The organism is Nitrospirota bacterium, assembly GCA_030645475.1.
GTDB lineage: Bacteria > Nitrospirota > Nitrospiria > Nitrospirales > Nitrospiraceae > Palsa-1315.
The window spans coordinates 170,580-227,002 of the sequence record JAUSMA010000060.1 but is presented as its reverse complement, the minus strand read 5'-3'; the positions used below and the strand labels follow the sequence as shown (position 1 = coordinate 227,002).

The 56,423-nt window shown below is 57.1% G+C and carries 61 protein-coding genes (2 of these 61 cut by a window edge); 22 read left to right on the top strand and 39 right to left on the bottom strand.

The annotated features are described in order from the left end of the window. The 3 genes from Q7U76_11380 to Q7U76_11370 all read left to right on the top strand — a co-directional run. A protein-coding gene (locus Q7U76_11380; protein ID MDO8356981.1) for a DsbA family protein crosses the window boundary here: on the top strand, window positions 1-587 show its 3' portion. The gene continues 187 nt to the left of window position 1, outside the view; the window shows 587 of its 774 coding nt (coding positions 188-774); its start codon lies off the left edge, out of view; the stop codon is at window positions 585-587. Between the two features lie 521 nt (window positions 588-1,108). Further along, on the top strand, window positions 1,109-4,111 hold the full coding sequence (locus tag Q7U76_11375; GenBank protein ID MDO8356980.1) for a VCBS repeat-containing protein: 3,003 nt from the start codon (window positions 1,109-1,111) through the stop codon (window positions 4,109-4,111). Between the two features lie 159 nt (window positions 4,112-4,270). Next, window positions 4,271-7,408: a hypothetical protein gene (locus Q7U76_11370; protein MDO8356979.1), complete on the top strand. Its 3,138-nt coding sequence runs from the start codon at window positions 4,271-4,273 to the stop codon at window positions 7,406-7,408. Between the two features lie 283 nt (window positions 7,409-7,691). Here Q7U76_11370 and Q7U76_11365 read toward each other — a convergent pair whose 3' ends face one another. The 26 genes from Q7U76_11365 to Q7U76_11240 form a co-directional block, all read right to left on the bottom strand. After that, entirely contained in the window at window positions 7,692-7,880 is a 189-nt protein-coding gene (locus Q7U76_11365) for a hypothetical protein (GenBank protein MDO8356978.1), read from the bottom strand. A 15-nt stretch (window positions 7,881-7,895) separates the two neighbouring features. Then, entirely contained in the window at window positions 7,896-9,545 is a 1,650-nt protein-coding gene (gene pgm, locus Q7U76_11360; GenBank protein MDO8356977.1) for a phosphoglucomutase (alpha-D-glucose-1,6-bisphosphate-dependent), read from the bottom strand. 268 nt (window positions 9,546-9,813) lie between these two features. Further along, entirely contained in the window at window positions 9,814-10,272 is a 459-nt protein-coding gene (locus tag Q7U76_11355) for a hypothetical protein (GenBank protein ID MDO8356976.1), read from the bottom strand. 40 nt (window positions 10,273-10,312) lie between these two features. After that, entirely contained in the window at window positions 10,313-10,549 is a 237-nt protein-coding gene (locus Q7U76_11350; GenBank protein ID MDO8356975.1) for a hypothetical protein, read from the bottom strand. A gap of 4 nt (window positions 10,550-10,553) precedes the next feature. Then, entirely contained in the window at window positions 10,554-11,162 is a 609-nt protein-coding gene (locus Q7U76_11345; protein MDO8356974.1) for a tail fiber protein, read from the bottom strand. Next, on the bottom strand, window positions 11,159-11,392 hold the full coding sequence (locus tag Q7U76_11340) for a hypothetical protein (GenBank protein MDO8356973.1): 234 nt from the start codon (window positions 11,390-11,392) through the stop codon (window positions 11,159-11,161). Before Q7U76_11340 ends, Q7U76_11345 begins: the two co-directional genes overlap by 4 nt. After that, window positions 11,389-11,838, bottom strand: a complete 450-nt coding sequence (locus Q7U76_11335; GenBank protein MDO8356972.1) for a hypothetical protein — start codon at window positions 11,836-11,838, stop codon at window positions 11,389-11,391. The genes Q7U76_11340 and Q7U76_11335 overlap by 4 nt, the downstream gene beginning before the upstream one ends. Further along, complete coding sequence (locus Q7U76_11330) at window positions 11,831-11,995, bottom strand: hypothetical protein (protein MDO8356971.1); 165 nt, start codon at window positions 11,993-11,995, stop codon at window positions 11,831-11,833. The genes Q7U76_11335 and Q7U76_11330 overlap by 8 nt, the downstream gene beginning before the upstream one ends. After that, a complete protein-coding gene (locus Q7U76_11325) occupies window positions 11,995-13,185 on the bottom strand; it encodes a hypothetical protein (protein ID MDO8356970.1) in 1,191 nt (396 codons plus the stop codon). Before Q7U76_11325 ends, Q7U76_11330 begins: the two co-directional genes overlap by 1 nt. Continuing rightward, window positions 13,186-13,575, bottom strand: coding sequence for a hypothetical protein (locus tag Q7U76_11320; protein ID MDO8356969.1), 390 nt, complete (start codon window positions 13,573-13,575; stop codon window positions 13,186-13,188). Beyond that, a complete protein-coding gene (locus Q7U76_11315; protein MDO8356968.1) occupies window positions 13,572-13,700 on the bottom strand; it encodes a hypothetical protein in 129 nt (42 codons plus the stop codon). The genes Q7U76_11320 and Q7U76_11315 overlap by 4 nt, the downstream gene beginning before the upstream one ends. Beyond that, window positions 13,701-14,081: a hypothetical protein gene (locus Q7U76_11310; GenBank protein ID MDO8356967.1), complete on the bottom strand. Its 381-nt coding sequence runs from the start codon at window positions 14,079-14,081 to the stop codon at window positions 13,701-13,703. Next, complete coding sequence (locus Q7U76_11305) at window positions 14,078-14,662, bottom strand: transglycosylase SLT domain-containing protein (GenBank protein ID MDO8356966.1); 585 nt, start codon at window positions 14,660-14,662, stop codon at window positions 14,078-14,080. Before Q7U76_11305 ends, Q7U76_11310 begins: the two co-directional genes overlap by 4 nt. Continuing rightward, complete coding sequence (locus Q7U76_11300; GenBank protein MDO8356965.1) at window positions 14,649-15,221, bottom strand: hypothetical protein; 573 nt, start codon at window positions 15,219-15,221, stop codon at window positions 14,649-14,651. Before Q7U76_11300 ends, Q7U76_11305 begins: the two co-directional genes overlap by 14 nt. 9 nt (window positions 15,222-15,230) lie before the next feature. Continuing rightward, window positions 15,231-15,581, bottom strand: a complete 351-nt coding sequence (locus tag Q7U76_11295) for a hypothetical protein (GenBank protein MDO8356964.1) — start codon at window positions 15,579-15,581, stop codon at window positions 15,231-15,233. A gap of 2 nt (window positions 15,582-15,583) precedes the next feature. Continuing rightward, a complete protein-coding gene (locus Q7U76_11290) occupies window positions 15,584-15,991 on the bottom strand; it encodes a hypothetical protein (GenBank protein MDO8356963.1) in 408 nt (135 codons plus the stop codon). Window positions 15,992-16,003: 12 nt separating this feature from the next. Beyond that, on the bottom strand, window positions 16,004-16,576 hold the full coding sequence (locus tag Q7U76_11285) for a hypothetical protein (GenBank protein MDO8356962.1): 573 nt from the start codon (window positions 16,574-16,576) through the stop codon (window positions 16,004-16,006). Beyond that, window positions 16,576-16,719, bottom strand: a complete 144-nt coding sequence (locus Q7U76_11280) for a hypothetical protein (GenBank protein ID MDO8356961.1) — start codon at window positions 16,717-16,719, stop codon at window positions 16,576-16,578. The genes Q7U76_11285 and Q7U76_11280 overlap by 1 nt, the downstream gene beginning before the upstream one ends. Window positions 16,720-16,804: 85 nt before the next feature. Continuing rightward, entirely contained in the window at window positions 16,805-17,923 is a 1,119-nt protein-coding gene (locus Q7U76_11275; protein MDO8356960.1) for a hypothetical protein, read from the bottom strand. A gap of 53 nt (window positions 17,924-17,976) precedes the next feature. Next, a complete protein-coding gene (locus Q7U76_11270) occupies window positions 17,977-18,261 on the bottom strand; it encodes a hypothetical protein (GenBank protein MDO8356959.1) in 285 nt (94 codons plus the stop codon). 10 nt (window positions 18,262-18,271) lie between these two features. Continuing rightward, window positions 18,272-18,817, bottom strand: coding sequence for a hypothetical protein (locus tag Q7U76_11265; GenBank protein MDO8356958.1), 546 nt, complete (start codon window positions 18,815-18,817; stop codon window positions 18,272-18,274). Next, a complete protein-coding gene (locus Q7U76_11260; protein ID MDO8356957.1) occupies window positions 18,754-19,191 on the bottom strand; it encodes a hypothetical protein in 438 nt (145 codons plus the stop codon). Before Q7U76_11260 ends, Q7U76_11265 begins: the two co-directional genes overlap by 64 nt. Before the next feature lie 4 nt (window positions 19,192-19,195). Next, window positions 19,196-19,396, bottom strand: coding sequence for a hypothetical protein (locus tag Q7U76_11255; protein MDO8356956.1), 201 nt, complete (start codon window positions 19,394-19,396; stop codon window positions 19,196-19,198). A 225-nt stretch (window positions 19,397-19,621) separates the two neighbouring features. Further along, window positions 19,622-19,828 carry a hypothetical protein gene (locus tag Q7U76_11250; protein MDO8356955.1) on the bottom strand — a complete coding sequence of 69 codons (207 nt, stop codon included), beginning with the start codon at window positions 19,826-19,828 and terminating at the stop codon, window positions 19,622-19,624. Further along, a complete protein-coding gene (locus tag Q7U76_11245) occupies window positions 19,819-20,145 on the bottom strand; it encodes a hypothetical protein (protein MDO8356954.1) in 327 nt (108 codons plus the stop codon). Before Q7U76_11245 ends, Q7U76_11250 begins: the two co-directional genes overlap by 10 nt. 741 nt (window positions 20,146-20,886) lie before the next feature. Further along, on the bottom strand, window positions 20,887-21,294 hold the full coding sequence (locus Q7U76_11240) for a hypothetical protein (GenBank protein ID MDO8356953.1): 408 nt from the start codon (window positions 21,292-21,294) through the stop codon (window positions 20,887-20,889). Window positions 21,295-21,485: 191 nt separating this feature from the next. On the opposite strand from Q7U76_11240, the gene Q7U76_11235 reads away from it, so the two are divergent. Together Q7U76_11235 and Q7U76_11230 are read left to right on the top strand one after the other, a co-directional pair. Then, on the top strand, window positions 21,486-22,118 hold the full coding sequence (locus Q7U76_11235) for a TrkA C-terminal domain-containing protein (GenBank protein ID MDO8356952.1): 633 nt from the start codon (window positions 21,486-21,488) through the stop codon (window positions 22,116-22,118). A gap of 99 nt (window positions 22,119-22,217) precedes the next feature. Continuing rightward, window positions 22,218-23,600 carry a Do family serine endopeptidase gene (locus Q7U76_11230; GenBank protein ID MDO8356951.1) on the top strand — a complete coding sequence of 461 codons (1,383 nt, stop codon included), beginning with the start codon at window positions 22,218-22,220 and terminating at the stop codon, window positions 23,598-23,600. 4 nt (window positions 23,601-23,604) lie between these two features. Here Q7U76_11230 and fusA read toward each other — a convergent pair whose 3' ends face one another. Together fusA and radC are read right to left on the bottom strand one after the other, a co-directional pair. Continuing rightward, window positions 23,605-25,704, bottom strand: a complete 2,100-nt coding sequence (gene fusA, locus Q7U76_11225) for an elongation factor G (GenBank protein MDO8356950.1) — start codon at window positions 25,702-25,704, stop codon at window positions 23,605-23,607. 86 nt (window positions 25,705-25,790) lie between these two features. Further along, window positions 25,791-26,507 (bottom strand): DNA repair protein RadC, encoded by a 717-nt coding sequence (gene radC, locus Q7U76_11220; GenBank protein MDO8356949.1) that lies wholly within the window; start codon window positions 26,505-26,507, stop codon window positions 25,791-25,793. Between the two features lie 180 nt (window positions 26,508-26,687). On the opposite strand from radC, the gene Q7U76_11215 reads away from it, so the two are divergent. From Q7U76_11215 to Q7U76_11195, 5 genes are all read left to right on the top strand, one after another. After that, entirely contained in the window at window positions 26,688-26,864 is a 177-nt protein-coding gene (locus tag Q7U76_11215; protein MDO8356948.1) for a hypothetical protein, read from the top strand. A 299-nt stretch (window positions 26,865-27,163) separates the two neighbouring features. Continuing rightward, complete coding sequence (gene rsmD, locus Q7U76_11210; protein ID MDO8356947.1) at window positions 27,164-27,745, top strand: 16S rRNA (guanine(966)-N(2))-methyltransferase RsmD; 582 nt, start codon at window positions 27,164-27,166, stop codon at window positions 27,743-27,745. Continuing rightward, entirely contained in the window at window positions 27,742-28,230 is a 489-nt protein-coding gene (gene coaD / locus Q7U76_11205) for a pantetheine-phosphate adenylyltransferase (protein MDO8356946.1), read from the top strand. The genes rsmD and coaD overlap by 4 nt, the downstream gene beginning before the upstream one ends. After that, complete coding sequence (locus Q7U76_11200; protein ID MDO8356945.1) at window positions 28,227-29,420, top strand: pyridoxal phosphate-dependent aminotransferase; 1,194 nt, start codon at window positions 28,227-28,229, stop codon at window positions 29,418-29,420. The genes coaD and Q7U76_11200 overlap by 4 nt, the downstream gene beginning before the upstream one ends. Before the next feature lie 77 nt (window positions 29,421-29,497). Continuing rightward, on the top strand, window positions 29,498-29,896 hold the full coding sequence (locus tag Q7U76_11195; protein ID MDO8356944.1) for a zinc ribbon domain-containing protein: 399 nt from the start codon (window positions 29,498-29,500) through the stop codon (window positions 29,894-29,896). Window positions 29,897-29,915: 19 nt separating this feature from the next. Here Q7U76_11195 and Q7U76_11190 read toward each other — a convergent pair whose 3' ends face one another. From Q7U76_11190 to purH, 4 genes are all read right to left on the bottom strand, one after another. After that, window positions 29,916-30,326 (bottom strand): hypothetical protein, encoded by a 411-nt coding sequence (locus Q7U76_11190; GenBank protein MDO8356943.1) that lies wholly within the window; start codon window positions 30,324-30,326, stop codon window positions 29,916-29,918. Window positions 30,327-30,364: 38 nt separating this feature from the next. Beyond that, window positions 30,365-31,042, bottom strand: a complete 678-nt coding sequence (locus tag Q7U76_11185; GenBank protein ID MDO8356942.1) for an L-threonylcarbamoyladenylate synthase — start codon at window positions 31,040-31,042, stop codon at window positions 30,365-30,367. Next, window positions 31,043-32,323 carry a phosphoribosylamine--glycine ligase gene (gene purD, locus Q7U76_11180; GenBank protein ID MDO8356941.1) on the bottom strand — a complete coding sequence of 427 codons (1,281 nt, stop codon included), beginning with the start codon at window positions 32,321-32,323 and terminating at the stop codon, window positions 31,043-31,045. A gap of 138 nt (window positions 32,324-32,461) precedes the next feature. Next, window positions 32,462-34,015 (bottom strand): bifunctional phosphoribosylaminoimidazolecarboxamide formyltransferase/IMP cyclohydrolase, encoded by a 1,554-nt coding sequence (purH, locus tag Q7U76_11175; protein MDO8356940.1) that lies wholly within the window; start codon window positions 34,013-34,015, stop codon window positions 32,462-32,464. Window positions 34,016-34,264: 249 nt separating this feature from the next. Between purH and Q7U76_11170 the strand changes: the two genes are divergently transcribed. The 5 genes from Q7U76_11170 to Q7U76_11150 all read left to right on the top strand — a co-directional run bounded on the left by Q7U76_11170 (window position 34,265) and on the right by Q7U76_11150 (window position 42,274). Beyond that, on the top strand, window positions 34,265-35,125 hold the full coding sequence (locus Q7U76_11170; protein MDO8356939.1) for an OmpA family protein: 861 nt from the start codon (window positions 34,265-34,267) through the stop codon (window positions 35,123-35,125). Continuing rightward, window positions 35,122-36,372 carry a hypothetical protein gene (locus Q7U76_11165; GenBank protein MDO8356938.1) on the top strand — a complete coding sequence of 417 codons (1,251 nt, stop codon included), beginning with the start codon at window positions 35,122-35,124 and terminating at the stop codon, window positions 36,370-36,372. Before Q7U76_11170 ends, Q7U76_11165 begins: the two co-directional genes overlap by 4 nt. A 301-nt stretch (window positions 36,373-36,673) precedes the next feature. Further along, the gene (locus Q7U76_11160; GenBank protein ID MDO8356937.1) at window positions 36,674-37,348 is read left to right on the top strand and encodes a hypothetical protein; all 675 of its coding nucleotides are present in this window, start codon (window positions 36,674-36,676) and stop codon (window positions 37,346-37,348) included. A 431-nt stretch (window positions 37,349-37,779) separates the two neighbouring features. Further along, on the top strand, window positions 37,780-41,241 hold the full coding sequence (gene dnaE, locus Q7U76_11155) for a DNA polymerase III subunit alpha (protein ID MDO8356936.1): 3,462 nt from the start codon (window positions 37,780-37,782) through the stop codon (window positions 41,239-41,241). Between the two features lie 64 nt (window positions 41,242-41,305). Further along, on the top strand, window positions 41,306-42,274 hold the full coding sequence (locus Q7U76_11150; GenBank protein MDO8356935.1) for an acetyl-CoA carboxylase carboxyltransferase subunit alpha: 969 nt from the start codon (window positions 41,306-41,308) through the stop codon (window positions 42,272-42,274). 67 nt (window positions 42,275-42,341) lie between these two features. Here Q7U76_11150 and Q7U76_11145 read toward each other — a convergent pair whose 3' ends face one another. Continuing rightward, window positions 42,342-43,571: a TIGR03862 family flavoprotein gene (locus Q7U76_11145; protein MDO8356934.1), complete on the bottom strand. Its 1,230-nt coding sequence runs from the start codon at window positions 43,569-43,571 to the stop codon at window positions 42,342-42,344. Window positions 43,572-43,735: 164 nt separating this feature from the next. Here Q7U76_11145 and Q7U76_11140 point away from each other — a divergent pair, with 164 nt between their 5' ends. After that, window positions 43,736-44,050: a hypothetical protein gene (locus Q7U76_11140; GenBank protein MDO8356933.1), complete on the top strand. Its 315-nt coding sequence runs from the start codon at window positions 43,736-43,738 to the stop codon at window positions 44,048-44,050. A 97-nt stretch (window positions 44,051-44,147) separates the two neighbouring features. Further along, window positions 44,148-45,038 (top strand): alkaline phosphatase family protein, encoded by an 891-nt coding sequence (locus tag Q7U76_11135; GenBank protein MDO8356932.1) that lies wholly within the window; start codon window positions 44,148-44,150, stop codon window positions 45,036-45,038. Between the two features lie 90 nt (window positions 45,039-45,128). Here Q7U76_11135 and galE read toward each other — a convergent pair whose 3' ends face one another. From galE to Q7U76_11115, 4 genes are all read right to left on the bottom strand, one after another. After that, a complete protein-coding gene (galE, locus tag Q7U76_11130; protein ID MDO8356931.1) occupies window positions 45,129-46,148 on the bottom strand; it encodes a UDP-glucose 4-epimerase GalE in 1,020 nt (339 codons plus the stop codon). Between the two features lie 221 nt (window positions 46,149-46,369). Continuing rightward, window positions 46,370-47,734: a DUF3422 family protein gene (locus Q7U76_11125; GenBank protein ID MDO8356930.1), complete on the bottom strand. Its 1,365-nt coding sequence runs from the start codon at window positions 47,732-47,734 to the stop codon at window positions 46,370-46,372. A gap of 129 nt (window positions 47,735-47,863) precedes the next feature. After that, the gene (locus tag Q7U76_11120) at window positions 47,864-48,691 is read right to left on the bottom strand and encodes a class I SAM-dependent methyltransferase (GenBank protein MDO8356929.1); all 828 of its coding nucleotides are present in this window, start codon (window positions 48,689-48,691) and stop codon (window positions 47,864-47,866) included. Window positions 48,692-48,739: 48 nt separating this feature from the next. After that, window positions 48,740-49,921 (bottom strand): NnrS family protein, encoded by a 1,182-nt coding sequence (locus Q7U76_11115; GenBank protein MDO8356928.1) that lies wholly within the window; start codon window positions 49,919-49,921, stop codon window positions 48,740-48,742. A 135-nt stretch (window positions 49,922-50,056) separates the two neighbouring features. Between Q7U76_11115 and Q7U76_11110 the strand changes: the two genes are divergently transcribed. Further along, on the top strand, window positions 50,057-50,602 hold the full coding sequence (locus tag Q7U76_11110) for a GNAT family protein (GenBank protein ID MDO8356927.1): 546 nt from the start codon (window positions 50,057-50,059) through the stop codon (window positions 50,600-50,602). Window positions 50,603-50,730: 128 nt separating this feature from the next. Here the strand turns inward: Q7U76_11110 and Q7U76_11105 are convergent, their stop codons facing one another. Together Q7U76_11105 and Q7U76_11100 are read right to left on the bottom strand one after the other, a co-directional pair. Continuing rightward, window positions 50,731-51,384, bottom strand: a complete 654-nt coding sequence (locus Q7U76_11105; protein ID MDO8356926.1) for a hypothetical protein — start codon at window positions 51,382-51,384, stop codon at window positions 50,731-50,733. A gap of 222 nt (window positions 51,385-51,606) precedes the next feature. Continuing rightward, window positions 51,607-52,326 carry a Crp/Fnr family transcriptional regulator gene (locus Q7U76_11100; protein MDO8356925.1) on the bottom strand — a complete coding sequence of 240 codons (720 nt, stop codon included), beginning with the start codon at window positions 52,324-52,326 and terminating at the stop codon, window positions 51,607-51,609. An 871-nt stretch (window positions 52,327-53,197) separates the two neighbouring features. Between Q7U76_11100 and Q7U76_11095 the strand changes: the two genes are divergently transcribed. The 4 genes from Q7U76_11095 to Q7U76_11080 all read left to right on the top strand — a co-directional run. Beyond that, window positions 53,198-53,665: a HEAT repeat domain-containing protein gene (locus Q7U76_11095; GenBank protein MDO8356924.1), complete on the top strand. Its 468-nt coding sequence runs from the start codon at window positions 53,198-53,200 to the stop codon at window positions 53,663-53,665. Window positions 53,666-53,793: 128 nt separating this feature from the next. Beyond that, window positions 53,794-54,432, top strand: a complete 639-nt coding sequence (locus Q7U76_11090; protein ID MDO8356923.1) for a DUF1566 domain-containing protein — start codon at window positions 53,794-53,796, stop codon at window positions 54,430-54,432. 374 nt (window positions 54,433-54,806) lie between these two features. Beyond that, window positions 54,807-55,577: a response regulator gene (locus Q7U76_11085; GenBank protein ID MDO8356922.1), complete on the top strand. Its 771-nt coding sequence runs from the start codon at window positions 54,807-54,809 to the stop codon at window positions 55,575-55,577. A gap of 408 nt (window positions 55,578-55,985) precedes the next feature. Continuing rightward, window positions 55,986-56,423, top strand: the 5' portion of a protein-coding gene (locus Q7U76_11080; GenBank protein ID MDO8356921.1) for an SHOCT domain-containing protein. 438 nt of this gene lie beyond the right edge of the window; 438 of the gene's 876 nt are visible here — the first part of the coding sequence; it begins with the start codon at window positions 55,986-55,988; its stop codon lies off the right edge, out of view.

The window sequence follows — 56,423 nt, the reverse complement described above, 5'->3', positions numbered from 1 at the left end:
AGTCGCTTCAAGCCTTAGACACCAAGCGGCAGGAAGACGAACGACAGCGTTCGAAGATGGCCCTCGTAACAAGGCAGAGCGACTTGTTGCAGGATCCCTCGTCGCCAGTCAGCGGCAATCCAGCAGGGGAGGTGACCCTGGTTGAGTTTTTCGACTACCGCTGCGGCTATTGCAAACGCGTGGCCGCCGCCGTGACGCAATTGCAAAAAGACGATGCGCGAGTAAAGGTCGTTTACAAAGACCTGCCGATACTTGGCGAAACCTCTGAACTCGCAGCAAAAGCGGCACTCGCCTCGAAGGCACAAGGCAAACATCAGGTCTTTCATGAAGCGCTCTTGGCAGCCAACGGCGACATCACGAAAGATTCGATCCTGTCGATCGCCGGAGAGGTCGGCTTGGATGCAACACGTCTCGAAATTGATATGGCACATCCCGAATGGCAGACGGTCATCGATCGCAACCGTGCGTTGGCAAGAGACCTCGGTATCAATGGTACGCCGGGCTTCATTGTCGGTACGGAACTCGTGCCTGGGGCGCTGGACCTGAACGGATTAAAAGACCTCGTCGCACGCGCACGACCACAGTAGCAAGACAAGAATACACCGAACCACCTATCCTGGCGGAGGCTAAACCATGAGATACATGACTGCATTCCTTGGGGCAGGGTTCATCTGTGCTCCATAGCTATGGGCATTTGGCGCATCGAATGATGGACGAGGGCCAACGACCCACGATTGTGCTGGAGTGGGAAAATCCTGGGGGCCAGGGTACTACCACCTGCCGGACCTGCCAGCAGGCTCAGTGCAAAACAAAAAATGGCAAGGCCGTCATAGCAGGCAACAAAACGCAAACAGAATCCTATGAACGATACGGCTCCCCACCGGCCGATCGCGGCATGACCAGACCACCAGTGCCCAAGGCACTATCATGAAACGCGGCATCGACGGTGAACAGTCTGAAAAAGACCCTATTGATTCGCAGACGGGACCTGGAGCAACAGACAGTGGAACTCCGGCGCCTGCCGCACCGTGAAGACGATTGAAGCATGGTACTTGAAAGAGGGACATTCTGATTCCCTACAAGTAATTGGTTCATAGGGGGCTCTGCAATGAAGAGACAATCTGTTCGTTCTTCCCGGAAACGCGTAATCCTCGCGCTGAGCACAGGCCTTCTCTTTATCGGTCTCAGCTCGTGGGCTGGGTCAGCGCCAATCATCACGTTACAGCAGTCGGTCCATTTTCCGTCGTCAGACGGCAGCGATGTCACTGTTGACGCCGGAACCTACGAGGTGGATACCCTGGTGGGGTCGCGCCTCAGATTGAACGCGAAGGGCGGTACGCCGCTTTTTCTCGACGCCCGCGCAACGACCCACAGTGAGATGATCGAAGCGCCGCTGGCCGTGACCGTATCGGGAGACGATCCAGATGTCGTTCACGTGGTATTGGTCCTGCCGAACGGTCAAGCGCTGGATGCGGCAGGTTCGATCTCCGGCGCTCGCCCACGCGGGACGGAGTATCCTCTGGCTTCCTCAGCGCAGATCCAATTTGTGGTCACACAAAAAACACCACCCACGCAACCACCCGTACCATATGGGGTCGAGAAAGGACGTGTCCTCCAAGGGCTGGTTTCCCCCCAATTAGGCGACCTGCAACTCTACACACAGCCGCAACCGCCCACTTTCACCGTGATCAGTTACGGGGGAAAATGTCTCGATTTCGGCGCTCCGCCACAAATTGCCGGCGCCCCGGTTTTCATCTACACCTGCAACGGTACAATAGCGCAACACGTCGTGGTGCAAGAGATCAACGCCCGCCACGAGGTCATTCTGCGCGCGGGGACAAAGGTTATCGGCGTCAAGTTATCTGCACCGCCTGCCGTGCTTTCCCGAGCTGTAGACCCGATCGTGCGAGATCATCGCGGTGCCCCTCCGCTATCGTCGCCGCCTCCACCACCATCACTGGTTCTCCCGAATACTGGGGCCATTCTGCAGGGTCAACGAAGCAACGCCCAACTTGCTGCGCCGCCATTCGTGATGATGACGCCCGTGGCTGAGCCGAGTATGGCAGGCAATCTGCTGCTCGAATTGCAGGATGATGTGAGTCGCCAAGGGGGGCGAATGGAGGTGACTGCGCTCTCAGGCTCGGCCTCGGGGCAGATCTTTGTGCTGGATGGAGACAGTATTATCTTAGCGGCGGATCGTACTCGTGTGGTGAAGGTGCTAAACAACCGCGGCACAAACCGAACCCCTCTCGTGCTGGGTTCACGAAATCTTGCAGATAACGAGTTCTGGACCGTTGTGGCCACCGACAAGAGCAACCGGAAACCCACCAGCGGTTTTGTGCGCGTGCCGCAGGAAATGAATTTTGGAAGGGCCTTGGAACAAGCACATTGGGGCACCGTCATTGAAATTGCGTCAGGCACATCGATCGAGTTGAGAGACTACCCCAATCCCTATAATCCGGCTCTGGACTATGCCCATGTCCACATTGGGGGTGGCATAACGATTCGCGGCGATCGGCGTGGCACCCTCTTGGGGCCGGAACTGTCGATGCGGAACGTCACGAAGGGGGCGATGATCGCCATTGAAGGCCCTGATGTACGTATCACTGGACTACGGTTGCGTGGACCAAGCCGGGACACAGACATTGATCAAACCCCCGTCTGGGGAATTGGTACTGAGCAAGACCATCTCCAGGCCAGGGTGATCATCGATCATAACGACATCTCGGACTGGCCGGGCGCAGCGATGACTGTCTCGGGGGCTGCAGAGCCGGGGATCTGTACAGACATGGGGGATCCCAGGGGTTCACGTCCCAATAACCTCCGCGTAGCGCGCAATTTCATTCACCATAACCAAAAGCAGGAGGCTGGATATGGTGTTCGGGCGGAGATGAACTCGTTCCCGCTGATCGAGGGCAACACCTTCGTCTCTAACCGCCACGCCATCAAGGCTTCTGGATGGGGATGCACCAGCTACCTTGCCTGGAACAACCTTGTACTCTGGGCGGCGCCGACGCAGACAAAAGTCTTGGTCGCAAGATGGACAGCCCATGACTTTGATGTGCACGGAACTGGTGGCAACGGGTTTGGTGGCCGCGCAGGGCAGTACTTCGAGATTGCAGGGAATACGTTCCTGGGCACCCAATACAAACATGAAAATTTCGACCTTCGAGGTGAACCGAATTACCGAGTCGAGTTTCATCACAACGTGTCGCTCAGAAGCCGAGAAGACGCCGTGGTCTGCAGTGATTGCGGGGCAAAGAATAAATTCTTCGTATACGACAACAATCAGTTCAATACGAATCCAAATCCGACGACTCGCCTAGGCGTGGGTGATTTCGACGGCGATGGAACGGACGATGTCTTCCTCGCCACTGGGTCGGCATGGTACTACGCCCCTGCCGGCAATGCCGAGTGGCGTTTCCTCAACGCCCAGACGGACGGGATCGGCACTCTTCTATTCGGAGATTTCGACGGCGACGGACGTACGGACGTCTTCACGCAGCATGGGCGCGAATGGCTCGTCTCCTGGGGTGGGGCCTCGCTATGGGAAAAGATCAACGAAAGCAATCCTGCACTGAGCGAGTTCCGCGTCGGCGATTTCATCGGCGATAAGCGTGCCGATATCTTTTATGCCGACGGGCAGCGCTGGTGGATCTCCGATGGCGGCGTTGGTCCGTTCGTCAATACGCAGGATTCAAGCAAACGAACCGCTGATCTCGGGTTTGGGGATTTCAACGGCGATGGCAAGACGGATGTTGTGGGCGTCGAGAGCGGCAAGTGGAAGGTCTCGTTGAACGCCACTGGACCTTGGGATGGATTTCCGTTGCGCTCGGCGCTGACGAAGACCATGGCAGGTTTGATCATCGCCGACTTCAACGGAAACGGCCGCGCCGATGTGGCCACGGCGTATGGGAAAAGTATTTCCTACGATGGCCGGAGAGATTGGACGGATCTCCCGTCGCGTCCGGGGATGTTTGCGGCAGTCGGTCGCTTTGATGCGAACCCCGGCGTAGACATTTTGTTCTACTCGGCCAACGGCAACTACCTTGGCATTCAATCCTCAGGCGTCGGCGCGGCCGTTCGGCACAGCCGCCAGGACATGCGCTGAACGGTTGTGAGCGAGGAGGCTCCAAGGATGATGCGCAATTCATCGCGCCACTCCCAGCGCAGGACAAACCCGATGAACCTTAAGCTGACCTTCAACGACTCATAGCCAGATCGGACCGTATAAGCCTCCACCCATGATGTGTCATGAAAGGAGAGCGTGATGCGAACGTATGCGACAGGGGAGAAGGGCAGAAGGAGCGGCGGGGTCAGGCAACTCAGACTGCCGGTCGGCCGCATCAGCCTGAGTGGTCTCATCGGGGCAATGGTCTACATGACGTTGGCCAGTCTGATGAGTTTCCTCGCACGCCTTTCAACGCACAATCTTGCGGCTATGGAGCCAAAGGAGATCATCATGCGTAAGACGCACGTGATTGGGATCGGGATAGTCGTCGCGCTTGTCATCGCTGGTGCAGCCGCAGGATTCGCCCCGTCGCCGGCTGTAGCACAGAGTGAGTCTTCGGTTGCAGAGACTGAGCAGGGAAACGTCACTGAGCGCGCCGTCCCGGGACTGGCAATTCCTCGCCAGGGCACAGGTGTGCCAACCAGACCACCGGTGGTGGCCCCTAGCCTACAGGCAATCCCGCCATTGGCGATACCCCAAACATTCCCCTTCAAGGGGCAGACTCCGCCTTGTCCCTCTCCAGCCGTGACCGGTCTCGGAATCGGAATTGATGCAGCAAATGAACTCATGGCCTGCCCCTGGGTGGGTCTGAGTAAGCAGCGAGAACAAGACAGCGAGCGCAACATTCGAGAATCTCTGGAGGGTAAGCGGCTCGCCCATGGCGGCGGAAAGCTCTCGGTGAAAGGCAACAGTCTCGCCGAATGGGGCGTCTCGCTCAAAATGACCAACGTCGGGGCCAATTTGGACTTCGCAGCGCCGCCGGGATTCCGTCGCGCGTCGCTGAATGGCTTCACGCTGGAGGCGCCGCTGGGGCGGTCATGGAATATCGCGCTTCGGGGCCAGATTGAAGGACGAGCAAACGTCGAAGTCGGGAACAAAAACGTTCTAAAATGGAATCCTTCGTTGTTTCCCTTCGGTATTCGTATCTCGAACTTGCAGACGCGGGCAGACGTTAGACTCGACCCGCGCGATCCACAACGCCCGAAACTCATCAATGCGACGATCACTCCCCACTTTTCAGTGGGAGGGGAAGGGTTCATCCCGGTCTCGATCCCTGTGTCCATCCAAACACAAGTTTCCGGCGGAAAATTGCACATGGTCGGGCATTTCACCAACCTTCCGGTTGCTCTTGGGGGGGGCTTCGACGCACGGCTTACCGGAGACCTCATCATGACGTTCGAACCGGTGCGATACGACATCGGGGCTGAGGTTGACTACAGAAATTTGTTTGGCACGCCGCGGGGCGTTGATATAGACAGCAACACCTCTCCTCAACAACTTGCAGTTGATCTTAGCGACAACGCGGACGACGTGTTAATGGGTGGGAAGATTGGACGTGCATCTTTCCATGCCGCTTTTCAGCTCGTCACGGTGACCGTACGAGGGGAATTGAGCATCGGATTAGGCTTCTCCTACCTGGGCACGAAATACGACAAGCGCGTGGGGGTTCCCTTCGGATTGTCCCTGCCATTCGTCGTGCCCACCACCGATGAACTCAATCAGCTCATCGCTGGGCTTCAACCTGGGATGCCGCGAACCCTTGGGGAAAATCAGCCTGGTGGCATGACTCCGCCACTCCAGACACCAGTCGACTTCGCGACCCCGGCGAACGAGATCGAGACGGGCATCCTCCGGCATCTCCCCAGCGGGACGGTGCTCTCGCTCGATTATCCCTGGCTCCAACTGGATCCGCCTGTTGGGCGGCCATTGCTTCTGAGCGGGAAGAGTCTGCCAACGTATGGGCAACAAGCCGATTCCGCCCTCTGGACAGGACACTATCTCGCAGCCGAGTCCTTTCGCTATGCCGCGATGCCCAGCCCAGCGGCCCTGGAGCGCGTGAAGTTCGTCCTAGGCGGGATCAAGAGGCTTTTTGACGTCACAGGCGACGTGGTGGGACCACCGGTGCGTCAAGGCAGCATCGGTGGCCTCAACTTCGGAGGGGCCGCATTCATTCCAGTCACCGCTGGGCCAGGGATTCTTTCACGGACGTTTCACCGTTCCGATGACCCCAGCGACTACACGACCGGTCCGCTCACCACTCAACCCTGTTACTACATGCATCCGGAAGGCGGATGGCAAATACAAGGAAATCCGACCATCTTTCCAACCTACGGAGCGGTTCCGGAAGCCACTCGCACGGGATTACCTCAACTCATCCAACCGGTCGGTCCCATCTGGTACGGCTGGGGTTGCGGAACCAACCATCCGGTAAGCCGCGACCAACAAGTCGGAGTCTTCATGGGATTGGCCATGGCCTATCAGAACGTGAATGACCCTGAGGTGCAGGCGACAGCGAAGAAGCTCATCGAAGACGCCTTGGACAATTTGCTTCGGAACAACTGGAACGTGGTCCTTCCCCCGGACAATCGCATCGCCCCGACCTCGTCCTACCTTGGCGACTTCGCGAAGCAACTGGCGTATCTCCGCATCGGAAAGACCGTGAATCCGGCCAAGTACGGCCCGCTGTACGACAAGTATGCACCGGCTGCCGAGTTGACCTGGATTCCCACCTGGTTCAGCTCGATCGACCCGCCCGAAGAATATTACAAGTTCAATCTCTCGCACGCCGCCTTCTCATCACTGCTCTTCCTCGAAACAGATCCGTCTATCCGTGCAAAGGCGATAGTTGGATACAACATGCTCTGGGGCGCGATCCATCATCATAAGAACGCGTATTTCGACCTGCTGCATATCCTGGTTCAGACACCGGCTGAGCGTGCAGCGGCAGCAGCCAGCCTGTCTTCCCCCAATTCCCGGATCAATCTCACCGAGGAGATCCAGTCCTTGCTGAACGAGTGGCTGATTCGCCGCAGCCTCGTCATGGGTCCCAACGGCCTCCCGAGAAACGACGTGGCGAGATGGGATTATCAATCCCAGCTCTGGCCGCGCGACGTGAGTCTCTATGCCTCGTTGGGCGGCAACCCCAAATGGATCTCAAATTTTGCCCTCCCCCTTTGGGGACGAGTCGGGCAAGGGATGGACTTCATGTGGCAACGACATCCCTTCCAAGTTGGCATGGATGAAAAGATTCGGCGACCCGGCGTACCACCGCCTGACCAGATGGAAGTGCTCCAGAATGGCGCTCCAGGTAACCATCGCCTCAGAGAAGGGTCGGCCGTGGACTATCTTCTGGCCTACTACATGGCGGTCTATCTTGGCCTGCTTCCTAGTCCGTAGCAGTCCCTGCTGGACGCGATACGAGGGAACATTCCATGAGCTCGAATCATACGCGGTCGACGATCGGAAACGTGGAGGCGGCTGCGCCTCGGCCACGCACGGCCATAACGTAATCGACCAGGATGCCGGTGTTGCACTAGGATTTTGAGCCAGGCCAGGAACTCGTTCTTAGTCGAGTGGGGCAGTCATTGCCAATCGATGCTTGGGCTTCTCCCTGAATGCCCCGCAGCGCTGGTTGCCATGGAAGCGTTCAGCTCTGGCCAGTGACACATCTCAACGGGCCTCACAAGCCTGCAAAAAAGGGGGAAGCCACTAGAAGTACATACACATTGGCAGTAAAGTAGGGAACGACACAGAGCGCAATGCCGACGATCAGCGGCACAACGGCTCGTTGCTTCTTTCCATAGAGACAATATCCACAACCGATCGATCCAAAAATCATGCCCCACATGAGCATGGCCGTGCTACTCACTCTGGCCCACTCCTCTTACGTGGCAGATGCCAGTGCCTGTGTAATCAGGGCCTGGGCCTCTTCCTGAATCCGCGTGAGATGTGCGTTCCCTCGAAAACTTTCAGCGTAGAGCTTATAGACGTCTTCGGTGCCGGACGGGCGAGCCGCAAACCAGCCTTGTTCGGTGACGACTTTCAGTCCACCAATTGCGGCACCATTGCCAGGGGCTGTCGACAGTTTGGCTATGATTTTGTCACCGGCCAATTCAACAGCCTGGACCTGGTCCGGCGAAAGTTTCGAGAGGATCGTTTTCTGTACAGGCGTGGCGGCCGCATCGATTCGCGCGTACAGGGGTTCTCCGAGTTCTTTGGTCAGTTCTCGATACAGTTCACCGGGATCGCGGCCGGTTTTCGCCATCATCTCTGCGGCCAACAGGTTCATGATGATGCCGTCTTTGTCCGTCGACCAGACCGTGCCATCGCGACGGAGGAATGACGCCCCCGCGCTTTCTTCTCCGCCAAAGCCGAGCGAGCCGTCTAACAATCCCTTCACGAACCATTTGAAGCCGACCGGCACTTCAATGAGTGTGCGTCCGAGTTTGGCAGCAACACGATCGATCAGACTGCTGCTTACCAACGTCTTCCCAATCGCGGCATCGGTCTTCCAGCCGGGACGGCTCGTAAAAAGATAGGAGATTGAGACCGCCAGATAATGGTTGGGGTTCATCAGGCCGGCAGAGCGGGTGACGATGCCATGCCGGTCGTTGTCTGCATCGTTGCCAAAGGCGACATCGAACCGATCTTTCAGCGAGATGAGGTTCGCCATCGCAAAAGGCGAGGAACAGTCCATCCGAATCTTGCCGTCCCAATCGAGCGGCATGAACCGGAAGGTGGGATCGATGGCGGGATTGACAATCTCAATGTGTAAGCCATACCGCTCTGCGATCGGCTGCCAGTAGGCTACGCCGGATCCGCCCAGCGGGTCGATGCCAAGCTTCAACCCGGATGATCGAAGCATCTCCATGTCGATAATCTGTGCGAGGTCATCGATGAAGGTGCCGAGATAATTATGGGGCTTGGTCGTCGCCGCTCGTCTGGCTCGGGCATAGGGGAGGCGGGCTACTCCATGGAGGTCGACCTTCATCAGGGCGTTGGCACGGTCCTCTATCCACTTCGTCACCGCGGTGTCGGCCGGGCCACCATGTGGCGGATTGTATTTGATCCCGCCATCCTCCGGTGGATTGTGCGAGGGAGTGATGACGATGCCATCGGATAATCCTGAGCTTTTGCCTCGATTGTAGGTGAGGATGGCGTGAGAGATGACCGGGGTTGGCGTGTAGCCGCCATCCTGGTCCACCATGACCTCGACGCCATTGGCCGCCAGCACCTCTAGGACGCTTGCAAAGGCTGGCTCCGATAATGCGTGTGTATCCATCCCCAGATAGAGTGGGCCGCTGATGTTCTCCATCTTGCGATATTCGTAAATAGCCTGTGCGACTGCGATAATATGGACTTCGTTAAAAGATCGCTTGAAAGATGTTCCTCGATGCCCTGAGGTCCCAAATGTGACGCGCTGCTCGCGCACGTTTGCATCGGGCTTTTCCGTATAGTAGGCCGTGATTAGGCGAGGGATATTGACGAGCATTGATGCCGGTGCTGGCTGGCCTGCGTGAGGATGATGAGCCACGAGATGATCCTTTGAGACAGGTTAGGAATATGTAGTCTTCGCGCTGTGAGCCTCTGCGACAGTACCTCTTTCACGGCAAGATGATCAACTGAACGACAGGATGGTGGAGGTTGAACGAAGCGAGGCCTTGTCTATTGCCAAGAGGCGAGAAGAAGAGTAAAGGGTGGAGAGATAATATATCGATCAGTGACTGAGTTGACATAATAGTTCTCGTAGGAAGTCGAAAAAGCGGGGGTAGGGGGGCAGTCGATCTAGTGGGATCCTCCTTTCAGCAGGGTGAATCCGCCAGCCGTTCAAAGTTTCCGGCGTTGGCCTTCCAGCGCCGGGCTATTTTCTGGTCACACACCGCAAAAACGCCGCCCGGTTCGGTCTTGGTCTTCAGGAGAAGATCCGCCGCGTACTGTTCGGCCCGGCTTTTAGTTTGTGCGTTGAGATGCTGAAGAATGACTTGATGGAACGCTACGAGTTGATCGCTAGTCGGTTGGCCGCTCGCTGCGTCTAGGAGTGGCGCAAAGTCTTTCACGATCGGGAAGCCAGCCCAAGAGAGGCGATTAAATTGGGCCTCTGCCATCGCCTTTGTTAAGGCGTTGCGCTTCGCGTCGGCTTGTTCGTTGGCTGCTTGGGTTGCGAGAGGGGAGAGGATGAAGTCCCGAAAATCGGAGAGCGTTTGCCCGTAGACGGGCAGCGCTAACAGGGAGACTGTAAGAAACCCTAGTAGATATTGCATTCCCAAGCCGAGCGCATTTTATGCTTCAGACGTGAGACTGTCAAGCCTGCTTAATTTCGGCGTAGGCTTCCATCGCCCGGACGGAGAGCCAGAAGACCACCAGCGCGAGACCGACATAGAACACCACCTTGACCCCATCGAAGTTGCCGCCCGGCTGAACCCACGGTTGTTGAGGTGTCCCCGTAATGGTCTCATCGGTCTGACTGCATGGCGATTCCGGCCCGTAGAACGAGCGCGGGAATGGGCAGAAATAGGTTTCGCCGACCGTGGTAGCCATCGCTCTAGGTTCCGATCACGCACTTAAGGGCCAGGAATGGAGGGTTGAAGGGTTGCCCGCCGCCTTCGCTTTCAGCTGCGTTCGTGATTGGGTCTGTAGCAAGAGTATTGGCCGCCGTGCCGTAGGTTCTATAGTTTGCCCCGGCTCCTACTGTGTTGGTGTACTGCGTGCTTGGATGGTTGTGTGAGGGCATTTGAGCAATGCTCATGATTTCCGTTCCGCCCGATCCGCCCAAGGTATCCGCCGCCGCTGCTGTGATGCGATTAGCCGAACTCCCGCCGAGGTTATCGAGGCTCACCATCACGCGGCCCCGCGTGTCTGGAAGGCCGAAGGTTGTGACACCATCACCAGCGCCATATGTGGTGCCGATTTGCGAAAACAGGTTGGGGTAGGTGACTCTCGATACTAGTTGCCCATAGGTCTCAAGGGTGTTCGTTGGGGGAGTCGTTCCGGCGTAACAGCCGATAAAGCCGGTGGGAATCCAGGAAATGACGCCGCCTTGATCGGCGCTTCGGTGTGTATGCTGCGCCGTGCCGCCCCAGATGCCGCCGCCCAAGATGAGGGTGAAGGGGAGCAAGAGCGCAAGAAGGAATTTTGTTTCGAGTCGTTTCATAATCCCACCCCCAAGAGTAGCCGCCTGAGATCGCCAGAGACCGGAACGGGCGGAGTCGCGCCGGTGTGAAAGAGCATGGTGTAGCGGGCCTTATGTCGCTTCGGTCGAGCGGCCCTTGTGCTCACGACATGGAAGCGCCCGGCGCGCCCGGTATCGAGCACCACGGGAGGCGCGAAGACCTGCACCCGCGACGGCTTGCGCCGATGTTGGCGCCGTTCTCTCGCTGTCATTCTTCGCCTTCAAACCCCGCCAGGCAGTTGACCGCTGCCGGTGCCGTGATCCGCATGCCGAGCCGAGCGCCGCCTGCGATTTCGATTTCCTTATCGAAGTCGAGGGGGATAATCACCCCGGCTTGTGGGTGTACATGGAAGGTCTTCAGCACGTTGCCCGCTGTCGGCTCCGCTGAGGCGTTGACTTGTCCCGTACATCCGAGCGCCGTCGACGTGTCTTTCGTCTTCTGAGGGGTTCGGCTGGTCATTGTGCCTGCTGTCGTCTGCGTGAGAATTTCGACCACGGCGGGCTCTGCCGTGTTGCTGACTCCGTCGAACGAGACCCAGGCCCCATTGACGGCAAGAATGGTATTGGCCGGCGCGATGAGCTGCGCCACGGTTTTCGCCGTGGCCGCAGAGAGGGCAATTTCAGCCGTCGGGGTAAGTGTGAATCCGTTTCTAGCCATCGGTTCGTTCCTCCAATTTCACCGCCCCACAATCGAGGCAGATAGTGTAGAGCGGATGAGCAAAGCCCGGCAGCGCCCGGCCTAGCAGGACTTCCCGCTTCCCGCCGTTGTGTTTGCAAAATAACCGGCCCCAGGCCCGTGTCAGGTGGAACCACATCAGTAAAATCCTCCCGCTTGGATCATGTGCCGCGTTTGGTGCCGCTCTGTGGCCGCGCCGCCTCTGTCGCTGATCGCCCGTTCCTTAAAGAAACAATAGCGATTGTTATAGGTCAATCCGCCCGTGCGCCCGGCGACTCCGCATTGATCGTGGGCCGCGTCATCGAGCCTGTCCGAGGCCGTATCGGTATAGGTGGACAAGGGAGAGCCGTCTACCCCGTACCATCCAGGGTCAGAGGGTTTCGTGCTGCCGTGATTGTTCGCCCAGACGGAGCAGAGCACATTCGCGCCGACTGCCCCCTCGTAGGCCCCGCGAAGCGTCAGAAAATCGTTGTCGGCCTGTGTCAAGGAGATGGCCGTCAACGTGCTACGCGAGCCGCCGACGAACTTTTCGAGTGTCAACTGATCTTGGCCGGACCAGTCCAACCCGCACCACACGTAGCAATCACCCGCCACCGTACTGTTAAAGCGTCCCGCACCTGCTCCCGCCTGATTGTTCCCAGAATTTGTTTTGAATGTGGCCTGTGATTCCTGATCGAGCGAGCCGGGCCCGTTCGCGGAGTAGCGCAAGATCCAGTTTGTCGCCTTATCGCAATTGATCTCATTATTCCCAGAATCCCACGTGGCCGCGCCGCCAAGGTCGTTGGTCCAGCGAGGTAGGCTAAAGGGATCGGTTGCGAAGTCGTCAAGGTATTCGGTGTTATGGAGTTCCGGCAGGGCCGTGCGTGGCCGGTCGGTGGAATGTTGAAAGTGACTGAAAATATCCCGCGCCACTTGGCGGAGCGAGGTGGCCCCGGTGTACAGCGCCGTCTTCTCTTGGAAGGCCGGGACGATCACGTTTCCGCCCTGATAATCGACATAGGAAAAACCGGGCAGCCAGCTTTCGAGCGCGGTCCGCCAGGCGTTCCGCTGTCCCGCCGTGAGGTCTCCCAGCGTTTGGTCTGTCAGGTCTGCAATATCCCGTGGAAATAGAATTGTAGAAGCATCACCGGGAGGCGTCACCGGCCCAATGAGCCGCACCAACACGGCGGGGATCGCATAGGCCCCGTTGGCCTGTCTGGGCGGAAAATAGTTTTCGACAATCGGCGCGAGCCGTTGAAAGGCCGCTTGACTGGTCCAGCCACCGTCTAGCTCTCTGAGTGGTTGACTCAGTCCCCACCGGCCCGCCTTGACGATTGAAACGAGGCCCATCTACACCTCGCAATAGATCACGTGATACATGACCGCCTGATTCCCGGAGAGGTTGGCCTGTAGACCGGTGCCGATAGGCGTTTCAAATTCGTATCCGACCGGGAGCCCTTCGGCGACGACTCCCTCGCGTGGGTTCAGGTCCCAATCGGGAGCCGTCGAGATGGCCGCGCCGGTCGAATCCACAAACCCGGCGTTGACCACGGCCCCGTTGACCGCCCGCGCCTGTAGCCGGTACCCGAGTACTCGAATCTTTTTGCCTGCGACCGCTGTAACCAGCGCCGTTGGGCCGGTCACAGAGGCCACCACCTTTGCCCGTTTGATCTCGAAGCCGCCCGCGAGGATCTCAAGCCAGCCATTGACGATGCGAAGGGCCGCGGGGAAGCGGTTCACGTCTTCCCCATCACAACCTTGAGCTTGTGCCGAAGGTCCACGACGCCTACGAGGGCGAGGCCAGCCGCCAGGCTGTTCACGATGCAGAGAAAGTCAAACGTGAATTCGTGCCACCAGCCAGGCATTTAAGGCCTTTCTCCCGGCGTCATCAGGATCAACTCGAACATCGCCGCCATTTCCGTATTGCCGCTTGCGCCAGCCGCCATGACGCCCTTCATCGCCACGGACACCGACCGCCCGAGATAGTAGGGCAGCTCGAAGGTTTCCGGCTGTGAGATCGACCCGAGTTGACTGGTGATATTGCCGAACTCTGAATGGGGCACCCCGTTGACGAGTAGTTGTTGCGTGGCATAGGCCGCGTTGGAGGTCGGATCAATCCCGGTGCCGAGCTTTCGGAGATAGACGTCATGGCCGGAATTGTCCGCGTTGGTGCGCTCAATGAGCGTGGCGGATGCTCCCGGAGCCACCGTAGCCGATGCCGGGCCTTTTCTCGCTGGTAGTTTCACGTCGCCACCTCACTTAGTAAAAGGTCAAGCTTCAGGTCTGAAATTGCTTGGTGCATCCGTGTCAGCTTGGTCAGATTCCGTCTGCCGAGCACGAAGCGCCCGCGCCCGCCCAAGGTCCAGGCTTCGGCGTAGTCGCCCAACGGAAAGCCGGGATAGACTCGCATAAGCCGCCGCATTTCCTGCATGGCGATTGAGATATTCATATCGGTCGAGAGGAGGTCGTCCCGCGTGACATCGCGTCGATGATCCCTCGCCGTGCCGAGCTGGATTTGAAAGAGTCCGAAACTCACCCCGTCATCACCCACCACCGTAGGCCGGAGGCTCGATTCCGTCACCGCGAGGGCCAGCATGAACGCGGGGTTGATGCTGGCCTCTTCAGAGGCGACGAGGATCTTGTCTGCGACCATCTGTTGAGGCCGAGACAGAAAACGAGGGTCGTAGGTCGTGGCTTGTGGCGGTTGTTGATCCTGGGGTAACTGTGGCCCTTGCACTTCCGCCGCCGCAGCCTCTCCACCCCTGAACCAGAGATAGCCGAGACCCAGCGCCAGTGCTCCGCCTATGAGCAGTTCACTTGAAGGCAAGATACGCCCCCACGGCCACCAGCCCCACCAGCAACAGCGGGGAGGGGATCGCCTTACCTGAAGACGTTGACGCCCCCGCCCCACGGCTGGGGGTGATCACATAGCCGCCGCCCTGCCCAGGGCGATTGCTGAAGACTTGACGCGGGACATTGCCCGCCGTGCCCGGCCCGGTTGGCGTCGAGACAAACGAGCGCAAGGCCCCCGCGGCCTGCGTGGCCCAGGCGCTCACGTCTGCCGAGCCGATGCGATTGAGTGGGCTGTCATCGACCAAGTGTTGCGGGGTAGATTGCTGCACAATCGCCCGGCCTAAGATCTGCTGAAACCCGTAGGGGTCTGCTTCCGTGGGATCATATTCCGGCCCCGCCGTCGCATGCTGATATTGCCCCTCGAACGAAGAGGCCGCACGATCATTGGCCGTGGCGAGATCCGCCGCAGATTGATCGTAGATCGCTTGTTCCACGATACCGCGCCCAAGCGCTTCCTGATCGTTGACGGGATTGATCACCGCACTCGATCCGCTGTCGTCGCTGCTGAACCACCCGAACATATCCTCGAACATGGGACCACCTCATAGAAGTTTTCTGAGAAGCAATGCACCGCCAAGCGCCAGGACAATCACAAGCACCGGAGAGAGAGAGGACGCGGGACCCAGGCCCGGATTCACGGAAAAGTCAGCCGTCCGGCGAAGGTCTCCCGCGAGACGGTTGGCGTTTTGGATGCTGCCCTGGATGCCTTCCGCCAGCGGTTGAAACCGATCAATGAGATTGCCGTTGATTTCACCCAACGTCGTCGCGAGCGGTTGGAGAAATTCAGGCCCGAAGTGAAAGGCTGGATTGACCTCCACGCCGACGTTGACCGTCTGGTTGATCGTGTTGGTTGTGACCGGTCCTTTGTCGCTGCCGAAGATATTGAACGCCATAGTTACCCAAGTTTCTTGAACAGGAGCACCGCCGCGAGCGTCGCAAGGCCGACAAGAGCATAGGTCGTGATACTGCTCTGACCTGAGAGGAACGAGTCCGCACTGTAGCCGCTCGGCGTGGCATAGGGAGCCGGGAGCGCCCCCAGGAACGGGAGCAAGGACCGCGTCGATTCGCCGAAATCACCAATAGAAATGTTGTTGGTAACGGTCTGGTTCGTCGATTGCGTGGATGTTTGCACGTCCGGTGCTGGCTGTGCCGGAGCCGCACCGCTCCCGCCCGCCTTGCTCGATCCTCCGCCAGCCAGGGAACTGCCGAGCGAGCTGCCAACCGCCGCACCGGCTGGACCGCCGACGAATCCGCCTGCAACTGTTCCGGCTATGGGTAGCAGCGAGTCTAGAAGGTCCGCCATGTCAGAGCCTTTCTATTCGGGCGCGCTTGGTGAAAGTCGATCAATGCGCTGCACAACCGCAACCGATCGCGCCGACTCATTGCCCACAAGATCGAGCGCCGTGGCCCAAAACGTAACGTTGGCTTCTTGATTTTGCAGCACAGGCACCAACAGCGTAGACGTAATCCGCCCGCCGCCTTGCGGCCTGGTCGCTGGCGTGGTCGCGCCGATTTCTGGAACGCCGCCCTCTTTCTGAAAGTACAGCCGCGTTTCTCTGAGGTCGCTCAAAACTGACCCGTCCGGGTTGGTGGAAGGTTCGGTGTATACGAACGATACCTGTGTCCCTGTGACCGTCACATCCAGCGCGAAGGCCGGAGCCGTGCAACCGAACGCCAGGAGCACGACGGCAAACATGCGAAAGCCGCCCAATGATCCGGGCGAAGGCCCCGCCGATTGAATCGGGGAGCGCGTCAAGGCCGTCACCAGCGTTCCCAGCGTCCCGAGGCCCATAGCGACGTTGGGATGCTGCGCCACCCAGTCAGCCGCGTTGAACTGTCCGAGCAGACCGATGAGTAGGGAAATCAGAGAGGGAAGCCAGGCGAGCATTATTGATTCTCCTCTTCTGCGAGGTCTTCCATATGCTCCGCTTCCGTCTTCTTGAGCGGACAATCGTTCGGCTGTTTGGCGTGAGGGCAGAGCCCGCCCGCGTTGACCGTGCCGCCGCATGGGTTGCAATAGATTTCAGCCATGATTGAGTTCCCCCTATGAAGTGAGTCGAAGGGCGGGAGCGATTCGCCCCCGCCCCGTATCAGTGCCCCTGTGGGCCTTGGTTGTTTATCGAGTCAAGGCGCTCTGTCGCACTTGCAACAGATAGTTCGCCGTGGCGGATGTGTCCAGGATCAAGTTGAGATCCGCCAGCGTGTCACCGATGAGCATCGCCGCCAGCTTCTTGTTGTGCGCGAAGTCGAGCCACAGGTGCCCAGCCGTCAAGGCAATCCCGTTGCGCCCGTATCCGACCTGGGAGCTGTAATAGCCGACGCCCTGTTTGACCTTGGGCTCAATCGATCCACCACGAACCAGCTTTCCGCGCACACCTAAGTTGGTGAGGGGAGTCGTAGCAGTCACGACCGGCGTGCCGGTCAGATTGCCGCACCGGAGCCACAAGCCGCGCAGTAAGAGCTTGGCTCGCGTGAGTTGAAAGCTTCGGTCGTTTCCCGTGACGTTCATATCGATCACCTGCGTCATGAGCATTTCATGATGCGACTGGGGCAGCCTGCGCGGCCCGATCACGAAGAGGCCGGAGATCGTCACGGTTGCCGCCATGTTGGCCTGCGTGTTGCCGGAGACATAGCGGTTGAACGGTCCCGGTGTAATTTCCAGGTAGACGTTCGCGTACTGTGAGAGATCGAGCAGCGACTTTTCCCGCACGTCCGGTTCATCCGCGTCGAGAAAGCCCATGTCGTAGGAGAGCGTCACGGAGAAGGCCTTCGACGCCGCAACCCCGGTTGCCGGGTCCGTCTTCGGCGGGCTTCCCGCTTCCACCAGCTTGTTCATCTCGTACAGCACCGCGCCATGGATCGGGCGGATGGTCCGGCCATCCACGTTCAAGCGGATTTCCTCCCACAACACCGGGTTGCCCTCAGTCGCCTGAGACTCCGCTCCGACAGACTGGTCATAGGTTCCGGCAATGCGGAGCGTCAACCGGCGAAGGAGCGACTTATGGATGATCTGAAGGCGCTGCATCACAGGCGTCGTCGAGACCGTGGCCCAGGCAAAGGACATGCTGCCGATGGTGTCTTCGATTTGCTCCGCGCAGCCCTTCGGCACCGGCAAGAGCAAACCGTCTTCACGGTGGAAATGTGGGAAGTTGCGGAACAGATGCGATTCTCGTTCGAGGGGCTTGATCTGAAGCGCGGAGTTAATCGCGTCGTCGAGGCTGAGGGTTGCGTGCATCGGTCATACTGCTTTCTCCCAAGCCGAGAGAAAATAAATACCTAAGCCACTGCCTAGGCCAGAATCGTATCCATGATGTTGTTGCGCCCGCTCACCGTAAACGGAGTCAGGGCGGTTTGCTGAGCCGCCGCTGGTGTGCTTCCGGCGCGGCCCATCAGTTCGTTCACGTTCGGGGGAGTCAAGATGCTCCCGTTCGGAATGGCGCTACCGCCAGGATTGAGACCGACGAAGGCCGCGAGGCCCGGAGCCAGCCGCGTCACCGCGTAGGCGGTCACGGCAAAGCCCAGGGCACCCCAGGCGAACATTTTGACTTTCGACATGGAAGGAATGAGCGACATAGAGAACCTCTCACAGGTTGACGGTTAGATATTCATGAGGCGGTAACGCCGCCACACGTCCCAAGGCTTCAGGGTCTACGACATTCGCCAAGGCCTGCAAGTCACTTCGCTGATGGAGATGGAACACATAGAGCCGGTTGACCTCGCTCATGAGGACACCCGGAATTCTCGTGGCCCGTTGAGTTGCCCAGAATAGATTGATTCGTTGGGGTCGGGAGTAGCGCAAGAGCAAACCGAACCCGCCTTCTTTGTAATTTGGCGTAACGAGCGAAATTTCATCACAACAGAACGTGAGATCCTTCCCCAGGCAGCGCACCACATGGCAGAGGGCATCGAACTCTTTGACCAGATCGCCAGCCCCAGGTCGATAGACCGCCGTGAAGCGTTTTTTATTGAGCAGCTTGGGGAGGTCGTCAAGTCCAACTCGCTCACCTTCATATTCGCCGCGCCAGTCCCAGAAGATCACCCGGCGCTGAGCCGCCGCCAGCGTCTTTAGGAGTGTAGTTTTCCCGCTTCCGCGCCGCCCGACGATTCCTGCGACGGTGCAGACATCCATGATTCCATCATCCTACCGGCCACCGGGAGGCCGTAAATCGTGAGCAAGCGGAGTTCAGGCCCCATCACTTCCTTGATCGATGGAAACCACTTTGCCAAGGTCTCCGCCCAGGCTTGCACCGCCATTGCTTTTTCTTCAGGTCCAAGCGGATCGCAGCCGAACTTGCGGAGGAACACGTCTCCATACATGGCGCACAAGTTGCCTTCGGTCGTGTACTGTTCCCACGAAGGCGAAGGACCGGCAGAGGGTTGCCCCTCTGCCTGTCCGCCGTGAGCTGCCCCGGCTTGGGGTGAGGCAGCGCCCGCCGTGCCACCTGAGCGGATCGCTTCCGCTTCGGCGAGGACTTGTTCCACATCTTTTTCTTGGTCGCTCATAAAATTACCACGGACACCACAGAGCCAAACGACTAGGGGAGGATTGGCTGACTTCCTCCTGGGAAGAAGCGGAGCCCTGGGGGGTCTTTACGGCCTTCAGTTCTTTCAATTCCGCTTCCAGGGCGTCCAGCTTCGCCGCTTGCGTCTTGGTCAATTCGCCGTTCGCCTGGTCCTTCGCTTCCAGTTCCGCTATTTGCTTCTGCAAGCTCTGGATGGTTTCCAAGGTAGCCGATCCCGGCGCGGATGAGGGGGGCAAAGAAGGGCTTTTCTTTGAGGAGCGCGGAGGCTTGGGCTTCGTTGAGGTCGTATCGCTTAACACTCCCATCGTTCCCTCTCAGTGTTACGCATGCGCGAATGATCGTCATACGCGAGCAGGATAAAAAAAAGGCGGGGAGCCGTCTAGCCCCCCGCCATTGCTAGCATTCCATTGCTAGCATTGAGAGATTTTTTTCGCCTTATCCAGCGACTGAAAATGCTTCTCGGGAAAGAACCCGCGAGCCCCACAATTACAGCGCCAGTACCAGTCTTGGCCACTCGCGCCGCGCCCGGTCCCTTTGCAGCTCTTCACGTTCGCCGGATCATCACAGAACGGGCAAGCCATCTCCAGCCGCGCCGCCTGCTTCGTCTTCAATGGCATGGTTTCTCCTTTTCGTTCACCGTCACCGTACACTTCTGCGTACCCGTCATATCGACCGAATCAGAGCCGCCGTCACAGGCCGCAAGGCCCATCATGAGCAGGCACAGCGCGAGGAAACCGGCGAACTTCAAATGCACCTTGCTGGATGGATCGCCGAGCGGTTCGTTGGCGAGTTCAGAGTACCGTTGCACCGCTAAGACGCCGCATTTTTCACAGATATTTTTCCCGTGAAGCAGATACATGGCTTCTTCTGAAAACTCCGAGCAGATATGACAAGCCCGCCGTCGTGGTCGATTCGGTTTCGTGGTCGTCTTCATGTCTCCAAGCCCTCCCATTATCGTTTCACTAACATTTCCCATTGTTCGTTCGGCCCACTTTCAGGAGGTATGCCCTCGCTGATGGCCATAATAAGTCGCTGAATTTCAGAGAGCTGGCCGGTAGGTTGCACCGCGTGGCTAGAATCTCGATGGCGTCCCGTCTCCGGTCGAGCCAATGGTCTGGACACAGTGGCCGCTCTTTTTGGTGGAACGGGTCCGGCATGATTCGGGCGCTGATCCCGCAATCTACGCACAGGCCCCGGAGTGGTTGAGGTAGCCGTCTTTCCTTGATGGCTTCCGCCGTAAACCATCGCGCAAAGCCGGGATGTTGGCTTAAACAAGTTGGTTCGTCCTGGTCGGTTGATACGCTCAAGATAGGTGCCCTCCAAATGGTTCAACGCTCGATAGATTGACGCTCGATGCACTCCCAGCCGGTCCGCCCATTTATCAATCGAGAGGGCAGGCGGGTTCCGGTTCCGATAGACTGAGAGGACCGTCAAGAGGAGATGCCGCTCTAAGAGCGAGACCCCTTTCAAGCTTTGGACGTAGAGGTTGAGGTTGTGAACCTTCATCTCGCCACCTGTCGCACTGTGCGACACCTAGGGTTGAGGCTTACGCCTTCTTAGTTAGAGAGAGTTCTTAAGAAAGAACTCTCTCTCTAAGACTTAGACGGCGCGGGAGGCTTGGCCATAGGGCCAGCCCCCGCCAACGGAACAGACGGACAAATAACAACCAAACGAATCATGAGGGCTCCTCCGGCTTCGAAGAGAGCCCATAGGCTTTCACCCACCACGCAATGTTGGCGGTTGACGCCTGAAGATCCGAAAAAGCCGGATCGATGAAAATGGAATTGATCGCCGCCCGATGCTTCAGACCGGAGAGCCGGAGCCGTTGATAGGTCCGAGCGATTTCGATATGTCGGCGCTTCCGTTGCTCTAGGGCGACGTCGGACTTCACTTGCCGATAACAGGACTCCTGAATCATGCGGAGATGCCCCACGAGCCCTTCCAGGGCTTGCAGAGTGTTGACCACGTCCGCGCAGAGGGCATCCCCCACGAAGACGCGGATAACGACTTCCTTGGTTTTGGGATCGACCGAGAAGGAGCGGAGTTCAGGCTGAGGAAATTTCAGAACAGGTGCGCGATTCATCGGACCCCCACAAAATGGTGATCCGATAAGCCTAGCGAGGAGGAGAAACGCTCAGAATTGACCCAAGAGCAGTGAAGGGGTAGAGTTACGTGGGTTGGCATGGGAGGCCGTCAGATCGTGGTGCCTACCCAGGTCTCCCTTCGTTACGAGTTTACATAATAGTTCTTATCAGACGTAAGAGATATCCAAGAATGTCGCTTGAACTGCTTGGCCGTATTCAACAAGAACTGTCGATCACCAGTAGCGCCATCTATGAAACCGTGTTGGCGATTGCTGAGCGAGTCAACCGCAAGGTGCAAGTACTCCGCTTGCACAGCCAGGCCTCGAGCTTGCTGAGCCAAATCGAACAGGTTCACGGTGAGCTCGGATATCAGATTGCGACGCTCTGTGCTAGACGACCTCCCTTTAGCCATGAGTCAACCCTCCCATCCGATCAACTGGAGCGTCTCCTGAGTCAGGCTGGCGAGCGCATTCAGCAGCTTAAACGAACGTTGCTTGGCGTCGACAGTCGTATCCGTGAGCTCAAACAGGAAACGATCCACCATGAACTTCTGACTCTGCAACAAGACCTGAGTCTTCGTACTGCGGCCATTGAACGGTTCCCTGTGGTCCAGGGATCACCAGTCATCGGAAAGACTCTCGCCGAGATGGCGCTTCCGCTATCGATTCGTCTGGTCACGGTCCTTCGCGGCCCATTTCTCGTACCGCCAGACGATGCCCTCATCCTTCGCGTCAATGATGTCCTGGTCATAATCGGGCTGCAGGGAGATCTCGCCAAAGTGGCTTCATCGTTTACTCCAGCTCGACATGCACAATCGGCGTAAGTCGACGCTACCTTCCTCTGTGCCGGCGTGAATCATACTGAGCGAGTAGGCTTCTCCGGCTTCCTCATGTACAATCTCTGAAAGGAGAGGTGCAGGATCATGCGTGTACGACTCATCTTCATCTGCCTTGTATTTTTAGCCTGGCTTGATCTCCATTCTGCCTTCGCCGCTGAGTCCGTCGCGCCAAAGTCCACTGATTCTCCTGGCCTCCGCCTACTCGAAGAAATTCAAACCGTCTTTACCGATCTGGCCGAATCGGCCAAACCCTCAGTGGTCAACCTCATTCCCTTGTCCGGAGCTGGACGTGGCCGAGAATTGCCGCAAGAGCGTGTGCCGAATGCATCGGGATCGGGATCCGGTGTCATCATCGATCCAGAAGGGCACATCATTACGAATAGCCATGTCATCGGCGATGCGACGGAAATTGAGGTCCGTTTTTCCGATACCACCAAGTTGATTGCGCAGGTCGTTGGTAAGGATTTGGATACAGACTTGGCCGTTCTGAAAGTGACCGCCACCCATCCCCTCCCCAGTGCGAGGTTCGGGGACTCGTCGGCTGTGCGTGTTGGCCAATGGGTCCTTGCTGTCGGGAACCCGTTCGGACTCGATCGGACTGTCACCCTTGGCGTGGTCAGTGGGATCGGGCGGGAGAACATCAATCTCTCGCGTTATGAAAACTTCATCCAGACGGATGCGTCGATCAATCCCGGCAACTCGGGCGGTCCGTTGTTCAATCTGCGCGGTGAAATCATCGGCATCAATACCGCCATCATTAACTTCGCCCAAGGGATCGGCTTCGCGATTCCCTCGAACATGGCGAAGCAAGTGATGGAACAATTAGTGACTCAAGGGCGGGTCACACGAGGCTGGTTAGGCGTCGGCATCCAACCGCTCACGGTGGAGTTGGCCCGCAAGTTCGGCGTGAACGAAGGCGAAGGGGTGTTGGTCAACGAAGTCTTCGAGAAGGATCCGGCTGCCGCAGCAGGCATCAAACCAGGCGATATCCTGACTCGCATCGACGGCACCTTGATCGATACGCCGAGCCGGCTCTCGCGCGTCGTGGCAGGATTGCTCCCGGGCGCCACGGCGAAGGTTGAAATCGTCCGCGATCAACAGCGGCTGGTCCTGGACGTCGCCCTCATTGAACGGCGAGACCACGCGGTCACGACGTCGCTTCCTCAAACCCGTGCCGACGTCAAGTTAGGCCTCGATGTGCAAGATCTCACACCGAGCCTTGCCGATAAATTCAAGCTGCGGGAAAGCCGTGGGGTGCTGATTGCGAAAGTGGAGCCTGGTAGTATCGCCCAATCGGAAGGGCTCCACGAGGGGGATCTCATCAAGGAAGTGAACCGTATCGATGTGGGATCGGTCGGAGAATTCAGTAGTGCGGTCTCTAAAGTGCGCCGCGGCGAAACCGTCCTGCTCCGCATGCTGCGAGAGAGCCGCGCCTTCTATGTGGTGCTCAAATCGACCGATCCCTGATCGATTACTGCGCGGCCGCGTGAGTTTCCGCTTTCTGCGCCTCAATGATTCGAACCGCGAGCTCGTGAGGCACTTCGTCGTACCGCGCGAATTCCATTGCATAACTGCCCCGTCCCGCTGTGAGTGAGTTCAAGGCCGTGGAGTACGTCAGCAGCTCCGCCATTGGGACAAGAGCCGTGATCTGCTCTGTCTGGTCTCGTGCCTCGACGTGGAGAATGCGCCCTCGGCGCGCATTCAAGTCCCCGATCACGCTACCGATGTGATCCGCCGGTGCCTCGACTTCCACCGTCATCATCGGCTCCAACAAAACCGGATGAGCCGATTCGGCAGCCTTTTTAAACCCCATTGACGCGGCGATCTTAAACGCCATCTCTGATGAATCCACGGGATGGTACGACCCATCGTACACGGCTACGTGGCAATCGACGAGAGGAAACCCCGCAAGGCTCCCATGGTGCATGGCTTCGACCGCCCCTTTCTCCACAGCCGGAATAAAATTTAGTGGGATCGCTCCACCTATGACCTTGCTCTCAAACTTGAAGCCTTCCCCTCGCGCCAGAGGCGAAAGTTCCAGCCAGCAATCTGCATACTGGCCATGTCCTCCGGTTTGTTTCTTATATTTGCCCTGGGCCTGTGACGTCGTGCGAATGGTTTCCCTATAGGGAATTTTTGGCACGTGGATGGTCACCTCCGCACCGTATTTGCGGTGCAGTTTTTCGAGCGCGAGATCGATGTGTACTTGGCCCATCCCGCTTAAGACCATTTCTTTCGTGTCGGCATGTCGGGAAAATTCAAGCATCGGATCTTCTTCGATCAACTTATGCAGCCCGAGACTGATTTTTTCGATGTCGGCGTTCGACTTCGGCTCGATCGCAAAGGAGAGCACAGGTTTCGGAAGTACCGTCTTCGGATAACAGATGAGCGCCTGTTCGTCGCAGAGCGTGTCTCCGGTTTGTGTATCCTTGAGTTTTCCAACGGCCACGATCTCCCCTGCTCCGGCCGAAGGCACGACCGTATGTTTTTTTCCCAACACCCAGTACAGATGTCCGCTTTTCTCTTTGCTGCTCCGAGAGCTATTGAAGACGGGCGAGTCTGCGTGAAGAGCTCCCGACAAGATCCGCAGATAAGACAGTCTACCGATGAACGGGTCTATCAATGTCTTGAAGACGATCCCGGAAAAGGGGTCTTCGTAAACGGCACGGCGACTCACCCTCTCGCCTGTATCAGGATGCAGCCCTTCCAGTGGAACGTTTGACGCCCGGTCCATTGGCGAAGGCAGAAAATCGACGATCCCGTTCAGGAGCGGAACGATCCCGATATTCTTAATTGCGGAACCGCTATAGAGCGGGACAATCGTGCCTGTCTGGACGCCGAGGCGAAGTCCATTCATGAGGTCCTCCTGCGTCAGCTCCTCCTCAGCGAGATACTGTTCCAGCAATCGATCGTCACGTTCGGCTACCGCCTCCTGAATACGCTTCCGTGCGTCCTTCACCACGGTCCTTACCTGTTCAGGTATTGCCAGCTGTTGGATCGTGGGTATCTCTGTGCCCGAAGTGATGACGCGCTCTTGAGGGAGATCCATTACCCCCTCTAGCTGAGCACCACGACCATAAGGCAAAGACATCGGCAATGGCACAATCCCAAGATCGCGCTGACACATCGTGACAATCCCATCGAGGGAGGCATCGTCTTTATCCATTTCGTTGAGGAATAGAATGCAGGGCAAGCCGAGGGCAGTGACGCGTGACCAGACTCTGATGAGGTCGTTCCGAATCCCCGACGAAGCGCATACCACCAGAATCACAGCATCCGCCGCTCGTAATGCCAGGGCTGTTTCCCCTGGCATATTCAGCAGGCCGGGAGGATCGATCAAATTGATGGTGGTGTGATTCCAGGAACAACGGAGGAGACTGGTACTGACGGAACTGCGCCGGCGTAATTCTTCCGGCTCGAAATCCGAGACGGTCGTGCCTTGTGCGATAGACCCGAGGTGAGGCACTGCGCCGGTGGCAAAGAGCATGGCCTCAGCCAGCGAGGTCTTCCCGGCACCGGAACTCGAGATCAGGACAACATTTCTGAGTGACTCCCTGCGTCGCTCGCTCATGGGGCCCTCCTTTGAAATACCGGAAGACGGTCGTATTCTTCCGGACATGAAATGGTCTGGTTACATCACTATAACTCCCTTTTCGCTCATGCGTCGGCACAATGGTCTGTCAGCCAACCTTGATCGGCAAAGCTGACATAACGTCCATCGCCGACGACGAGATGGTCAAGAACCCGAATGCCAAGAAGATCCCCTGCCGATACTAATCGCGCCGTCAGAACTCGATCTTCCTGGCTTGGCGTTGGATCACCACTGGGATGGTTATGAAGGAATATGACTGCTGCTGCAGATTCTTTGACCGCGAGGGTGAAGACTTCTCGTGGATGGACGATGCTGAGGGTCAAGCTACCGGTCGAGACCGTCGCATCACGCAAGATGGCATGTTTGGCATCGAGTAAGACCACTTTGAAGATTTCGTGACGCAGATCACGCAAGGTGGGATGGTAATGGTTGAAGAGGTCGCGACTGGATGTAATCTTGGTCCCTTTTGTGAGGGGACCAGCAAGGGCACGTTTTCCCAGCTCCAGCGCGGCTTTTAATTGAGCCGCTTTTGCTTCTCCAACACCGGGAATCGCGCAGAGCTCTTCGATTCCACATTGTGCCAGTCCAGCCATACCTCCGAGCCGATCAAGGATTTCCATCCCAACATGCACGGCTGAAGACCCATGACGACCAACTCGAAGAAGGATGGCTAATAGTTGGGCGTCGGTCAGTATCTGTGGACCTTGAGCTAATAATCGTTCACGGGGTCGCTCCGTTTCGGGCCATTGAGTGATGCCATGCCCTGCTTTCTTGCTGGCCATTCATCCTCCTTGGACAAAAAGTGACAGGCCGAACGTTTTTGTACCGGCTAGTACTGCTCAGTGTCCCCTTCGTGACAAATACGTAGCCCCTAACCTGTTGAAATTACGTACAGTGACAAATTGGTGTAGTACTTGCTTTGTCAAGCCTACAGCGGTACACATCACACCGGGGAGGATTCGATGGAATGTCCAAAGTGTAAAGGTCTCATGATGTTGGAGCGGTTCTCCGACTTCTTTTTAATATTTTATGCCTGGAAATGTATCAACTGCGGCGCGATCATCGATCGCACCATTTCAAATAATCGACGGAAGAGTTTGGCCGCTCAGGTACCGCAAACGACTGTGGAGACTCGCTAAGATCAACGAGATTGGCACGCAGATGGCTCGACCATTTTTGGTTGCCGCAGATATTGATCCAATATCGCCACCATAATGTGCCCTGGCACGTTTCCGTGCCGCCACAGAACCGCCATCCAGTATACCCATCGACGTAAAAGTCGTCAAAATACTTCCATTTCTCACAGATCGCTCACGAGACGTTTCACGCCATTTCCTCCTTGTAAGTCTCTCGTATTGCTCCCGCAGTACTCACCTTGACCCCTTCAAAAACGCTATGTTACATTCATCTGCTTCTACAATGACTCTCACCTGAAATTATGCGTATCATTGCCGGAACCCACCGAGGTCGACGCTTGAGTGGGCCAGCGGGGACTGCACTCCGTCCCACATCGGATAAGGTTCGCGGGGCTCTTTTTTCTATTCTAGGGGCCCAGGTGCAGGGAAGCCGTTTTCTCGATTTGTATGCGGGTACGGGAGCCGTCGGGATTGAAGCGCTAAGCCGAGGAGCTGCAACCGTCACGTTTGTGGAGTCAGACCCTAAGGCTGTGCAACTGTTACGGAAAAACCTTCAGACTTGTCAGCTTCTTGACCGAGCTCACGTCTGTGTGGAGCGGACCGCGACCTTTCTCGCGCGGCAAGATTGGTGGCATGGCCCCTATGACGTCCTCTTTGCAGATCCGCCCTATGCGGCTCTGGATGAGTTTGAAATCCTGACCCATGCCTGGAAACCCGGGCTGTTGTCGGAAGAAGCCACGATGATGATAGAACATGAGTCGCGTACGCCATTACCTGCATCGCTCGATCACGCGGAGCTTGTTCGACGGTATGTGTATGGCGACACCGCACTCTATTTATATGGGATCTCTCCTTCAGCATCGACCGAGTCGTCTGTATTATGAAAATTGGCATCTATCCAGGAACCTTTGATCCCATTACCCATGGGCATACCGACATCATCACCCGAAGCTTGAAGGTCTTTGATACCGTCGTGGTCGCCGTCGCGCCGAATCCAGCCAAGCACCCGCTCTTCACCCTGGCCGAACGGCTGGACATGATCCGGATCGTGACGAGAGATATGAAGCAGGTCGAAGTGACCCACTTCGATGGCCTGCTGGTGGACTATGTTCTGCGATATGGCGCTCATGCCATTATCCGTGGATTGCGGGCCATCTCGGACTTCGAGCATGAATTTCAGATGGCCCTCATCAATCGAAAAATCGCCAAGCAGGTTGAGACGGTGTTTCTCATGCCCAGCGAAGAATATTCTTATTTATCGTCAACCATTATCAAAGACGTGGCAACTCACGGCGGGCCGCTCACGGAGTTTCTGCATCCTGAAGTTGCACGTCAGCTGCAGGAACGAATCAGGAGTTTAAAATCATGAAGCTTGCTGCACGTGTGGGGCGAATTACGCCCTCTCCCACTTTGGCCCTGGCCGCAACCGCGAAGGCGATGGCTGCGCGTGGAATCGACATGGCCGATTTTTCATCAGGAGAGCCGGACTTTGACACGCCAGAACCGGTAAAAGCCGCGGCCGAAGCCGCAATTCGTGCAGGGTTTACCAAGTACACGCCCTCGTCCGGCATTGATGAACTGCGCCAAGCGATTATCGACAAGTTGCAAGCTGAGCAAGGACTCCGGTACGAGAAGTCTCAAGTATTGGTCTCCTGCGGAGCCAAACATTCACTCTACAACCTTGCCGAAGCCCTTCTGGAAGCAGGCGATGAACTCATCATTCCCGTTCCCTATTGGGTCTCCTATGCCGACCAAACTCTGCTGAACGATGCCACGCCGGTGTTCTTGCAGACCCGTGAAGAGGATGGCTACGCCATTGACGCGCAGGAATTGGAACGGCTGGTCACACCACGGACCAAAGCGATTATCGTCAACAGTCCATGCAATCCAACCGGCGCAACCTATAATCGAGCGACGCTTGAACGGCTTGCCGAGCTGGCCGTACGCCGTGATCTTCTGCTGATTTCCGACGAGATCTACGAGAAGGTCCTCTACGATGGAGCGACACACACGAGCATCGCAGCCCTTGGACCGGAAGTCGCCGCCCGCACCGTCGTGATCAACGGTGTGTCGAAGGCCTATGCCATGACCGGCTGGCGGATCGGCTATGCCGCGGGTCCTAAAGAGCTTCTCAACGCCATGGCGAACATTCAAAGCCAAAGTACCTCCAACCCCTGCTCGATTTCACAGAAAGCCGCCGTCGTGGCCTTACGCGATGGCGATGCCTTCACGAAAAAAATGGTGACAGAGTTCGATCGGCGACGGCGTGTGATCGTCGAGCGCCTCAATGCCATGCCTGGCGTTCGTTGCAGCATGCCCAGCGGAGCATTTTATGCATTCCCCAATGTGAGCGGACTACTCGGAAAGCGGAGTCCAAGCGGAGTCCTCTCCACTCCGACCGATCTGGCTAACTATTTGTTGCAGGAATTCAAGGTCGCCGTGGTTCCCGGTGAGCCGTTCGGAAGTACCCAGCATATTCGACTGTCGTATGCGACCAGCATGGAGACGATTCTCAAGGGCATGGATCGTCTCGACGCGGCATTCAAACAGCTCACCTAGCCAGGGAGCCTCCCTCAGCATGAGGGCCCCTCAACGTGATCTCATCGGATTGTTGTTCTAGCAGGAGGAAATGAATCGTGCCAATTTACGAATATCAGTGTGATGGCTGCGCGGATCGGTTTGAAGTGAAGCAAAGCATGAAGGACGACGCTCTGACCACCTGTCAGAAGTGCGGAAAACACGTGCAGCGACTGATTTCATCGCCCGCCATCATGTTCAAGGGCAGCGGATGGTACGTGACGGACTACTCCGATAAAATGAAACCCTCCTCAGGAAGCGAAGCACCGGTACCCAAGACCGGGGAGAAAAAAGAAGTCGCGGCGAACACATCCGAACCATCGACGGCCCCAAGCACAGCTCCTGCTACTCCGGCACCTGCCCCAGCGGCCGCGCCGGCAAGCACCCCTTCTAGCACGGCATCAACAACTTCAACGAGCACAGCCACGAGCACGCCATCGTCTTCCGCTGCCAAGTAGGCAGCGGAGACGAGCGAGGCTAGTGTGTGGCCTTGACCGTTGTTTTCTTTTTCGCCGGAGCCTTCGGTGCGACCTTCGATGATGTCTTGGCTGCAGCCGCCTTCGGGGCTGCGGACTTTGATGACTTCGCCAGCCGTTCCTGTGCAGCCGCCAAACTATTCTGAAGGCCGCTGATCATCGAAGACTTGTCGCGGTTCTGCCGCGAGAGGTCGTCCACTTGTGCCTGCAAATCGTCTCTCACCTTCGTCATTGAGGCGAGTTGGTTTTGGAGCTGTGTCTTTTCCACTGTCGCACTCTGCAGCTCTGAGCGGATTTGCTCGATTTGTGTTTGGAGGGCCGGGGGCCAGTAATCGCACCCGGACAGACCGATTGAAAACAATGTGATGGCGGTCACCGCCACCACGTTTCGCACCATCAATATGTGACCCATCTGCAGGCTCCTTTCAGTGTGAACTGCTACGACGAACTTCACCGACTCTCCCCGTCGAGATACATACCATGAGACGCCAACTGGCGCACGATAATCTCTCGTGTAATGGCTCCCTCACGAACAATGCGGATCGGGCCTTGTACATCGATCACGGTGGATGGTCTCCCGCCCGGGGTCGGTCCCGCATCGACGATCAGATCGACCGCATCTCCTAGGTTGTGTTGGACGTCTTCGGCAGTGCAGCAAGGCGCCAATCCTTCACGATTTGCACTGGTGCCTGTCACAGGCCCGACTCGACACAAGAGCTCGGCCAGCGGTTGCCATGCACTCTGACGGATGCCGACGGAGCCGGTTCCTGCCGTGACCATATCGGAAAGCCCCACGGCTGCAGGAAACACGATCGTGAGAGGTCCGGGCCAGAACGCATTCATCAAGACGGTGGCCGCCGGGGGAACACGTTGCACAAAAGGTTCTAACTGAGACCGCTCTCCGATCAAGAGTAAAATCGGTTTTCCATCAGACCGACCCTTGACCTGCCATAATTTGGCAAGCGCCTGTTCGTCGAAGGGGGCGACCGCAAGCCCGTAGAAACTTTCCGTCGGCAAGGCAAGCAATCCGCTCTGTCCCAACAGGCGACGCATTCGATCTGCCAGCACCGGAACGGTGGCGGCATCGTAGTAATCGATCGCTCCCATGGCAGGAACCATCAGTCCCATTCAGCGTGACGCGCGGCGGGCGAACGCACGATGCGCAATATCCGTCCGATAGTGCGCGCCCTCAAATGCAATCGACCTGGTCACGCGATAGGCCTCCGCTTGCGCGTCGGCCAGAGTCCTTCCGCATCCAGTAATGCCCAGCACCCGTCCTCCAGCCGTGACGACATCAGCATTCCTTCGTGCCGTTCCGGCATGAAACACCATAGTTGTCGCATCCAATGTGGCGGGCAATCCATGAATCGGTCGGCCGGTTTGATAGACAGCGGGATAGCCGTCAGACGTCATCACGACGCAGACTGCCGTCTCGTCATGCCAATCCACGGTGAGCTGATCGAGCCGATGTTCCACCACGGCCTCAATCACCTCTAGCAAATCAGTCTTGAGCAACGGAAGCACGACCTGCGTTTCTGGATCCCCCATCCTGGCATTAAACTCCAAGACGTATGGGATCCCCTTCACCACCATGAGCCCGGCATATAACACGCCTTGAAACGGACAGCCCATCCGAGATAAGGCTTCGATCGCGGGATAGAGAACCTGCTTCGTGACCTGCTCGCGCAGCGCCATGGTGCCGAGCGGCGCAGGACAGTACGCGCCCATGCCTCCGGTATTCGGTCCCGTATCGCCATCCCCGACTCGTTTATGATCTTGCGCCGGCAGCATCGGGACCACCGTCCGGCCGTCTGTGAAGGCCATGATCGTCAGTTCCTCACCGTCAAGAAACTGCTCGATCAACACGCGCTGACCGGCCTGACCGAATACCGCATGCTCCAGTGAGTCGCGAACGGCCTGCTTGGCCTCCTCATGGGTGGTCGCCACTACCACGCCCTTCCCCTGCGCCAGGCCATCGGCCTTCACGACGACGGGAAGCTCATGTTGATCGAGATAGGCGAAGGCCGGAGCGACCTGGTCGAAACTTTGCGCCTTGGCCGTGAGGATCTTCGCGCTGGTCATGATTTCTTTGGAGAAGACTTTGCTGGCCTCGATCCGCGCAGCGCCCTTGGTCGGTCCGAATACTTTGAGTTTGGATTTGCGAAATTCGTCGACAAGGCCCAACGCAAGCGGAGCTTCCGGCCCCACGACCGTCAGATCGATCTGTTCAGATTGTACGAATGTTTTCAGCCCGGCGATATCGTCGGCTTTGATTGGCACACAGGTCGCGAGGGATTCGATCCCTGCATTGCCCGGCGCACAATAGAGCTGAGGCTTGCGGGGACTTTGTGCGAGCTTCCAGACCATGGCATGCTCACGACCCCCGCTCCCGATGACAAGAATCTTCATGCCCAGGCCTTTAGTAATCCGTGATGGGTGATGGGTGATGGATTGGAGATGAAGACAGCGTGATAACGGTGGCGGCGAAGACGTCCTCGACGTCTTGGTTCAACGGATGACGCATCACTGTTCGCACGTCAGCATCCGTCAATGACGGAAGTGGCGCATGGCCGTCATAATCATCGCCAATCCCTGCTCATCCGCGGCTTTGACGATTTCGGCATCGCGAATCGAGCCGCCCGGCTGAATGACCGCCGTAATCCCCGCTTGCGCAGCGGCATCGAGTCCATCCCGGAACGGGAAGAACGCGTCCGAGGCCATCACGCACCCCTTGATCGGCATCTGCGCTTTCATCACGGCCAACTTCACGGAGTCGACCCGGCTCATCTGACCAGCCCCGATCCCCACGGTCTGCCCCGGCTTTGCATAGATGATCGCGTTCGACTTCACATGTTTGCAGACCTTCCAGGCAAACGCACAGGCCGCATATTCCTCATCCGTCGGTTTGCGTTGGGTCGGGACGCTCAGTGCTCTGAGATCGGTTAAGACGCCGAGATCCCGATCCTGCACGATCAAGCCACCGACCAACTTCTTGAGATCGAAGCCCTCTTGCTTCACTTTCGTGAGCGGCCCGACATCGAGCAACCGCAGATCCTTCTTGCGCTTGAGTTCTGCCAGGGCATCCGCTGCAAATCCCGGTGCGATGACCACTTCCACAAACGTGGACGTAATTTCCTTCGCGGCGGCCAGATCCACGGGGCGATTGAATGCAATCACGCCGCCGAACGCCGAGATGGGGTCGGTCTCACGGGCTTTGACATAAGCCTCGACGGGCGTCGCACCCAAGGCCACACCGCAGGGATTGTTATGTTTGATAATGGCCACGGCGATCTCGTCGTATTCTTTCGCCAGCTCGAGCGCCGAATTGGCGTCGAGGAAATTGTTATACGACATCGCCTTGCCATGCAGGATCGTTCCCCGGGACACCGATGGCTCGACCGAATGGAGCTCTCGGTAGAACGCGCCTTGCTGATGCGGGTTCTCCCCGTAACGCAGCATCTCTGCCCGCTCGAACTGCAAGGACAATATTTTTGGAAATTTGACCTCGCTGCCCTGTACCTGTTTCTCCAGATATCCTGCGATCAGACTGTCGTAACGCGCCGTATGTTGAAATACCTTCATCGCCAATTCGCGCCGCAACTCGTGGGATACCGTTCCGGCTTTCGCCGCCTCGAGCACGCGCTGATAGTCGTCCGGGTCTACGACGACCAGTACATCTTCATGGTTCTTGGCCGCAGAGCGCAGCATCGACGGCCCGCCGATATCGATATTCTCAATGGCCTCTTCGAAGGGACAGTTCGGCTTCGCAATTGTCGCCTCGAACGGGTAGAGGTTGACCACGACAACGTCGATGGGGCCGATTCCATGCTGCTCCATCTGCTCGACATGGGCCGGCACCGAACGCCGGCCGAGTAACCCGCCATGAATCTTGGGGTGCAATGTTTTGACACGGCCGTCGAGAATCTCCGGTGAGCCGGTGTAGGCCGCCACATCCGTCACTTTCACGCCAGCCTCTCGCAACGCCTTGGCCGTTCCTCCGGTTGAGAGGATCTCGGCACCTAACGCTGCAAGGCCCTTGGCCATCTCCACCACACCGGTTTTGTCTGATACGCTGATGAGTGCCCGCTTAATGCCGGCCATAGATCTCTCCTTAGAAAACGATCAATAGAAATGACGTAAATCGGAAGGCGGAGCGAAGAATAACAAATGAATACCCGCCTTACAAGAGGAATGGAGCCCCAGGCATCGAAGAGCAATACGTCGCTGCTCGTCCCTGCACTACCCAGCAGAGTGAGACGAAGCCGCCACACAAATCCTGCCTGGCATGCGCCCACTCAGTATGGTAAGTTCACGAGTCCCGCCAGCTACCTACAGCCCAAGAGTTGATTCATGATGCGTGCAGTGATCCTAGCCGCAGGTGCCGTTGCACTCGGGCTCCTTGCTATGCTCTGCCTGCCGCGCCACCTGACGCCGCCAGCCGCAACGGCCCCCCTCTCTCCCGCAACGTTGCATGCGCGGTTGGAGCAGGGCATCCTGACTCTTCGTGGTTCGCTTCCCAGTCAGACCAGTAAAACCGTCATCCTTCAACGAGCCCAAGAGCTTTATGGCGCGCAATCTGGTCGCGTGGTCGATCAATTGGCGGTGGATCCGAACGTGGGGCCAGCCGCTTGGACCGGCCCTATTTCCCAGATCCTTCCCGTCTTAGGACAGATGACAGAACATGGCTCGATCATCATCGACGGGCGCTCGATTGTTCTCAGCGGACGGGTCGACAGTGAGCAGACTAAAGCCATCGTGTTGCGTGACATGGCTCCCTTTGCGCAAACAGGACTTGCGCTGGAGGATCATATCCTCGCAGCGCCACTTCCCCCTGCCCCGCCCGTACTGCAACAGAAATTGAACGAGATTCTGTCGCGCGCCTCCATTGAGTTCGATTCCAATACGACCGTGATGCCTCCACGGAGTCGTGCCACATTGGACCGATTGATCAGTATTTTGCGTACGGCCCCTCGTGCCATCATCGAGATCGGAGGTCATACCGACAAGTATGGCGCGTCAGACTATAACGTGCAGCTCAGCCGCCGCCGCGCCGATGCCGTGCGGCACTACTTTATCAGCCACGGTCTCACCAACCAGCTCACGGCTGTCGGGTATGGCGCCTCACGACCGCTGTCAGTGGCGCAGACCAGGGCCGGCTTCCAACGCAACCGTCGTATCGAGTTACGCGTGAAAGGACAGTCCGACCTATGATCATGCTCCTCGGCCAAATGCTGGGATGCCTCCTCGTCGCCGCGGGCATCGGCGGGGTCACTGTCTGGCTCTTACAGCGTCTGTCGGTGAACGAGCTGAAACAACAGCTCTCGGACCTTCTCAATGCCGTGCAGGTCAAAGAGCAGGCGCTGGAATTGGCTCAGCTTGAGTTCGAGGCCACAGCCTCGACCGCCCAACTCTATGAAAATAAGTTCACCTCGTCGGACGCACTCGCGCGATCGGCGCAACAGGAGCTCGCCTCATGCACCGCGCGGCTCCATGCCGCGCAAGAAGAACTCCGCGTAGCCGCACAGCATCGGTCAGACATGGAATCCGAATTGGCCGTATTTCGTTCGCAGGTCAAGGACAGCGAAGCCGCAACCGTTGTGCAAGCAGAAGCACTTCTGCAATCCCATGCCGCGCTCGAACTGACACAACAGGCCCTGGCGCGTAAGGCAGAAGAACTGTCGCCCTTGCACGAACGCATCGCGGCCTTGGAACAGCGCCCTTCAGAGACCGACCGACTCCAGGCACGAATCCAGGAATTGGAGCCGGCACAAGGACGCGTCCATTGGCTCGAAGTGCAACTGAGTGAACGGGAGACGCAGCACCGAACCGCACTTCATGACATCGAGCGACAATTGGCAGAGCGGGACCGCCGCATCGGCGAACTTGAACAGCTCCATCAACCCGACAGGGCGCCATTGCAGCACACCGGAAGAGACGTCGATGAACTTCAGGCAGAGCGGCTCGCTCACGAGCAACGACTAAAAGAAAAGGACGATCACATCGCGGCCTTGCAGCAACGCATCGACTCCGTCGAGTCCGTCCAGCGAGCGCTCGCGGGCCAGGCGAAAATGGTGAACGAACAAGAAGAAGAAATCAGCAGCCTCCGGAAGCGACTCGTCGAAGTCCGGGCCGCGCTCAGGATTCGCACAGACGGCGGCGTCGCGCCACGCCCGATCCAGCCGGCCGGCGATCAACTGACGCTACAGATCGTCCCGCCAGCCCCCTCGGGCTCGCCGGAGAAAGACGACCTCTCGGAAATTCGCGGCATCGGACCGGCCTTCGAACGAGCCCTCAACAACATGGGCATTGTGACCTTCCGTCAGATCGCGCAGTGGGACGCCACGAACCTGAAACAGATTGCAGACCAACTCGAAACCCTTCCCGAACGCATCACACGCGATCAATGGATCGCCCGCGCCAAAAAACTCCACGAGCAAAAATACGGCAAGGGTCTCTGACGCGCCAGGGCACACATGAAACGTTTTCACAAGCAACGCCGGTCACACCTCCCTAGCATCACCCACAGGCCCCCTCATTTGCTTAGTATCATTGTGGTAGCAGCGCTTGTAGCGTCTCTATTTTAAATGCGTTTTACTCGTCATCAAATTAATGAAACCGCCGGTTATGGACTGTAAATGGGCGGCCTGCTATGTTTCCCCCACAATGAACCGAGATGAACTTAGGAAAAATATCGGTCGTACCTTTCAATTTGTCCCACCTCCCAGGCGAGACTCCGCAAATGGTTCATGGGAATCTGATATGAACCAGTGGATTCTTCGCAGTGAGACAGCGGACAAGAAGGGATTTGAATTTTTGAACGCCATTCGCGATCACGCCCATTTCGTTCTTGAACCGGTCCAGATTCGACAATTTGACGCTCCCGACAAACTGGTTCTGCGAGGCCAAGTAGTACTTAAAGATGCGTCGGTTATTTTTGAGCCCTTCCACCCGAAACCAGTTTCGCCCTTCGCACCGACTCCAGCTCTCCGGTTATATCTTGAAGGAGCTGACGAAAACGGCTCGCCTGTAATCACCAGTCCAACGTTTGAGGCGTTGCGTTTTTGCGTCAAAAATGTGGGCGAACAAACAATTCGCGATTATCGAAATACCGTCTTCATACCACAAGCATTTAGGCGACCTTCCTCCGAGTCCTATATTGACAATCTAAGTAAGCAAGATGAGGTCATGATTGGAGAGCAAGAGTATGTCGTCTATGGAAACTTCATCTCGAACCCCATATACAAGTATGAATCAATACGAATAGGTCAACTTATACTGCAAGCCGACCCTGGTGAATATACTCTCCTTTGGAAGATCCATTGTGACGATGGGATTTTCCCAACGGAAGAAACATACGGACAGATTAAACTAAGGGTTATTCATTTTGGAGGTCTCGTTGATCGTGCATTTGAGAATCTGTACAAGAAACCTTGATTTGCTACCACTCTGCTACCGGAACAGGCAAAGCTATGCCAATCCATCACAGGGATAGCTCTTCCGATTCGTCAGTTTTTCCTTGGGTTAGCTCTGCGTGGGTCTGGTCAGATTGGTCTGAGCCGAGTTTGTGAACCTCAGGTTGGCCAGATATCAGACGGAGCCGTGGTTGTTTCCACTGCGCGTGTCCAGCGAGGGTCTTCTGAAGCCGCGTGTTGCGCGAGCACAGGATATAACCCTCAATGACCTCGCCCTCCCCTGTTCTTCCACGCATCTCCCCTCGCTTCACAGGAGGGTAACCTGGTCGATCCTCGATTGCGCGCGTCGAACGAGCACATTCTGATCGTGCGCGTTCCGCGAGCAGGAGGACGACTAGGCTGCCCTCCCCCTCTTGTTTGACTTCATCTCTCCCCCTTCCCTACAATCTGTTCGTGGCATCGCAATTCGTTCATCTCCATCTCCATACCCAGTTCAGTCTCCTGGACGGCGCGAATCAAATCGAGCCGCTCGTCCAGCAGATCAAATCGTTTAATCAGCCGGCCGTGGCCATGACCGACCATGGCAACATGTTCGGGGCCATCGAGTTCTACCGTAAAGCCAAAGAAGCCGGCATCAAACCCATCATCGGCTGCGAAGCCTACATGGCGCCTGGCAGTCGCTTGGCTGCCAAAGACAGCGGTCTCGCCCACAACGACTACTATCACCTCATCCTCCTGGCTCGAAACCTGACCGGCTATCAGAATCTGATCAAGCTCGTCAGTAAGGCATACCTTGAAGGGTTCTACTATAAGCCGCGGATGGATAAGGAAATTCTAAAAGAGCACCATGAGGGGCTAATTGCCCTCTCCGGCTGCTTAAGCGGCGAGATTCCCTATCTCATCGGCCAGAAAGACATGGCTGGTGCCATGGCAGTGGCAGGCGAGTTTCAGGAAATATTCGGGAAGGAACATTTCTACCTGGAAGTACAGGCGAACGGGCTCGATCACCAGCGAGTCGCCAATAGTGGCCTGCTTGAGATGTCCAAGAAGATGGATATCCCCCTGGTCGGCACCAACGATTGCCATTACCTCAAGAAAGAAGACTTCCGTCCGCACGAGCTCATGCTCTGCCTGCAAACGGGCAAGACGATCAGCGACCCGAATCGCATGAAGTTCGATACGGATCAGCTCTATGTGAAATCGACGGACGAGGTCACGGCTGCCTTTATTGAGTTCCCCGAAGCCGTCAACAATACCTGCCGGATTGCGGACAACTGCGACCTCCAACTGACGCTCAACAAGACCTATCTTCCGCAATACAAAGTGCCGGAAGGCTTCACGCGGGAGACCTATCTGGAAAGCCTGGCGCAGGCCGGACTCGCAGCGAGATTGAAAGAACGGCCGAGCCAAATCCTGCCGGCCGCCTACGAGCTGCGCCTGCGAGAGGAAATCACCATCATCTGTTCGATGGGGTTCGCCGGTTATTTTCTGATCGTGTGGGACATCATCAAGTTTGCCCGCTCGCGCCACATTCCGGTTGGACCGGGCCGAGGCTCCGCCGCCGGAAGTCTCGTCGCCTATGCGCTTCGTATCACGGATCTCGATCCCCTCGTCTACACGCTCCTATTCGAACGGTTCCTGAATCCGGAACGTGTGTCCCTCCCCGATATCGACATGGACTTCTGCATGGATCGCCGTAACGAGGTGATCAACTACGTGGTCGATAAGTACGGCAAAGACCATGTGGCCCAGATCATTACGTTCGGCACGCTCGGAGCGAAAGCCGCCATCCGCGACGTGGGCCGCGTGCTGGAAATTCCCTATGCCGAAGTCGATCGCGTGGCCAAGCTCGTCCCGAACCAGCTCAACATCACGCTTCAGCAGGCGCTCGACCAGGAACCGAAGCTGCAAGAGCTCGTCGATACCGATGCGCGCGTCAAAGAGCTGATGGGCATTGCCCGCTCCCTCGAAGGACTGGCCCGCCATGCCTCGACCCACGCAGCCGGCGTGGTGATTTCCGAAGGGCCGCTCACGGACCATGTGCCGCTCTACAAAGGATCCAACGACGAAGTCGTCACCCAATATTCGATGGGCGACGTCGAAAAGATCGGGCTCGTCAAATTTGACTTTCTGGGCCTCAAAACCCTCACCATGATCAAACGCGCTGAGGATCTGATCAATGCGGGACGTCCCGGCGCTCCTCCGTTGGTTATGGAGCAGGTGCCGTTCGACGATCCCAAGACCTTTGCCCTCCTCTCGTCCGGCAAAACCATCGGCCTCTTCCAGTTAGAAAGCTCGGGCATGCGCGACCTCCTGACCGGCCTGAAACCAGACCGTTTCGAGGACATCATCGCTATTATCGCGCTCTACCGCCCTGGCCCAATGGATCTGATCCCCGATTTCATTAAACGAAAACAGGGCAAGATCCCCATCACCTACGAAACGCCTGAGCTCGAACCGATCCTGAAGGACACCTACGGGGTCATCGTCTATCAGGAGCAGGTGATGGCGATCGCCAACAAGGTGGCAGGCTTCTCGCTTGGCCAAGCCGACATTCTCCGGCGCGCGATGGGTAAAAAGAAGCCGGAGGAGATGGAGAAGTTGCGCGCGCAGTTCCTGGCCGGCGCCAAGACGAACAAGATTCCCGATAAGAAGGCGGAAAAACTCTACGAACTGATCCAGAAGTTTGCAGGCTACGGGTTCAACAAGTCGCATGCGGCGGCCTATGCCGTCGTGTGTTATCAGACAGGTTATCTCAAAGCCCATTACCCGACCGAGTTCATGGCCGCCCTGATGACGACCGACATGGGGAACGCCGACAAGATCGTGGGCTACTTCACGGAATGTCGAGACCTCAACATCAAGGTCTTGCCTCCCGACGTCAACCAAAGCCATAAAAATTTTACCGTGGTGGAGCAGGCCATCCGGTTCGGCCTGGCGGCCATCAAGAATGTCGGCGAAGGCGCCGTCGAATCGATCATCGAGATCCGGAATACTAGTGGCCCATTTAAATCCTTCTTCGAATTTTGTCGGCGAGTCGATCTGCACAAGGTCAATAAGCGCATGCTCGAAGGGCTGATCAAGACCGGCGCGTTCGATTCGACCGGTGCGAAACGCTCTCAACTGGCGGCAGTCCTGGATCAGGCCGTCGAAGACGGAGCGTCCGCGCAGCGCGAACGGGATCTGGGACAGACGAATATTTTCGGCGATGAGCTGGGTGGACAGGATTCGTCCGAGCAGTTGGCCGCGCCGCCGCTGCCCAACATTCCAGAATGGGACCAAAACGAGCGACTGAAACATGAGCGGGAACTGACCGGCTTCTACATCTCGTCTCATCCGCTGGCTCGTTATGAAGCCACCATGAAAGCGCTCTCGACCGCCACGACCATCAGCTTGCCGGAATCGTCGGACGGGCGAGAGGTCAAACTTTGCGGCATCATTACGACCGTCAAAAGCATGCTGACCAAAAAGGGCGACAAGATGGCCTACCTCACCCTGGAAGACCTCCTGGGCGTGGTGGAAATCATCATCTTTCCCGATCTCTACAAGAATGCCGCTGAGCTCATCGTCGTGGAACGGCTGGTGCGCATCACGGGCACGGTGGATCGGGGGGATAAAGGCACGAAGATTCGAGGGAGCAAGATCGAGCCACTCGCCGAAGTTCAGGCGCAGGCGATCAAACGTGTCCATATTCGATTGATCGATCACCCGGACGTGACGGAACAGTTGCCGCGCCTCCGCGAGATCTTTCAGCGCCACCCAGGCAATACGACCATTTCCCTTACGTTACGGATGGATGCATCACAGGAAGCCGTGACCGCCCCCCTCCCGAATCTGACGATCACCCCCAGTGAACGGTTTGTGGCCGATGTTGAAGAAGTGCTAGGCAAAGGAGCCATTTTTCTGCTATCGTAGTGCGTAGTTTTCGGGATGGAGCTAAACCAGCTCCATGAGTACCCTCTAGAGCCCCCCACGCCCCATGCGCGACTATCTCGAGTTTGAAAAGCCGATTCGCGAGATCGAAGAAAAGATCGAAAAACTCGCGGCTGCTCCTCCCGGCAAGTCCAACTCCCAGGATGAAATCCGCAAGCTGCGGATGAAGCTGGCCCAGGTCGAACATGACCTCTACAACAAGTTGACACCCTGGCAGCGCACACAGCTCGCCCGCCATCCGCAACGGCCCAGCACCCTCGATTACATCAGTGCGCTCTTCAGAGATTTCCTTGAGTTCCATGGGGACCGCTCGTTTGGCGACGATCGCGCCATCGTCGGAGGCTTTGCCCGATTCAACGACCGGTCGATCATGGTCATCGGCCATCAAAAAGGGAAGACCCTGAAAGAACGGATGCAGCGAAACTTTGGCATGCCGAACCCGGAAGGCTATCGAAAGGCCCTGCGCCTCATGCGGATGGCCGAAAAGTTCGGGCGTCCGATCGTGACCTTTATCGACACACCAGGCGCCTACCCCGGCATTGGTGCAGAAGAACGCGGCCAGGCAGAAGCGATCGCCCGCAATATTTATGTGATGTCCAGGCTCTCCGTCCCGATCGTATCCATCGTCATCGGTGAAGGCGGCAGCGGCGGCGCACTCGCATTGGGCGTTTCAGACCGCGTCCTCATGCTGGAGCATGGTGTCTATTCCGTCATTTCACCGGAAGGCTGTGCCGCCATTCTCTGGGATGATCCGGCGAAAATTCCCGATGCGGCCTCTGCCCTGAAGATGACAGCGAAAGACCTCGTTGATCTCCACATTGTCGATGAAGTGATTCCTGAACCGCTTGGTGGCGCCCATCGCGACCCCGGTGCCATCACCGAACGAGTCGCCAAATCGCTCACGAACCAACTCTCCCAACTTTCCGAACTCTCCATCCCTGAATTATTGAATCAGCGAGATCGGAAGTACCGCTCCATCGGAGCCGTCAGCGGGCTGGCCGCCACACCCCAATAAGCCGAATGAGACGATTAAATTCTGAAGGCTGAAGGTCGGAGTTCTGAATACTTCGGCCTTACCCCCTTCAGCCTTCCCCGCGATTATTGAGCCATGCCACAGCTCCGGCACCGGCCGCCTGACCCGTGGCGAAACAGGCGGTCAAGAGATAGCCTCCGGTCGGCGCCTCCCAATCCAGCATCTCTCCCGCGCAAAAAGTCCCTGGAAGCTTGCGGATCATCAATCGTCTGTCGAGTGCCTCGAAAGGAACGCCACCAGCCGTGCTGATCGCTTCCTCTAACGGACGCGGAGTCACCAGGCGCAGTGGTAGTGATTTGATCGTGGCGGCCAGCCGAGCCGGATCTGCAAAATCCTCTTTCGACACCACTTCACGAAGCAGCCCTGCCTTCACACCTTCGATGTGGGCCTGTCGCTGAAGATGCGTCGCCATCGTGCGTTTTCCACGCGGTCTCGATAAGTCGTGTGTCAGGCGCGGCACGTCGCGATCAGGCGCCAGATCGAGACGCAATGTCGCTACGCCCTTCGCCAGAATCTCGTCGCGCAGCGCGGCGGATACTGAGTAGATCACGCCACCCTCTACACCGGTCTCCGTGATGACGAACTCGCCTGGATGCCAGGACTCGGCTCCGGCATCACTCCGCAGGATAATCGCGACCGATTTAACCGGCTGTCCGGCGAACTTCGTTCGGAAATGCTCGCTCCAGCCCACGTTAAACCCGCAGTTTGCTGGCTGTAAGGGCGCGATCTGAAGGCCGCGTCCTGCCAGCAACGGTACCCACGACGCATCAGAGCCAAGTTTCGGCCAACTGCCGCCGCCGAGCGCTAATACTACGGCATCGGCTTGAACAGAACGGTTTCCCTCTGGCGTGACAAAACATGGAGCCCCCTGCGCATCCCAGCCGGACCACCGATGGCGCATATGGAATCGCACACCGGATTGTCGCAAGCGGCGAAGCCATGTACGCAGCAACGGCGCGGCCTTCAAATCCTTGGGGAACACTCGCCCCGATGAGCCCACAAATGTTTCGATGCCAAGACCGCGAACCCATGCCAGCAAGGCATCAGGCCCGAATGACGCGAGCAAGGGCTCGACCTGGGCTCGACGCGCACCATAGCGTGAGAGAAATTTCTCAGAAGGCTCCGAATGCGTGAGATTGAGGCCGCCTTTTCCAGCCAGGAGAAATTTTCGACCGACCGACGCCATGGCGTCATAGAGATCGACCTCTACCCCTGCGGCACGTGCCACCTCCGCAGCCATGAGCCCAGCCGGTCCACCCCCAATAATGGCAATTTTCATCGTTGTTCCAATCATGGTGTCTTGTCTGATTCGTGCCGCCAATCCGGCGTTCTGAATGAACACATCGCGGGACCCTACATGCAGGCGCGAGGTGGGTCAAGTATAGGCTTCGCCAGCTGAAGAAACGCTAGGGTTTTACCGTTCCAACCCGCTATACTCAACCGATGGATGAACAGATTACGGGAGAAGTGGTCGAACTGCGAGTGAGTTACCGGTATGTGACGGCACACCCTTGGGTGGTCCAGGCGATCGGTGGATTTTTGTCTGCCTATTTCATGGAGCATCCAGATTTTCGTGTGCAACGACACATGGAAGAACTGGAGTCCGGCGGCCACCTCTGGGTCTGCGAGGTGCCTCCCAGCATGAAGGTCCTCAGGCTCCTGAGGCGACTGCAAGAAGACATTCCTCCCTGTCACACCCAACAGATCGCCACCGACCCGCCAGCAGTGCCACGCTATCTCATCGATTGCCCGGAATAGACCATCACGTCACCACATGAGGCACCTGGCCGCACGTTCACGCACGAACGCATCTTCCTAGTGGCGAATGGACGTGAGGGAATGATACATATCTCCTATGTATTGGAAGCTTGTCCTCGGATCCATCGCTCTGCCTCTTGCGATGGGCGCATGCGCCCTCTCTGCGGCCTCAACGCTGAACAGCGGTGTTCCTCATCTCCCCCGACCCGATCACATTGTCCTGGTGATTGAAGAGAATCACTCTTATAGCCAGATTATTGGTTCGCCCGATGCGCCGTACATCAACGAGCTGGCAGCACAGGGCGCGCTGTTCACGCAGTCCTTTGGCGCTACCTACCCGAGCCAACCGAACTATCTCTCGCTGTTTTCCGGATCGACACAAGGCATCTCCGACAACTCCTGCCCCCAGACTTTCACGACTGCCAATCTCGGACATGCAGTGTTGTCAGCGGGGCTGACGTTCGTCGGCTATTCCGAAGACCTGCCGGAAGCCGGTTCGCTCATCTGCAGCATAGGACTCTATGCACGCAAACATAATCCCTGGATCAATTGGCAAGACAGCCCAGCCAATGGACTTCCCGCAACGATCAATCTGCCGATGACCAGTTTTCCTGCAGATTTCAATAGACTCCCTACTGTGAGCATCGTCGTGCCGAACCAGATCAACGACATGCACCACGGAAAGAATCCCGAGGCGATTCAGAACGGCGATCGTTGGCTCCAAGGACACCTGAAGGCCTATGTCCAATGGGCGCAGCAGCACAACAGTCTGCTCATCGTGACCTGGGACGAGGACAATAAGACCGAGAACAATCGAATCGTGACCCTCTTCATCGGCCCCATGGTCCAAGCCGGCCGCTACGACCAGAAGATCTCTCATCACAACGTCTTGCGCACGATCGAAGACCTCTACGGCCTATCCCACTCCGGTGCAAGCGCCGATGTAGCCCCCATCACAACGATCTGGAAGCTCCAGCCCCGTCCATGACCGTCTTCACGACTGTATTGTTGATACCGCGAGTCCCACGGTAAGTTGAAGGGAATTGAAGGCAGAGAACGACGTGACGGCTGATTAGGATCAGCTCTTGAACCCAGCCGGATTACCACTCTGCCAGCGCCAGGCATCGGCACACATCGCACCAAGCCCACGTTCGGCTCGCCAGCCTAATAACTCAAATGCCCGCTGGGAGTCGGCATAACAGGACGCAATATCTCCGGGCCGCCGAGGCGCGATCGTATAGGGGACTGGCCGCCCGCTTGCGCTCTCGAACGCCTGCACGATATCCAGCACGCTATAGCCCGTACCAGTGCCAAGATTCACCGTCAGACAGTCGGTCTTCGTCTCTAGACGCTCAAGCGCCTTGAGGGCCTTGAGGTGGCCCAGGGCCAGATCCACCACATGAATGTAATCCCGCACACCGGTCCCGTCGGGAGTGGAATAATCATTTCCCCACACATTGAGACTGGCGAGTCGACCGACTGCCACTTGGGCCACGAAAGGCATTAAATTATTGGGGATGCCCTGCGAGTCTTCTCCGATCAAGCCGCTGGCATGTGCGCCCACCGGATTGAAATAGCGCAAAATGGCCAGTTTCCAGGACGTATCGCTGCGATGCAGATCCCGCAAAATCTCCTCAATCATCAGCTTCGTGCGGCCATAGGGATTCGTGGCGGAGAGCGGATGGTCTTCGGTAAGCGGCAACCGGATCGGGTCGCCATAGACGGTGGCAGAGGAACTAAAGACGAGAGTCTTCACGCCACATTCATCCATCGCCTCTAACAGGCGCAGGGTGCCGACCACGTTGTTATCATAGTAGGTCAGCGGCTGTGTGACCGACTCCCCCACAGCCTTGAGACCGGCAAAATGGATCACCGCATTGGCTCCACTTTTCTTCAAAGCTGTCACTAACGCGGCACGGTCGCGGATGTCGCCCTGTACCAGGCGCAGTGTCTTTCCCGTGATCCGTTCCACTCGCGCCAACGCTTCGGGATGGCTATTCGAGAAATTATCGAATACTGTGATATCACAACCTGCGTCGAGCAGTTCCACGCAGGTATGGGACCCGATATAACCGGCGCCGCCTGTAACAAAAATCATAATGGCCTGCCCAGTGAGAGATGACTGCAGCCTATCAGACACATCAAGCGCGTCAAGAAATGACCGGCATTCTGCTCACCCTCCTCACTCAAAGATTGAGACGATGTTTAGCATGCTGGCCGGTCAGCCTCATGCAGAAGATGCTGGGGAAGAAACCAGGAACCAGCATGAACGGCGCGGTTACCTGACAGTTGCCAAGCCTGCACGTGCTGTTCTCGTATTCAGGCCTGTGGCTTCTCGACTGTTGGAGCTGTGGGTTCACCCGAGAGTTTCTTGTGGAGATGCTTTCTGCTGAGCGTCGTGATCAAAAAGGCGAGCCCGATCGCGAGGGGCACAAACAAAGCTGAGGCAATATGCGCATTGCGAAGCCACCCCATCTCTTGCAGTCCCTTGAAGAGATAGCCCATCAGGCCGCTGAGATAATAGGCGATCACAATGACCGACAAGCCTTCCACCGTATGTTGGAGGATCGCCTGGCTCTTCGTGGTCTTGTCGACGCTGACCAAGAGGGTCAAATTCTGGGCTTGAAGCATGAGATCGACGCGGGCTCGAATGATGGAAATAATGCCTTCAAACCCGCTGCGTAGGGTGTCGATGCGCTTCAGGAGTTGCTGATACCCCTCCGCCACCCCGGTCACCCCACTCAGCACATAGTCGGACATCGGGCGGTACGAGGGAAGGAGCCGTTCGTCGAGCGACGCCAACGTCCGGTGGACAATCTTATCGTAGGGCACAGAGGCGGATAATTCGAAATGCAACTTGCCAGACAACCTGGTGGTCTTCAACAAATCTTTCGTCAGCGCATTGAGCCAGCGCTGGAGCGTCAGGGAATCGGCATGGCCGATATGTTCAGAGATAATTTCCCTCTGCTTCAAATGCACCTGTTCAAACTTATGCGTCTGATCGATGGCAGCCGAGCTCAAGGGCTTTTGCATGAGCAGCAAGTGATAATAGGTTTCGATCCTGACAATCGCATCGACGATATCTTTGAGGTGAGATCTGGTTGCCCTCGCTGATCCCACACTGACCCAATAATGTTCCCGCCCATATTCGTCCGGCGTGAAACTGGTCACCAGCGCGGTCTCCTCATCGAGAATCCGGCTGCCATAGAGAACCGGGCCTGGAAACAGCGGGCGCAACGTTTCGCTGCTGGGCAACGTTTCAGCCATGAGCACGATATCCAGACGGCAGACTTCTGCACCGAGCGGCGTAATCGGAAACCGATAGTCGGGAAAGGTCATCGGGCCGAACGAAATCCTCGCAGCCTGGGGAGAAGGAATATGCCAGATTTGATAACTATAGTATTCGGTGTGCGCTTGCCAGATCACAATGAGCCGATCGCCTAACGTCGCTGTCTTCACGCCATACCCGAATGTGTCATGAAGGACCATCGCATCCGCGGAGACCGCAAAAGCCTCCAGGAGAGACGTGAACTCGGCACGACTCGCAGGCCGCTGCACCGGGGGGTCGGTCATGCGAAAGGCTTTGTAATGGACGTGCGCAGGGGCTTGCAGCCAGTCAGCCAACGGCATCTGTGGCCGCTCATGCAGCTTCCGTATCAGCTCGCTAGTATTCGGCTCAATCATACGACAATCCTTCAGAGTGAACGACAAAGAGAACGTTTTGCCAGGCTACTGTCTTGCAACTGTCCTGTCAACCGATTGTCAGCCGGAACCGATGCATCAGGCACGATGGAACAGCTGGAATTCCTCTACCTACATCGCTTTCAAGATACTGACCAGATAACCGCCCTCAAGATAGTCTGGATCCTTGGTCTGCTCATACACATCCAGAATGACTGCCGACGGGTAATAGACCGACGAGAGCAATGTGAAGAACTTTTGCGGCTGCAAATGAGACTGTTTCGCGTTCAGCGACCCTTCCTCGAACTTGGTCGACAATTGGTCGAAGCGCTTCAAGTCCCGCCTCCCGGCTTGACTATAGTCCGCGCGCACACAGAGGCCTCCCTTTCGTAATAGGAGGCGCAGATTTCTCGACACCACGCGGCTCATGAACAGGGAGTCGTAGAGATTTTCGACATCCTCCACCTCCCCTTCCTGTTTCATCGCTAACAGACCAGCGAGGGCCCTATCTTTGGGGAAGAGCGCTTCAAACTGACGACGCTCGCTGGGGACTGCCACGATATTGGGAAAGGTGAAGGCAATGATGTCGGCCTTTGGTCTGCTCACGGAGAAGTCCGGCAGCTGTGCGCGGCGAAATTCGATGGGTACGGGGCGGCCCTTTCGTGTGGTACGAGCCCAGGCCTCCGCCTCACGCAGCATCAATTTCGAACCATCGATGCCAAGGAAGTCCCAGGCCGGAAGCAGATCGACGAGCTGTTTCATCAGGAGGCCGGAGCCACATCCGTAATCGATGATCAGACCGCTCTCCTTTTTTGCGCACTTGGCCACCAGGCTCGCAATATTCGTATACGCAGCCGCATGCGCCGCATTGCGCGTCTGATCCACCCACCATTGACCGACCTTTGTATTGTAGGCCCCAAACCCCTCAGCTAATTTTTCCGTAAAATCTATCTGTGACATAGGTCTCCCAATCCTCAATGTGGGTTCGCAGGATGTTGAAATCGTCGGTCAATCGTCGAGGCTTGGACGGAGAAGGAACGGACCATAGATGAGGGCAAAGAGCAGGTAGGCGCTGCTCCAACTCATCGCGGCGAGTCCAAGCACAAAGTGGGAGGAGTCGAGGGACGGCCCGAAGACCCGCAACAACGCACCGATATTGACCAAGAGGTAGATGCAGGCCGTCAGGGGCCCCGCATGCTTGGGGCGTCCCGTATGGCCCAGGCTGGCGCGAGTCATCACTGCCAGGGTCATTGCACCCACGGCGCCGGTCGTGAGCGCATGTATCGCATCTGTTATGGGCAGGCCTACACCAAGAATGGCGCCTCCCATGACCAACAACGCTAACACCACCCAGGCAAAGCCCACATGTAGGGTCAGCACCAAGGGCTCACGCCAGGTCAGCCATCCGTACCAGCGCAAGAGGCGAACCAGATTGAGCAACCCGGCTGCCACCCACAACCAGCCTGTCACCAGGGCTTGCGGCTGAACAATCCAGAACAGAGCAGCAATCCCTACGAGCACAACCGACAGTCCATCAAAACGCGAGAAGGGCGCCGGTTGTTCGGCCCTACCCTGCTCGGCAAGAAAGTCTCGAGTGAAATTGGGGGTGACGCGCCCACCGATGAGCGATAGCAGTATCAGAACCAGTGCAAGGCCCATTCGCTCGGCAGGGTCCGTTTCGGCGCTGCTTAACGTCCAGATATGAAACAAGACGTTGGCGCAAGCATAGAGGCTGACGAGCGCTCCGATCGGTGCTTGAGGCCAACTCTTCCCTGCGATGATCTCTCGCCAGGCCAGCCCCGCCACGACGACCAGGAACGCCCCATCAATGATTGAGGACAACAGCGGCGAAAGAAACGGAACGGCCATCACCACCCGTCCGGCCAACCACAAGGCCCACAACGACAACAGTTCGCTCCCTCTGATCGGCGTACGGTCGGTCCAGTTGGGAATGGCCGTGAGCAAGAAGCCTGTGATCACCGCAGGCAGAAAACCAAAGACCATCTCATGCACGTGCCAGTCCCGCACAGCAGAGAGGAGCTCCGGATCAGGAACTCCCATAAGAATGACGATCCAAGCCGGGACCGCCAGTCCGGCAAACAGCGCCGCACTCAGAAAGAACGGTCTGAATCCGTACGAAAAGAACGCGGGCCCTTGATACTGTGATCGGTCGTTCGTCTGGTCAGTCATAGCAAGAAGAAGCATCCCTGAAAATCGCGGTAGTCTACGTGTTGTCAGGAGCCCGATCAACTGCCATCAGCTACTGACAGAGGATTTTCCAGACATGATTGTCAGGCCTACCCTGTCTGTGGTTTCATCACGACCATGGCCCCCTTCCCTACCCTCAGAACTGAACGGCTCTTGCTCAGACAATTTCAGTTGCGCGATGCGCCAGAGGTACAACGGCTGGCCGGAGTGAAAGAGGTCGCGGCCGGCACGTTCCTCCCCCATCCCTATCCCGATGGCACCGCCGAGCAATGGATCGCGAGCCAGCAGGAGGAATTCGACGCCAATACGCTCGTCAACTTTGCGATCGTGCTCCTCACGCAGGAGATCCTGATCGGGTCGATCGGATTGGCTATCGTTGCCGAGCACCAGCATGCACGCATGAGCTATTGGCTTGGCCTGCCCTATTGGAATCACGGATATGCGACGGAAGCGGTACAGGCGGTGCTCGCCTACGGGTTCACCCAGCGAGCGCTGCACCGGATCTATGCCCCACACTTCTCGAACAACCCGGCATCAGGCCGGGTGCTTCAGAAAGTCGGCATGACATACGAAGGCAGGATGCGGGAACATTACAGGCGTTTCGGTGAATTTGTGGAGGTTGAACTGTACGCGATGCTTGAACAGGACTTCCATCAACGCTGACAGCCCCATCCCATACTCGGAAATAGAAACAGCAGACCTCGCCAGCCGGGCGCGGTAACTCCGCCACCCGGCCAGCAAAGCCCGGCCTCCGATTGAGATCGGAGAGAGAACAGCCCCTCGGATACCGATTAGAACTTGTTCGGGAACTGCGCGGCCAATCCGCTGGTCAGGGTATCGGCCACCACATAAATATGTGACTTCATGCCAGTCCAGGTGTCACGCTCATGCGTGTAATCGCTTTCCTTCAACTGTTGAAACTGCTGGATGTGGTGCGCGGCATGTGCCGTCAGCAGACCCATGACGGCATCCTTCTGCCAGTTCGGATTGGCGCCACTCAAGAACGTCGAGATCTCCGCGGCATTGGCCGTGAGATGTTTCACCGCCGCCTCTTGCTGGCTGGCGTTACCGGCGACGGTCGCGTCTAAATGATCGCGGATGGCACCGTAATGTTCCGCCAACAGGGCGAACAACTTATCGGACGCCGGTTTGCCATAAAATGGCTCGATGGAGCCGGCAATCTGTTGCGCATTCGCCACGACGCCTTTCTCGGCCGACTCGCGCGCAGACGGATTCTTATCCATCGTCGCCACCGCCACATTACGGATCGAGAGGACATGGCCCAACCAGAGGTCACGAAGGACCATCTTGGTTTCCGCCACCTTCACAGGGCTGGCCTGAGCCACCTTGGGTGCAGCAGTCACGAGCGAATCGGCACTGTGCGCGCAGGCAATCGGGGATAACAGCAGGACGAAGAGCGGCAAGGCACGAAATGTATGACGCATGGCACAGACTCCTTTGTTCAAAATTGACACTGCAAGGCCTTTCACTCAGATGACAACACAGAGAACCGATATCCCTACCGCATCGACCACCTCCTCCGAACAGGATGAACCGATTCGGTCAGTCACAACCGACCGTAGCAACGATGGGTAAGGATAGGGAACGGGAGCAGAACTGTCAGTTAGCGGGATAACATTGGAGAAGAAAAAGGCCGTGCGACCGGATTATTTGAGACTGGCAGAGGATTTTCCGGAGGATAGCAGGTAGCCGTCGAGGCCGGCTCGACGTAACAGCAGTCCATCCTTACGTACATAGGTGATGAGCCCCTCATCACGCAATTGATTCAGCAAGGTCGACACGACTTCACGGCGCGCACCGATCATCTGCGCAAGGTCGTCTTGGCGAAAATAATGGGTCAGCTTGATCCACTCGCCCTCTGGAACACCGAACTCATCGGCCAATCTGCTCAAGGTCCGAACCAGCCGCTCCATCGTGCTGCTGAACGACAGCGTTTGGATCTGCTCATAGGCCGAGGAGAGTTGTTGCGCCACATTGGAAAGAAACAGCAGAAACGCCGGACGATTACCCTGGAGGTGAGCAATAAATTCGTCGAAGTTCAACTCGACAATGTCGCAATCCTCCATCGCAACCGCTTGTTCACGCCGCTCGCCCGTGCAATGACAAAGGTCGCCGAAGACATCGCCGACCTGATGCAGGCGCAAGATCGACTCGCGCCCATCCTCGGTCATGGAGGTGAGCTTCACTAAGCCCTGCCGAAGGAAGAACACACTTTGCGCCGGATCGCCAAGTCCGTAGACCGGCTGCCCCTTCGCCACAAGCCGTCCAGGCCGGTTCATGAGTTGATCGCAGAGCTTGCCCCGAAAACAGCTCGACAACGCGGTGCAATACCGATGGTCGCCCAAATTCATCGCCGTGTGAATCATGATTTCCCTCAGGCTCAAACTATTGTACAGAATCGACGGATTAAATAACCAGATGTCTTCACGCCCAGACACGAGGTCTACCACGTAAGACAATAACGCCAGACCCCTTTCTCTTCACCATCACTCCGCAGGTCGCGCATCATCACCTGACACTCATTCGCAGCGCATTTAGAATCCCGACAATACAGACAATATACCCCTGTGCGTTCACCCCAGGTCACTCGTTGAAATGTGGCAGCGAACGAAGCTGCGCACAAGAGCAAGTCTCTTCGCTCCAACACCTCCCAAAACGGCATATGCGACAAGCCGCCCTCGTCGTTCGTAGGCACTGTTTTCCTCACTTGTAAGAGACGAGCGACGATTGTCTTCTGCTGGCGGACTTGATTCTGCATCATGTTCATGGAGCGATACATCCTGGAGGGAGCATGTGTCTGCCTAACTTCTCGTCCGATCCACCACTCACAGATTTCTTGATGATATTTACGGAACCTGCCCCGCGTGACGCAAATAATGACTCTAGACAGTTCACTCAACTAGCATCAGTTTATTAATTTAGGAGATTGTACGCATCCTAGCCTCCTGCTTCACCAGCATAGGAGCGTACCTCTTTGGCAGCGTCACCTCCAATTTCCGGCACAGGACCGGTCAGACAGGGACAATCGCCAGACAATTTATGGCACCAAAACGTCAAGCCCCTGGATTATCGTGAGTATTAAAGAGAACGAATCCTCGCACGATGGCACGGCGATTGCGACATCAGGAGGTTCGTAACGAGAACGTCCGAACAGTGTGGAGGGGAACGATGAAGGGAGCAATTATCGTGGGGCGAGGAATAACCACGGGCAGGCATCTATCGCCACCATGTTCACTCGTGCCGCTTCCACATCTGGCATGGCTCCTGAGCCCGGTGCTCATCGCCGGGCTATGGGGTTGCGGGCCGGCTGCATCTGAGCACACCACGAATCAAGCGCCCCGCGCCAGCGTGAGCATGTGGTCACAGCCGCAACCGATCGTGCGACCAGCTCCATTGCCGATCTCCGTGGCTCTCCACGCGCCTCCCACGTTGACCCTCGCGCCAGCACCGACAGCGCAAGAAGAGCCGCCACAGCCTGAACAGCTGATCATGCCTGTCTGGATCGCGCAGGCACTGGAAGATCCGGACGCCTCCGTGCGACTCCTTGCTCTGGATAAGTTGGCACAGCAGGGATCCCAGGCACCTCTGGAACCGTTGATTGTCGCGCTGGACGACGAAGACGACGGCGTACGGACGAAAGCGATGGCGATCATCGAACAGAACTGGGAGGCCGAGCAGCAGGGAGAGCCCGAGGTGGAGAAGTAAGGCGGGATAGAGTGGTACGGGAATAGATGCATAGAGAAGTGGGAAGAGATCAAACGCTTCACGAGAGGTGCGTGGGCCAGAGTCGGTCAGTCGGTGCAACCGCAATATCACCAAGGAGGAGGAACAACATGATGCAACCTAGAGGAAGTAGATGGTTGAGTGGGTTTGGAGCGGTGATTCTCATCGGAGGCCTTGTCCTGTCGAATTACGGCGAGGGCGTCACGCCTGCAGACGCACACAGCTATCAGAATCCCTTCAAACAAATACTGGCCAAGCTTAACGAGATCCTGGCAAAGCTCAATAATAGTGGCGGAGGTGGAGCTGGCAATCATACGATGCGGTGGGACACTCACAATCCATCAGCGTCGCGTTTTACCGTCTTGACAGACTTTGGAGGTGCAGCGGTAAGGGACAATAATACCGGACTGGTCTGGGAGCAATCACCGGCCATGCTCACGCCAGGGCCCACCTGGAGCGATGCCCGCCTCCAATGTGTCGACAAGAACGTCGGAGGTACAAGAGGGTGGCGGCTCCCCTCGGTGGTGGAGTTGGCAAGCTTGATCGACCCGTCGTTGCCGCCACCCTTCGTCCCAGGCGTATTTACAGGCGTCCATCTGGCTCCCTACTGGTCGGCGACGTCAAATGCGGAGAGCTCTACTACCAAGTTTGCCATAAACTTCCAGGATGGCTTCGTAGGTCTCAGCAGTAAATCCACGGGGAACTACCTCTGGTGTGTCCGCGGTTCGATACAAGAATCTGCATACTGAAAAATTGTCATTGGATCTATCTCTGAGGGGGCAGGGGCGCATGCCCCCTGCCCCCTCGACTATCATTCCACTGCCTCTGGCCCTCGAGTGCATGGCTGCGACTGCAATATCTTACGTTTCCCTTGGATTTACCCCTCCTCAGCCCCATAATACGGCGAACATATAGACTGAGGCCGACGGTGCCCAGTGCGATACGTACTATACGTGCTTGGAGCCTTTAGCGTTTAACTGACCGCACCGATTAGAGAACGTGGCATGACGTAACTGTACGTACCCATTATTGCTAGACGTCACACACTCGATGTGTCCCGACCAAAAAGGATCTTGAATCCCAGACGATGGACTCCCCAAAAATACAATCTCGGAAGGCCCGCGTGCTTATCCGTGTCCGTGTCGAATTCGAAGGAGGAGCCTCCGGCCATGAGGTCAACGGCGAAGGCCACTCCACTGACTTGAATGTCACGGGATGTAGCGTGGAGAGTACTCAGGTCCTCGCCCCTGGCAACTATCTGACCCTTCGCATCTACCTGCTCGATTCAGCTCAACCGGTGAATGTGACCCTGGCGCGAGTGCGCTGGACCAACGGCACCTCGTTCGGCGTCGAATTCATTCAGTTGCCGCACAACGACCAACTTCGCCTCAATGATTTGACCCTGGACACCCTCGAAGACGAGACCACGTCGATACCACAGGCGCCTCTCAATCCTCAGGCGGTTCCATACACAATCCTGGTCGTTGACGATGATCCAGCCATGCGCCACCTCTGCGCCATAATGCTGGCACGAGACGGATTCAAGGTGATAGAGGCCTCGGGGAGTACGGAGGCCATGGCGATCTGTACGACCCATGTGGGGGATATTCACATTGCATTGGTCGATGTAATGTTGCAGCCGCCAGCTTTTCAGGTAAGGGCGGAGAAAATCGCTTGCGCCAGGGTGCACGGCCACACCCTGGCGATGGGTCTCACGGCCACGCGCAAGGAACTCCGTACGATCATGATGTCGACCAATTCCAAGGCATCACTCGCCAACAATGGCATCGACCTGAGCGATGTGCCATTTCTCCTCAAACCGTTCAGCCACGAAAAGATGATTGCCGTTATCCGGCAACAATTGGAGAGCCGTACAAACTCTGTGGCTCCGTAGCCCGACCCTATCGATTCCTGCGATCACGTTCCAGCCGAATACGCTCAACCACCCTGATCCATCAAGAAAGCAGTGTTTCGGACCGGTCACTGTTCATGTCCGCTCTCCCTCCTGGCACAATCACGATACACGCGCGATGTCAGCTGTGACAATATTGCACGTGGCCGAGTCGGTGAGACCGACGGGCCGTCCCCGCTCCTCTCACTCATGACGTTCAGGGCTACATCCTCTTTGCGAAGAAGATCCGATGTGCGGCAGGAACAGCATGAATCCAATTCCTTGGCTAAGATTTTCTTGGTCAGATCAGGCTCATTGCGTTAGACTTCGCGCATTCAGGCAGGAGAGCCCCACGAGCTGGCGCGAGTAACAAAACGACGCCAAGAGTTCGACTGAAGGGAAAGGACCTTGATGCAGTCGTCACAGAATAAGCAAGTCTCTGTCGGTGTATGTCTGATCGTAGCGACATTGTTACTGACAGGCGGAGCCGACGCCATCGCGGCGTCGGCAACCAGGATTGCATGTGGACAATGTGAGGAGGCGGACCGCTTCGTCCGATTACAAGCCGTCACCTCCGCCGATCGCCCGGTGAGCTCCCGCACGTTCACCCATCCCTTCCTGTTGCCCCCTGCAGACTGGACATCCATCCTCAAGGAACTCCACATCCAGCATCAGGCCGAACGGCTCTTTGCATCCGACCCACAAGAGCCAATCCTGTCGGTCTTCACCGAAGAGGAGATCGACTACCTCAGCGTGACCTTGAGCAAAGCGTTTGCCCAAGCTCAACCCAACGAATGGGTCGTGTTTGGGCTCAATCCAGAGAGGTCACGAGGGCTCAGCAAACTAACC

Excerpts from the sequence above, each read along its gene's own strand:
- Q7U76_11375 (MDO8356980.1), top strand. The coding sequence starts at position 1,109 with ATGAAGAGACAATCTGTTCGTTCTTCCCGGAAACGCGTAATCCTCGCG.
- Q7U76_11370 (MDO8356979.1), top strand. The coding sequence starts at position 4,271 with ATGCGAACGTATGCGACAGGGGAGAAGGGCAGAAGGAGCGGCGGGGTC.
- Q7U76_11355 (MDO8356976.1), bottom strand. The coding sequence starts at position 10,272 with ATGCAATATCTACTAGGGTTTCTTACAGTCTCCCTGTTAGCGCTGCCC.
- Q7U76_11350 (MDO8356975.1), bottom strand. The coding sequence starts at position 10,549 with ATGGCTACCACGGTCGGCGAAACCTATTTCTGCCCATTCCCGCGCTCG.
- Q7U76_11345 (MDO8356974.1), bottom strand. The coding sequence starts at position 11,162 with ATGAAACGACTCGAAACAAAATTCCTTCTTGCGCTCTTGCTCCCCTTC.
- Q7U76_11340 (MDO8356973.1), bottom strand. The coding sequence starts at position 11,392 with ATGACAGCGAGAGAACGGCGCCAACATCGGCGCAAGCCGTCGCGGGTG.
- Q7U76_11335 (MDO8356972.1), bottom strand. The coding sequence starts at position 11,838 with ATGGCTAGAAACGGATTCACACTTACCCCGACGGCTGAAATTGCCCTC.
- Q7U76_11330 (MDO8356971.1), bottom strand. The coding sequence starts at position 11,995 with ATGTGGTTCCACCTGACACGGGCCTGGGGCCGGTTATTTTGCAAACAC.
- Q7U76_11325 (MDO8356970.1), bottom strand. The coding sequence starts at position 13,185 with ATGGGCCTCGTTTCAATCGTCAAGGCGGGCCGGTGGGGACTGAGTCAA.
- Q7U76_11315 (MDO8356968.1), bottom strand. The coding sequence starts at position 13,700 with ATGCCTGGCTGGTGGCACGAATTCACGTTTGACTTTCTCTGCATCGTG.
- Q7U76_11300 (MDO8356965.1), bottom strand. The coding sequence starts at position 15,221 with ATGTTCGAGGATATGTTCGGGTGGTTCAGCAGCGACGACAGCGGATCG.
- Q7U76_11295 (MDO8356964.1), bottom strand. The coding sequence starts at position 15,581 with ATGGCGTTCAATATCTTCGGCAGCGACAAAGGACCGGTCACAACCAAC.
- Q7U76_11290 (MDO8356963.1), bottom strand. The coding sequence starts at position 15,991 with ATGGCGGACCTTCTAGACTCGCTGCTACCCATAGCCGGAACAGTTGCA.
- Q7U76_11285 (MDO8356962.1), bottom strand. The coding sequence starts at position 16,576 with ATGCTCGCCTGGCTTCCCTCTCTGATTTCCCTACTCATCGGTCTGCTC.
- Q7U76_11280 (MDO8356961.1), bottom strand. The coding sequence starts at position 16,719 with ATGGCTGAAATCTATTGCAACCCATGCGGCGGCACGGTCAACGCGGGC.
- Q7U76_11275 (MDO8356960.1), bottom strand. The coding sequence starts at position 17,923 with ATGCACGCAACCCTCAGCCTCGACGACGCGATTAACTCCGCGCTTCAG.
- Q7U76_11270 (MDO8356959.1), bottom strand. The coding sequence starts at position 18,261 with ATGTCGCTCATTCCTTCCATGTCGAAAGTCAAAATGTTCGCCTGGGGT.
- Q7U76_11265 (MDO8356958.1), bottom strand. The coding sequence starts at position 18,817 with ATGGATGTCTGCACCGTCGCAGGAATCGTCGGGCGGCGCGGAAGCGGG.
- Q7U76_11260 (MDO8356957.1), bottom strand. The coding sequence starts at position 19,191 with ATGAGCGACCAAGAAAAAGATGTGGAACAAGTCCTCGCCGAAGCGGAA.
- Q7U76_11250 (MDO8356955.1), bottom strand. The coding sequence starts at position 19,828 with ATGCCATTGAAGACGAAGCAGGCGGCGCGGCTGGAGATGGCTTGCCCG.
- Q7U76_11245 (MDO8356954.1), bottom strand. The coding sequence starts at position 20,145 with ATGAAGACGACCACGAAACCGAATCGACCACGACGGCGGGCTTGTCAT.
- Q7U76_11240 (MDO8356953.1), bottom strand. The coding sequence starts at position 21,294 with ATGAATCGCGCACCTGTTCTGAAATTTCCTCAGCCTGAACTCCGCTCC.
- Q7U76_11235 (MDO8356952.1), top strand. The coding sequence starts at position 21,486 with ATGTCGCTTGAACTGCTTGGCCGTATTCAACAAGAACTGTCGATCACC.
- Q7U76_11230 (MDO8356951.1), top strand. The coding sequence starts at position 22,218 with ATGCGTGTACGACTCATCTTCATCTGCCTTGTATTTTTAGCCTGGCTT.
- fusA (MDO8356950.1), bottom strand. The coding sequence starts at position 25,704 with ATGAGCGAGCGACGCAGGGAGTCACTCAGAAATGTTGTCCTGATCTCG.
- radC (MDO8356949.1), bottom strand. The coding sequence starts at position 26,507 with ATGGCCAGCAAGAAAGCAGGGCATGGCATCACTCAATGGCCCGAAACG.
- Q7U76_11215 (MDO8356948.1), top strand. The coding sequence starts at position 26,688 with ATGGAATGTCCAAAGTGTAAAGGTCTCATGATGTTGGAGCGGTTCTCC.
- rsmD (MDO8356947.1), top strand. The coding sequence starts at position 27,164 with ATGCGTATCATTGCCGGAACCCACCGAGGTCGACGCTTGAGTGGGCCA.
- coaD (MDO8356946.1), top strand. The coding sequence starts at position 27,742 with ATGAAAATTGGCATCTATCCAGGAACCTTTGATCCCATTACCCATGGG.
- Q7U76_11200 (MDO8356945.1), top strand. The coding sequence starts at position 28,227 with ATGAAGCTTGCTGCACGTGTGGGGCGAATTACGCCCTCTCCCACTTTG.
- Q7U76_11190 (MDO8356943.1), bottom strand. The coding sequence starts at position 30,326 with ATGGGTCACATATTGATGGTGCGAAACGTGGTGGCGGTGACCGCCATC.
- Q7U76_11185 (MDO8356942.1), bottom strand. The coding sequence starts at position 31,042 with ATGGGACTGATGGTTCCTGCCATGGGAGCGATCGATTACTACGATGCC.
- purD (MDO8356941.1), bottom strand. The coding sequence starts at position 32,323 with ATGAAGATTCTTGTCATCGGGAGCGGGGGTCGTGAGCATGCCATGGTC.
- purH (MDO8356940.1), bottom strand. The coding sequence starts at position 34,015 with ATGGCCGGCATTAAGCGGGCACTCATCAGCGTATCAGACAAAACCGGT.
- Q7U76_11170 (MDO8356939.1), top strand. The coding sequence starts at position 34,265 with ATGATGCGTGCAGTGATCCTAGCCGCAGGTGCCGTTGCACTCGGGCTC.
- Q7U76_11165 (MDO8356938.1), top strand. The coding sequence starts at position 35,122 with ATGATCATGCTCCTCGGCCAAATGCTGGGATGCCTCCTCGTCGCCGCG.
- Q7U76_11160 (MDO8356937.1), top strand. The coding sequence starts at position 36,674 with ATGAACCAGTGGATTCTTCGCAGTGAGACAGCGGACAAGAAGGGATTT.
- Q7U76_11150 (MDO8356935.1), top strand. The coding sequence starts at position 41,306 with ATGCGCGACTATCTCGAGTTTGAAAAGCCGATTCGCGAGATCGAAGAA.
- Q7U76_11145 (MDO8356934.1), bottom strand. The coding sequence starts at position 43,571 with ATGAAAATTGCCATTATTGGGGGTGGACCGGCTGGGCTCATGGCTGCG.
- Q7U76_11140 (MDO8356933.1), top strand. The coding sequence starts at position 43,736 with ATGGATGAACAGATTACGGGAGAAGTGGTCGAACTGCGAGTGAGTTAC.
- Q7U76_11135 (MDO8356932.1), top strand. The coding sequence starts at position 44,148 with ATGTATTGGAAGCTTGTCCTCGGATCCATCGCTCTGCCTCTTGCGATG.
- galE (MDO8356931.1), bottom strand. The coding sequence starts at position 46,148 with ATGATTTTTGTTACAGGCGGCGCCGGTTATATCGGGTCCCATACCTGC.
- Q7U76_11125 (MDO8356930.1), bottom strand. The coding sequence starts at position 47,734 with ATGATTGAGCCGAATACTAGCGAGCTGATACGGAAGCTGCATGAGCGG.
- Q7U76_11120 (MDO8356929.1), bottom strand. The coding sequence starts at position 48,691 with ATGTCACAGATAGATTTTACGGAAAAATTAGCTGAGGGGTTTGGGGCC.
- Q7U76_11115 (MDO8356928.1), bottom strand. The coding sequence starts at position 49,921 with ATGACTGACCAGACGAACGACCGATCACAGTATCAAGGGCCCGCGTTC.
- Q7U76_11110 (MDO8356927.1), top strand. The coding sequence starts at position 50,057 with ATGGCCCCCTTCCCTACCCTCAGAACTGAACGGCTCTTGCTCAGACAA.
- Q7U76_11105 (MDO8356926.1), bottom strand. The coding sequence starts at position 51,384 with ATGCGTCATACATTTCGTGCCTTGCCGCTCTTCGTCCTGCTGTTATCC.
- Q7U76_11100 (MDO8356925.1), bottom strand. The coding sequence starts at position 52,326 with ATGATTCACACGGCGATGAATTTGGGCGACCATCGGTATTGCACCGCG.
- Q7U76_11090 (MDO8356923.1), top strand. The coding sequence starts at position 53,794 with ATGATGCAACCTAGAGGAAGTAGATGGTTGAGTGGGTTTGGAGCGGTG.